This is a genomic window from Domibacillus robiginosus, assembly GCF_000966195.1.
In the GTDB taxonomy this organism is placed as follows: Bacteria; Bacillota; Bacilli; order Bacillales; family Domibacillaceae; genus Domibacillus; species Domibacillus robiginosus.
Map to the genome: position 1 here is coordinate 1 of NZ_LAHL01000011.1, position 57,671 is coordinate 57,671.

A 57,671-nucleotide genomic window follows, 5' to 3' on the forward strand; every position below is an offset into this window, starting at 1 on the left:
AAAAAAGCACCTGGAAGTTATTTTAACTTCCAGGTGCTTTTTTATTTGTAGAATTTTGGTGTAAGGATCTGTGTTATTTTTTAAAAAATAAGGGAAGATAATAAATAAATATTGAAATTAAAGAAGGGAAATTTGTTTTTTTAAAGAATACTAAACAATAATTCAATTATAAATACGGAATTATCCGCATTTTCCTCATTTTTACTTCACCAAGAATACATAAATAAAGGGTGTGGACCATGTCATTAGAAACTTTTTATCCAAGCGAGTTTGATCTCCATTTATTCCATGAGGGAAATTTTTTCAAAGCTTACAAACTATTTGGAGCACATGTCCAAGGTGAAAAAACGTTTTTTGCTTTATGGGCTCCAAATGCAAGAAAAGTTCGAGTGATTGGCGACTTCAACCACTGGAATGGGCTGAACCATGAAATGAAACAGGTTTCGGCAGAAGGTGTATGGTTTTTGGAAGTGCCACGCAACTTGGAAGGGGCATTGTATAAGTATGAAATTGTCGCCCAGAGTGGCAGAGTCATGCACAAAACTGACCCTTTCGCTTTTATGACAGAGCTTCGTCCAAATACAGCGGGGGTAATAAAAACGCTTGACCATTATACATGGCGTGATGAAGAATGGCTGCGTAGACTTGAAACGTCTCATGTTTATGAGGAACCTTTAGCTATTTATGAAATGCATTTAGGTACTTGGAAGAAAAAGGGGAAAGGAGAGAATGACCTTTACACTTATAGAGAATTGGCTGATATGCTAATTCCACATGTGAAGGAGCAGGGATTTACCCATATTGAGGTAATGCCGGTAACGGAACACCCCTTTGATCGGTCATGGGGATATCAAAGTACGGGATATTTTGCTGCTACACGGCGATATGGAGAACCAAAGGACTTTATGTATTTTGTCGATGAGTGCCATCGAGCAGGACTGGGCGTTATTATGGACTGGGTCCCTGGTCACTTTTGTAAAGATGCACATGGGTTGCACAATTTTGACGGAAACTTTAGCTATGAATACGAAAACAGCTGGGATCGTGAAAATTACGTATGGGGAACGGCCAACTTTGATTTAAGTAAAACAGAAGTACATAGTTTTTTAATTTCGAACGCTCTTTTTTGGATGGATTATTATCATATTGATGGATTCCGGGTAGATGCGGTATCAAATATTTTTTATTGGCCTAATCGAGATGGTTTAGAAGCAAATCCAAATGGTGTGTCATTTTTGCAAAAATTAAATAAAGCTGTTTTTTCTTTTAAACCGCAAGCTCTTATGATTGCAGAGGACTCCAGTGATTGGCCGCAGGTGACAGCTCCGGTACATCAAGGAGGCATAGGTTTTAATTACAAATGGAATATGGGCTGGATGAACGATGTGCTTGAATATATGGAGACGCATTGGAATGAGCGGTCACAAAAACATCACTTAATGACCTTTTCTCTTATGTATGCTTATTCAGAAAACTATATTTTGCCTTTTTCCCATGATGAAGTAGTGCACGGCAAAAAATCTCTTCTTGATAAAATGCCGGGTGACTATTGGCAAAAGTTTGCACAGCTGCGATTACTTCTTATGTTTATGATGGCTCACCCGGGTAAAAAGCTGTTGTTTATGGGAACAGAGCTTGCTCCTTTTTCCGAGTGGAAGGATTTGGAGGAAGTGGATTGGCATTTAACTGATTATGACATGCATCGCAGTTTCAACCGATATTTCAAAGAACTTCTCCAGTGCTATCAAGAAGAGTCAGCTCTATATGAACGTGATCACAGTCCAGAAGGTTTTGAATGGATTGACGTACACAACCATGAACAAAGTATTTTATCTTTTATACGCAAAGATAAAAGTGGAAATCCGGTTGTAATTGTGTGTAATTTTGGTGATTACGGGTACAGTGATTATAAAGTTGGGGTTCCGGAATCAGGTAAGTATGAGGAGATTTTAAACAGTGACCGCGCTTTGTATGGAGGTTCTAATCAAGTGAATAACGATGTACTTGAAACTGTATCGGATACGTTTCATGGACAGCCTGCTTTTGTAGAAATAAATGTACCGCCATTTGGCGCAGTTTATCTGCGCCACGTAGACGAAAAAGGGAGGAACTAACATGGCAAAACAAAAATGTGTAGCAATGCTTCTAGCTGGAGGAAAAGGAAGCCGTTTAAAAGAATTGACGGAGAACCTTGCAAAACCAGCGGTGCCATTTGGCGGCAAATATCGGATTATTGATTTTCCACTATCTAATTGTGCAAATTCAGGTATTCATACAGTCGGTGTCCTTACGCAGTATCAGCCGCTTGTGCTCAATTCATACATTGGAATTGGCAGTGCCTGGGACCTTGACCGTAAAAACGGTGGAGTGACCGTTCTTCCTCCATACAGCGAATCTTCTGAAGTAAAGTGGTACTCCGGAACGGCAAGTGCGATTTATCAAAATTTAAACTATATCAAGCAATATGACCCAGAATATGTCCTTATTTTATCGGGTGATCACATTTATAAAATGAATTATGATGCTATGCTCGATTATCACGTAGAAAAGCAGGCGGATGTAACCATTTCGGTTATTGAAGTCCCATGGGATGAAGCAAGCCGCTTTGGCATTATGAATACGGATACTGATTACAATGTGACGCGCTTTGATGAAAAACCTGAAAAGCCTGAGAGTAACTTGGCTTCTATGGGGATTTATATCTTTAAGTGGTCGATCCTTCAAAAGTATTTAGAGATGGATGAAAGCAATCCTGATTCATCCAACGATTTTGGAAAAGACGTTATTCCAGCAATGCTTGCGGATAATTTAAAGCTTATTGCTTATCCGTTTAAAGGCTATTGGAAAGATGTTGGAACAGTGAAAAGCTTGTGGGAAGCAAACATGGATCTGCTCGACGATGAACAGGATCTAAACTTGTTTGAATACTCATGGCGTATTTATTCGGTTAATCCAAATCAGCCGCCTCAAATCATCGGTTCTCAGGCAGAAGTCAAGCATTCACTTGTAAATGAAGGGTGTATTATTGATGGGGCGATTGAGCAGTCAGTCATGTTCCAGGGAGTAGAAGTAGAAGAAAAAGCGGTGCTGAAAGAGTGTGTTGTAATGCCAAATGCCCGGATCGGACGCGGTTCCTTTATTGAAAGGGCAATTGTCATGAGTGATTTGGAAATACCTGAAAATACAATTATCCGAAACAGTTCTAACGATATATTGCTTGTAACCGAACAATTCTTAGCGGAACATGTCGAACAACAAACGAAAGTGGAGGAAGCCTGATGAAAAAGTCGATGCTTGGTGTTATTGATGCAACAATGCTTCCAGGAGAAATGGGTGATCTTGCTCTGTACCGTTCTCCTGCAGCTATCCCTTTCGCAGGCCGATACCGGCTTATTGACTTTGTGCTATCCAATATGGTCAATTCAGGTGTTCAAAGTGTAGCAATCTTTCCTCGGTCGCCCTATCGATCGTTAATGGATCATTTAGGTTCAGGAAAAGATTGGGATTTGAACCGTAAGCGTGATGGCTTGTTTTTCTTTCCTTCTCCGACAAAAGAAGGGCAGCTGGATCGCATGTCGGAACATCTTGACTATTTTCACCGCAGCGACCAAAAATATGTCATCGTATCAAATTGCACTACGGTAGCAAATATGGACTTTGCTCCTGTGTTAGACCGATTTATAAAGCAAAACTGCGATATTTTAGAAATTACGCATAAAGGCGAACCAACTTATATTTACCTTCTTTCATTAGATCTTTTACTCCGTTTAATTGAGAACCGTCATGAAACAGGCTATGAATCCGTACAGGCAGCAATTGAAGACGAAGCCTCATCATTAACAAAATGTCATTACGAATTTGAAGGATTTTTAAAACGTATTAGAACAGTAGATGATTACTATCAGACGAGTATGCAGCTGCTTGAAAAAGACAAATGGAGTGAACTTTTTAATGAGTTCCAGCCGATTTACACAAAAGTAAAGGATGAACCACCAACCAATTATTTAGCAGGCTCCTATGTGACAAATGCGATGATTGCAAATGGCTGTATAATTAGTGGAGAAGTTAATCATAGTATTGTTTTCCGTGCTGTAACTATTGGAAAAAACACAACTATTAAAAACAGTATTATCATGCAGAAAAGCAAAATTGGTGAAAATTGTGTGCTTGAGCATGTGATTATTGATAAAGATGTATCAGTGGAAGATGGGGCTGTCTTGCGTGGAACGCCTGAAAAGCCGCTTCTTATTAAAAAAGGATCTGTTGAAAGTGCGGTGACAAGTTCGTGAAGGTTTTATTTGCTGTCTCGGAATGTGTACCATTTATTAAATCAGGGGGCCTCGCCGATGTGGCAGGGGCCCTTCCAAAAGAGTTAACCGAATTAGGTGCAGATGTACGAATAATTATGCCGAAATACGGAGCCATCCCTCAAAAGTATGAGCAAGAAATGAAACAAGTAGCTGTTTTTACAGTACCGGTTGGCTGGCGTAACCAATATTGTGGCATTTATGAATTAAAGCAGAATGGAGTTACTTATTATTTTATAGATAATTTGTATTATTTTAACAGAGATAGCTTGTATGGTCATTATGACGACGGGGAGCGTTTTTCTTATTTTACCCGGGCAGTTCTGGACGCATTAAGCCATCTAGACTTTTTCCCTGATGTTCTTCACTGCCATGACTGGCACACAGCTATGATCCCATTTATGCTCAAGGTTGAACATCAGCATCGCCCAGGATATGAGAGAATCCGCACAGTATTCACAATCCATAACTTAATGTTTCAGGGGATCTTTCCACCTCAAGCGGTGACGGATTTATTAAATCTACATAGCCAGCACTATCAAACAGGACAGCTTGAATTCAATGGCAGCACGAACTTCATGAAAGGCGCGCTTATTGCAGCAGATGCCATTACAACGGTTAGTCCGACCTACCGAAATGAAATTTTAAATTCCTATTTCGGAGAGCGGCTTGAAGGTGTTCTTCAAGAGCGTCAAGGTGATTTGATTGGGATTTTAAATGGAGTAGATTACTCTATATATAACCCGGAAACAAATAAAATGATCGAACCATATAATGTTGAAAATATGGACGGCAAAGCAGAAAATAAACGAAAGCTTCAAGAATTTTTCCATTTGCCGGTTCGGGAAGATGTTCCGGTTATCGGTCTCATTTCCCGTTTAACGGAGCAAAAAGGACTTTCACTTATCCGCCATGTGTTCCATGAGATCATTCAGGAAGATGTCCAGTTTATTTTACTTGGAAGCGGCGAAGCCCAATTTGAAAACTTTTTCCGTGAAATGGAATGGGCCTATCCGGAAAAAGTCCGCTCGTTTATTGGATTTAATGAAGAGCTGGCCCATCAAATTTACGCTGGATCAGATGTGTTTTTAATGCCTTCCCAGTTCGAACCATGCGGCTTGGGTCAATTAATTGCCATGAAATACGGCTCGCTTCCGCTTGTTCGTGAAACAGGCGGGTTAAACGATACGGTTCATTCCTACAATGAAGAAACAGGGGAAGGAAACGGATTTTCATTTAGCAATTTCAATGCACATGATATGCTGCATACAGTGAAAAGAGCCTTGCACATTTACCAGGAAGAGCCGGAAATTTGGGCGAAAATTGTTAAGCAGGCTATGCTGGCAGACTATAGCTGGTCACAATCTGCAAAAGAATATATGAAGCTCTATAAGGATGTATCCCACAGGAGGGAAAGCCATGTTTTCTGATAAACAAGCGTTTCAAGAATCATTTAAAAAACGCCTGGAGCAGTCCTATAGTATCAGCTTTCAAGATTCAACACGCGCGCAGCAGTTTGTGACGCTTAGCAGTATGATTCGTGAGTATATCAGCAGTGAGTGGATTGACACAAACGAGCGTTATCGAAAAAGCAATAAGCAGGTTTATTATTTATCCATTGAATTTTTACTTGGGCGCTTGCTCGGACAAAATTTAATTAATCTTGGTTTATATGAAAAGTTGGATGGGTGGCTGTCAGATTTAAATATTCCACTTCATGAGCTGGAAGAAATCGAGCCGGATGCCGCACTTGGAAACGGTGGACTGGGCCGGCTTGCCGCCTGCTTTTTGGACTCGCTTGCGTCTTTAAATTTACCAGGACACGGATGTGGGATTCGATATAAGCATGGTTTATTCGAACAAAAAATGGTTAATGGCTTTCAAATGGAACTGCCAGAAAACTGGCTAAGTTATGGTTATGTATGGGAAGTGCGAAAATCGGACTTGTCTGTTGATGTGCCGTTTTGGGGTACGGTCGACATGATTGAGCGCGATGGTGGAATGAAGTTTCGTCATGTAGATGCGGAATACGTTCGCGCTGTACCGCATGACATGCCGGTTGTTGGCTATAGCGGGGAAACAGTCAATACACTGCGACTATGGAGCGCAGAAATGTCTACAATGACACCTATGCACGACGTACTTAAATATAAACGGGAAACAGAAGCCATTTCTGAATTTTTATATCCGGACGATTCTAATGACGAAGGTAAGATTTTACGGTTGAAGCAGCAGTATTTTCTTGTATCTGCGAGTATCCGTTCTATTTTGCGCCGTTTTCTCAGCAATAGCGGTGAATTAAAAGAGCTTCATGAGCACGTAGCTATCCATATTAATGACACTCATCCCGTACTGGCTATACCAGAATTGATGCGTCTTTTACTTGATGAGTATCAGCTTTCATGGGAAGAGGCATGGCATATTACAGAAAAAACGTTTGCTTATACGAACCATACAACTTTGTCGGAAGCGCTGGAACGCTGGCCTATTCGTCTTTTTAAACCACTCCTGCCGCGAATTTTCATGATTGTGGAAGAAATTAATGAACGCTTCTGCAGAAGTTTGTGGGAAAAATATCCTGGTGATTGGGCAAGAATTGAAAAAATGGCGATTGTCGCGAATGGTGAAGTTCGCATGGCACATTTAGCGATTGCTGGCAGCCATAGTGTTAACGGTGTAGCCCGTCTCCATACAGAAATTTTAAAAAATCGTGAAATGAACGACTTTTACCAGTTTTATCCAAAGAAATTTAATAACAAAACAAATGGTATTACGCACCGTCGCTGGCTGTTAAAAGCCAATCCAGAACTCACATCGCTTTTAACAGAAACCATTGGTGATGGGTTCCATAAAAATGCGGCCGAACTGTCTAAGCTTGCGCCTTACGCTGATGACGCCGCATTCCAGGAAAAACTATGGGATGTTAAAATGAAGCGGAAAGAAATACTGGCTAAGCGTATTTTTGACCAAAACGGCATTCAAGTTGACCCTTCATCTATTTTTGATGTTCAGGTCAAGCGTCTTCATGCTTATAAGCGTCAGCTGTTAAATGTTCTTCATATTTTATCATTGTATAACCGGATAAAAGCAGATTCCTCTTATCAGCTTCCGCCGCGCACTTTTGTTTTTGGTGCAAAGGCATCGCCGGGCTACTTTTATGCGAAAAGAATTATTAAATTGATTCATTCTGTAGCTGATTTAGTCAACAATGATCCGGCAACGAAAGGGCTGCTTACGGTCGTCTTTATGGAAAACTACCGTGTATCCCTGGCGGAAGATATTATTCCAGCTGCCGATCTTAGTGAGCAAATATCCACAGCAAGCAAGGAAGCATCCGGTACTGGAAATATGAAATTCATGATGAATGGAGCCATTACGATCGGAACACTTGATGGAGCCAACGTTGAAATATTAGAACAAACTGGTCCTGAGAATATTCTTATTTTTGGCTTAAAAGCCGAAGAAGTAATGGCATATGACAGAGAAGGCGGCTACCGCTCGATGGATTATTATCATCACAATCCACTCATACGCCGGACGCTCGATCAACTCGTGGATGGAACACTTGATGATAAAGGTTTATTTAATATCATCTATGATTCGCTTTTGGGAGAAAATGATCAATATTTTGTGCTGAAGGATTTTGATTCATACTGCAAAACGCAAGAAGAAGCAGGTCGAATTTATACAAATGATCCTTCGCGATGGAGAAAAATGATGGTCCATAACATCAGTGGATCGGGCATTTTTTCTAGCGACCGAACGATTCAAGAATATGCTAAAGGTATTTGGCATATTTAAAAAAATCCAGCGGCATTATGTCGCTGGATTTTCGTTGTCTTCATCCCTGTCTGCTTTATATAGTTCACTATAATTATCTTTATCCTCCGCAAAGTCGGCAGGTGTTTCAGAAGTTCCATAGTTCGCTGCATCACTGAAGCTGTCGATGCCGTCATCAGGGTGCGGAATACGGTTTTCAGGCACACGATCCGTTTCTGGTGTTTGTTCCGGTGTATGGTCTACAGAATAAAGGGTAGTAGGAACCGCCTGTAAGCGTTCAAACGGAATTTCTTCACCGCTTTCTTTACAAATGCCGTAGGTTCCCTCTTCCATTGCCGCAAGGGCGGCATCCACTTTTTCCAGCTGGTCGCGGCCGTGGTCATCAATCGCCATATCACGCTCCTGTACATATAGCTCTGTGGCTATGTCAGCTGGATGATTATCATAAGAAGAAAGCTCGCCAACGTCCTGGCTGTCTTCGTCTCCATCAAGCCTTTTTGTCAGCTGCTCCTTTTGACGGAGGAGTTCTTGCTTCAATTCACTTAGTTGTTCTTTTGTCAGCATAGGTTGTCTCATCCTTTCATCTATATTCTATTCTATAGCCGTTTTACCATAGAAAAAAACCCGATTGTTTCATCGGGTTAAAAGAGGTAACTGATGCATAAACCAATAGCTAAAAGAAAACCGTAAAACGTGTTAGTCTGAGCAGTTGCTTTCATGGCTGGCATCATCTCAAATGGAGGCGCTTCTCCTTTCCCTTTAAAGCCACGTATTGCTTTTAACGCTTTTGGTATACTTAAATAGGAAAGAAATAGCCAAAAAGAACCTGTGTCTGTAAATAGTAAAATAACGACCCACAAAAAGGCGATGAAAAAAGATGCAGCAAGAACAAAGACGGAGCGGTCATGGCCGATTAAAATGGCCATTGTTTTACGGCCGGCTTCCCTGTCACCTACACGATCACGAATATTGTTAGATAAGTTAATGCTGCCGACAAGCAATATAATAGGAATGGAAAATAATATAGCTGTTTTAGACAAGAAGCCTGTTTGAATAAAAAAGGAAATATAAATAATGATGCCGCCCATGAAAAATCCTGATGCTGCTTCACCGAATGGTGTGTAAGCAATCGGAAGGGGACCGCCTGTATAAAGGTAACCGACTGCCATGCAAACGACGCCAATTAAGCCAACCCACCATGAAGAGGCGATACAAATGTAAAGGCCGAGCAGCAGCGCAATGCCAAAAAAAGCAAAAGCCATGTAAAGAACTGTTTTTGGTTTAACACCATTGCGGACAATAGCGCCTCCGATGCCGATAGATTTTTCTGTATCAAGGCCACGCTTAAAGTCAAAGTATTCGTTGAACATATTTGTTGCCGCCTGAATAAGCAGAGAGGCAATCAACATAGCTAAAAACAACGGAATATGCAGATCTGTATGGGCAATGGCCAGTGCTGTTCCAAGAAAAACAGGAACAAACGCAGCTGTTAACGTATGTGGCCGCATAAGCTGCCACCATATTTGAAAGCCAGTGTCAGCTGAAGGGGTTTGATTCATTTTTCTTCTCTCCCATTTATCATTGTGAACAATTAAACAAAACGTCCTTCATCAAGTGTAGAAAACGGAATCAAAAGTGTCAATCCTTTTTCACAAGTATACGAGCACAGAATGTTTTCGGAAAAATCGAACATCGTTTTTAAGAAATGAAAATGTCGCACAAGTGGTATATAATAAGAAAGAAGCGTAAACAGCGCGGCTGTGCCGCAATGTCTTAGTGCCCCCAGGGGCCATAAGAAGTTTGACCCCATGTGGTCGGCACAATGGAGGGATTTCATTGGCTATGATAAAGGGGCATCCGCTCAAAGGAGCCTTTGTTGATTTTATAAAAGAAATAAACGGTTCAACCTTATTCAGTTATGTAGAAAAAGTAGAAAAAGGGGACCCAATCTGCTTTTACGAAAACGGAAAAGAGTGGTATAAGGGCGAACGGTTTTATTTTAAAGACCGGGATGGTGAAAGAACCATTGCAGGGCTTGGCAGCGTACAGACGATCCAAAGCAGCAAAGCCGAGCGGTTTGAGGATGTGGAGAAGCAGTGGGATCGGCTAATGGAGCGTGCCTCTATACACAATCCATACGATATTTACGGGACAGGTCCCGTTGCTTTTGGCGGTTTTTCATTTGATCCGCTTCATCCACAAGGAGAAGAATGGTCCCGCTTTGCACCGTCTTTTTTTTATGTACCGGAGTTGATGATGACAGTTTATGGCGGTGAAACGTATATAACAGTCAATATGATGTGTGAGGACGCGGAATCAGGCCGGCTATTTGATCAGATCGAGGAGCGTAAACAAGCTATTTTATCGGATTTGAAGCGTCCATCCCAAAAAGAAGCGGTACTAATGGAATTGCGTGCTGGTAATACGGAAGCCTGGAAGAAGTCTGTTCAGGCAGCTGTTCATCAAATCGAAGAAGATGATGAACTGAAAAAAGTAGTACTAGCCCGCAAGGCAACAGCTGCTTTTGACGGTACCATTTCATCTGACCGTATTCTTTGTCGTTTAAATGAAGGTCAGCCGGACAGCTTTATTTTTTCTATTGAAGCGATGGACAGCTGCTTTTTAGGCGCTTCGCCAGAGCGGCTTGTTAAAAAACGGGGACAAACTGTTTTAACGACATGTCTCGCTGGTTCAACGGCACGGGGTGCAACCATGGAAGAGGACAAAGAATTAGCTGAAGCACTGCTTCATGACAGTAAAAATCGTATGGAGCATGACTATGTAGTACAGATGATCCAGGAAGAAATGCAATCTATGTGCCAATACGTAACGGTGCCTGATGCACCTGTTGTGATGAAAGTAAGAGATATTCAGCATTTGTATACACCAGTTGTGGGGGAAGCAGACAAAAATGAATCAATATTGCGGTTTGTTCAAACGCTTCATCCTACTCCTGCACTTGGCGGACTTCCGAGTGACAAAGCGCTTAAAGTAATCCGTGACCTGGAAGAAATGGATCGCGGTTTTTATGCAGCACCGGTTGGCTGGATGGACTATCGGAAAAATGGAGAGTTTGCAGTCGCCATTCGCTCTGGCTTAATCGTACAAAACGAAGCATTTTTATATGCAGGCTGCGGAGTAGTACCGGAGTCCATTGCGGAGACGGAGCTTGAGGAAACAAATATGAAGCTGCGGCCGATGCTGCGGGCGATCGGAGGCGGCAATGAGTAATCATCAAGATAATCTGACAAAATATAATGCACATTTTATTGATAGCTTAGTTCGTTCAGGAATAAGGGAAGCAGTCATCAGCCCCGGTTCCCGTTCGACACCAATGGCTTTACTAATGGAAGAGCATCCCCGGCTGCGCACCTTTATTCAAGTAGATGAGCGGTCGGCGGGCTTTTTTGCGCTCGGATTGGCAAAAGCTACACAAAATCCGGTAGCACTTCTCTGCACGTCAGGAACTGCGGCAGCGAATTACATGCCGGCAGTAGCGGAAGCAAAAATATCACGCGTTCCGCTCATTGTGCTGACGTCAGACCGTCCCCCGGAGCTCCGTGACGTTGGTGCGCCGCAGACGATTGACCAGCTTCACCTGTACGGGCACACAGCTAAATGGTTTGCCGAAATGGCGCTTCCAGAAGCGGAAGCCTCTGCTTTACAATATGTTCGTACTCAAGGGGCCCGGGCTGTTTTTGAATCGCTGGCTGTACCGGCTGGACCTGTTCATTTAAATTTTCCTTATCGCGAACCACTTGTGCCGGATTACGATGGTGTTTTTGAAAGAATGGAGATCCCTGCTCCCGTTCGGCTTATTTCCGGCAGAAAAGTTCCGGATCCTATTATGATGGATGACTTATCAAAAGCACTTGCGGTGGAAAAAGGGCTGATTGTAGCGGGAGAGATTGTTAAGCCGCACATGGCAGAAGCCATTCTCTCATTATCCGAAAAAACGGGCTGGCCGATTGTGGCTGATCCACTTTCGCAGCTTCGTAAGGACGAACGGTCGATCGACAGCTATGACGCTTTTTTGAGAGATGACGAGATCAAGGACGTATTAAAGCCAGAAGCGATTGTTCGGTTTGGTGCGCTGCCAGTATCAAAATCACTTATGCAATTTATGAAACGTCATCAGGGTGCTGTGCATGTGATTGTCGATGCGGACGGCGGCTGGCGTGATCCTTCCCATATTGCCACACATATGGTGAACGTAGATGAAACCGCTTTTTGCCGTGAAATGGTACAGCGGCTCGAAGGAAGCAGTTCTTCATGGTATACGCTATGGCAGAATGTCAATAAAGCTGCCCGCTCTGAAATGAAAAAAGCAGAAGGTATGGATGAAGGCGCACTATTTCGGGAGTTTTTACAAGCTGTGCCGGACGGGTCTTCTGTTTTTGCAGGTAACAGTATGCCTATTCGAGATTTGGATTCATTTTTGTTTTCAGGTGAACAAGCTCATCGCTTACATGGAAATCGAGGCGCAAATGGCATTGATGGTCTCGTTTCCACCGCATTGGGCATTGCGGCCAGCGGGGAGGACGTATATGCCGTTATGGGGGATTTATCGTTTTTTCACGATGTAAATGGTTTGCTGGCTGCAAAAGTAAATGGCTTGTCCATGACGATTCTTATTATGAACAACAATGGTGGAGGCATTTTTTCTTATTTACCGCAGGCAGAAGAGAAAAAGCATTTTGAGCGATTATTCGGTACGCCGTCTGGCTTGAAATTCAACCATGCTGCCGAGCTTTATGGCTGCCATTATGTGCGAATTGAGAGCAGCGGTCAGTTGAAAAGGGAGCTGGCCGCCAACCGGGACGGGATTACGATTTTAGAAGCTTTTACAGATCGGGCCGAAAACACGGCGGTTCACCGGAAATTATGGAAAAAGGCTATTGAAGCAGCAAAACAGGTGATTCAATGACGTTTTTTTATCAAATAAAAGGTGAAGGAGAACCTGTTTTGCTGCTGCATGGTTTTACAGGAAGTTCCTTTACGTGGAAAGGGCTGGATGAGCACCTTCCCTTTCAGCTTGTGACGCCTGATCTTGCCGGACACGGACAAACGAGCCGTTTAGCAGCGGATTTGGAAACGGAGGCTGGATTCCTTAAAAAGATGATGAGTGACGCCGGTTTTTCTTCTTTTCACCTTGTCGGATATTCAATGGGCGGCCGCCTCGCTTTGGCTCTGGCGCTTCTTTACCCGGAAGCGGTCCGGTCTTTGGTGCTGGAAAGCACTTCACCGGGACTCGAGAATGAAGAAGAGCGTGCAGCAAGGCGGCAATCAGATGAAAAACTGGCTCAGCAAATTGAACAGGAAGGCGTCGCCTCATTCGTTAATTTTTGGGAAAGCATTCCGATGTTTGCTTCGCAAAAGGAACTTCCGATGGCTGTTCAGCAAGAGGTGCGCAAAGAACGTCTGGCCCAGTCAGCAAGAGGGCTGGCATCCTCGCTTCGATCAATGGGAACCGGCAGCCAGCTTTCGTATTGGCAGCAGCTCCAAAACTTAACCATGCCGGTTTTACTACTGACAGGAACACGTGATGAAAAGTTCACACATATCGCCCGTCGGATGAGTGAGTGTGTTCCATTTTGTGAGTGGATTCAATTTGATGGAGCAGGTCATGCAATTCATGTGGAGCAGCGCGAAAAATTTGGTACAATAGTAAAGACGTTTTTGTTGAATCAAAAAGGAGGACAACAAAGTGGCAATTAATTGGGTAAAAGAACGCGAGTACGAAGACATTAAGTATGAAACGTATAATGGCATCGCCAAAGTGACGATCAACCGTCCTGAAGTACATAATGCATTTCGTCCGAAAACGGTCATGGAAATGATCGATGCATTTGCCTATGCGCGTGACGATTCTAAAATTGGCGTTATCATTTTAGCTGGTGAAGGCGGGAAAGCATTTTGCTCCGGCGGCGACCAGAAAGTACGCGGTCATGGCGGCTACGTAGGAGATGACCAGATTCCACGCTTAAACGTGCTTGACTTACAGCGTTTGATCCGTGTGATTCCGAAGCCGGTAATCGCAATGGTAGCAGGTTATGCCATTGGCGGCGGCCACGTGCTTCACGTTGTATGTGATTTAACCATTGCAGCAGACAATGCTGTATTCGGACAAACAGGACCGAAAGTCGGCTCATTTGACGCTGGTTACGGTTCAGGCTACCTGGCACGCATCGTCGGCCACAAAAAAGCGCGTGAGATTTGGTTCCTTTGCCGTCAGTATAATGCACAGGAAGCATTGGACATGGGTCTTGTAAACACGGTCGTGCCACTTGAAAAATTAGAAGAAGAAACGGTGCAGTGGGCAGAGGAAATGCTTGAGAAAAGCCCGACAGCGCTTCGCTTTATCAAAGCGGCTATGAACGCGGATACAGATGGTCTTGCAGGCTTGCAGCAATTTGCAGGTGATGCAACGCTTCTTTACTACACAACGGATGAAGCAAAAGAAGGACGCGATTCATTCAAAGAAAAACGTGATCCGGACTTTGGCCAGTTCCCAAGATTCCCGTAACAAAATCGAAAGAGTGTCCTATCCCGGACACTCTTTTTTTGAATGGAAAGGATGATGATAATGAACATGCCAAACTGGCTTCAGCAGCGCGCTTTTTTAACGCCTGAGCGAACGGCTCTCGTTTTTTATGATGAAATGTGGACCTTTTCACAGTTGTTTGATAAAGCATCCGTGCTGGCAGATGGATTGGAGGCAGCGGGAATAAAAAAAGGCGACTATTGCGGTGTGCTGGCAGGAAATCGCCCGGAAACGGTTTTTCTCATCCATGCTCTTCAGCAGATCGGTGCTGCAGCCGTAATGCTAAACAGCCGGCTGGCCGCAGAGGAACTGGCCTGGCAGCTTCAAGATGCCGATGCTGTGTGTCTGCTGTATGACGGGGAGCATACGAATAAAGCTCATTCTGTGACAGATATACGTTCCTTTTGTTTTACCTCATTCGAGAAAGCAGCGAAAGAAAACAAGCGTGAAAGGTTTGCTTTAGAAGAGATTTGCTCGCTTATGTATACATCCGGTACAACGGGACGGCCAAAGGGTGTTAAACAGACGTATGGCAATCATTATGCCAGTGCGACGGCTTCAGCCCTAAATCTTGGTCTTCACTCGGACGATGCCTGGCTTTGCGCGGTGCCTCTGTTTCACATTTCGGGTTATTCTATTTTAATGAAAAGCGTATTGTATGGGATGGAAGTGTGCCTCGTCGAAAAATTTGATCCAAATTATATAAACGGATTGTTACAGGAAGGGCGGGTGACCATGATTTCCGTTGTCACGGCGATGCTTTCTTCCATGCTGCATAAGTTCGAGGGAACGTATCACGACCGGCTCCGCTGTGTTCTTCTTGGCGGCGGCCCTGCTCCTCTTTCCATATTGGAGACGTGCCGGGCAAAAGGGATTCCTGTTTACCAAACGTATGGCATGACCGAGACTTCCTCTCAAATTGTGACGCTCGCACCAGAAGATGCTTTCCGGAAAATCGGTTCCGCCGGCAAACCATTGTTTCCATGCGCGATCCGTATTGATGGAAAAGACGAGGGAGAAATTTGGGTGAGCGGCCCCAACGTGACGCCAGGTTACTTAAACCGTCCGGACATGAACAAGGAGGCTTTTCAAAACGGATGGTTTCGGACAGGAGATATCGGCCGGCTCGATGAAGAGGGGTTTTTATATGTGCTGGACCGTCGCTCAGATTTAATTATTTCCGGTGGTGAAAATGTTTACCCGGCTGAAATTGAATCTGTGCTCACCGGGCATCCAGCCATTTTAGAATCAGGTGTAACCGGTGTACCGGATGAGAGGTGGGGAAGTGTACCTGCTGCTTTTTATGTGAGTCAATCTCCGGTCTCTAAAGAGGAGCTGATTCGTTTCTGTCAAGAAAAGCTCGCTCGCTTTAAAGTGCCGGCTTACTTTATCGAAACAGAAGCCTTACCGAGAAACGCTTCGAACAAACTGCTCCGGCGGGAACTTTCCCGGCAATGGAGTGAACATTATGGAAATTAAGCGCCTTACGATGCATGTAGTTGAAATGCCCTTAAAAGCACCGTTTTACACACATTTAGAAACCGTTACGAGGCGAGAAGCGATTTTGATTGAAGTAGAAGATACCTCAGGCCGAGTTGGCTGGGGAGAAGCCTCCGCTTTTTCAACGCCCTGGTACACAGAAGAAACGGTGGCAACAGAGTGGCACACCATTAAAGATATACTTTTTCCACTAGTAAAGAAATATCCGATTCATCATCCAAGTGACGTCTCGACTCTTTTTAAAGCTGTAAGAGGCAATCAGATGGCAAAAGCGGGGGTAGAATCAGCTCTGTGGGACCTGTATGCCAAAAGAATGGAGCAGCCGCTTTTTGAAGTGCTCGGCGGAACACGCGCATCGATCTCTGTCGGAGCCGTTGCCTCCGGCCAAACAACTGATGAAATGCTGGAACGTATACAATCTCACGTTGAAAATGGCTATGGACGGATAAAAATAAAAATCAGCCGTGGTCACGATTTCAAAGTATTAGAAGCGATTCGGCAGGCATATCCGCACATTTCTCTCATGGCTGATGCCAATTCAGCTTACACGATCGAGGATATTACCCATTTAAAAGCGCTCGACGCATATAAACTCATGATGATTGAACAGCCATTTGAAGCAGAGGATATGTGGGATCATAGGAAGCTGCAAGGGGAGATCGAGACAGCTGTTTGTTTGGACGAAAGCATCCGATCTCTTCATGATACAAGATGTGCAGTAGAGATGAAGGCATGTCAGGTGATCAATTTAAAATACAGCCGGGTGGGAGGTATAACGGAAGCAAAGCGAATTCATGATTACTGCCGCATGAAAAGGATAGATCTTTGGGCGGGGGGAATGATTGAATTTGGCATTTCTCGCGCGCATAATGCAGCGCTTGCTTCGCTTCCGGGCTTTACAATGCCAGGAGACATTGTTTCCACTGACTATTACTGGGAGGAAGACTTTATTGAGCCCGGCATTTTTGTTCAAAACGGCCGGATTCACCTGTCGAAGAAACCAGGCATTGGCTTCGAAGTCAACCGAGAGAGGATAGAAAGGAAGCGCAAAGCGGTTCATTCTGCTTAATTCCTTTCTTTTTTCCTCGGCGGCCACTTTTCGGGCACATAATCTACACCGCCGGGATGAAATGGATGACATTTTAAAACACGAATAATTGCAAGTAGTCCGCCTTTTAAGGCACCATGCTTTTGAACCGCTTCATAGCCATAATGGGAACAAGTTGGGTAAAAACGGCAGGAAGGCGGCTTAAGTGGCGAAAGCACCTTTTGATAGAAACGAATGAAAAGCAGAAACAGTTCTTTCATTTATCATCACGCATTTTATGAATAGGGCTTTCCTGCGGCGGATCGATCGTATGCTTGTAGCTGTATCCTTTAGAAATCGTGAATATTGAAAGAGCAAGCACAGCGAGTACAACGATAATAGAAACAATAATGACAATCATCATAATAGACAAAAAAACCCCTCCTTTTTACCATAGTGTACCACGTTTTTGTTTAGTTCTGAATCAGAGTGGTATACTAAAAGGGCCGAGATTATATTATCAAACATGTTGGAGGAGATTTTTTATGTCAGAACAGCTTATCAGCAGTGTAAACAAGCAGGTTGCAAATTGGACGGTTCTTTACACGAAGCTTCACAACTACCATTGGTACGTAAAAGGGCCTCAGTTCTTTACACTTCATACAAAATTTGAAGAGTTATATACCGAAGCAAGTGAGCATATTGATGAGCTGGCTGAGCGTCTTTTGGCGCTGGATGGAAAGCCGGTAGCAACGCTTCGTGAATCTCTCGAGCTGGCAACAGTAAACGAAGCAGAGGGGCAAGAGGCTGCGGAAGAAATGGTGCAGTCCGTTGTCAATGACTTTACAACGCTGACTGGCGAATTAAAAGAAGCGATGGATTTAGCTGCTGAAGTAGGAGATGAAACAACAGGCGATATGCTTTTGGCGATCCACCAAAGCCTAGAGAAGCATGTTTGGATGCTTAAATCATTCCTGGGAAAATAATGCACAGAACGAACGATAAAAAACAGTTTTTTTATAAAAGGAAGTAAAAAAAACGGAGAATGAGTCCTCTCCGTTTTTTCTTTATGTATTAATGGAGCAGGCGATTTCGGCCGGCAGGTATTTGATCCTGATTAAACTTTTCTTTTAATCCTTCGTACAGATAAACACGGAACAGCCAGGCGAGTTCTTCATTTGGCATTTCTCCAATGACGGACAGGATGTCTGTTTCGGACATTTCCCCAAGAACGGTCAGCGTGATCATATCCAGGTCGTCTTCTGTTCCCTGGAGCCGGCCGCGATACAGCTCAAATAATTCATTCACGAATTTCATCGCTGTGCCTCCTTTTTAAGAATATATATATAGTTATACATGAAAACGCTACCATATTCCAACTTTTTTTATTGAATGAAGAAAAGAAAAAGCGCACATGCTGTTAAAAGGAGGAGATTGATATGGAAAAACAGCCTTATTACATTGCCATTGCTAATGGAGAAATTCAGTCACAGCCAGATGTAGCACCCTGGAATTTTCGCGTTTTTGCCAATGAAAAAGAAATCCAATCATTACGTGAACTTTTAAACAGTATGAATCGTGAAGATTTTGGCTCTTTCTGGCGCGCACATATTCCTATCGTTCCTTATCATGAAGATAAGAATAATGACCAGTATGACCGTTATATAATGGCTTTATATGATAAAATATATGAACTCGGAGACGAGGATGCCCGGGGACATATAAAAAAAATGAGAAATAACGTATAATAGAGAGAAAGCAAGCAGGGTGAGGGATGCCAGTTGTACAGATTTACCGACCAAAACAATTATCCTGTTACAATGGCGTTCGAAAGGGGTGCATTTGGACAAACACCATCTCACGTTCTGGTTTTGTGCCGGGGAGAACATTTTTGGCTTTTAACGAAACATAAAGTTCGTGGTTTGGAATGTCCAGGTGGAAAAAAGGAGCCGAATGAAACGCTTGAAGAAGCAGCACACAGGGAAGTAGAAGAAGAAACGGGTGCTGTTATATCCGGGCTGCACTTTATTGGGGAATATTATGTTCAAGCGCCGGAGCAGCCGTTTTTAAAAGCGGTTTTTTTTGCGCACGTAACGGATATAAAAAAGAAGTGTGATTATTTAGAAACAGAGGGTCCATACTTTGAAGAACTTGATTTACTTCAAGCGCGTTTTAGTGATCATTACTCTTTTTTGATGAAGGATGAGATGATTGCTCTTGCCTTATCAGAAGCGGGAAGAAAGGGGCTGGTTTGATGGAATGTTCACCGTATCCATCACCGAATCCGCATGTGCGTCTTTATCTGGTCCGATATGATTCGGCGGGTCTTTCAGTAAAAGGGTTTTTAGCCGAACCAGCTGATAATAAAAAATATGAAGGTTTTTTATACCTACGCGGCGGTATAAAAGGTATTGGTATGGTACGACCAGCGAGAATTGCTGAATTTGCTGCTGAAGGATTTATTGTATTTGCACCGTTTTACCGGGGGAATCGTGGTGGAGAAGGAAATGAGGATTTTGCCGGAGAAGACCGGGAAGATGCTTTTAGCGCGTTTGATTTGCTTAGGAAGCACCCTCGTGTAAAAGAAGAGCGTGTTCACGTGTTCGGTTTTTCCCGTGGCGGGATTATGGCACTCTGGACCGCTATTCACCGGCCCGTTTCTTCTTTGATTACGTGGGGCGGCGTATCCGATATGAAGCTCACGTACGAGGAAAGAAAGGATATGCGCCGCATGATGAAGCGGGTAATTGGGGGCACACCTCAGAAAGTACCTGAGGCGTACGATTGGCGTACCCCATTGGAGGAAGCTGGTCATATTAAAGCACCGGTGCTCATCATCCATGGCCGTCTTGATACAAATGTGTCTGTGGAGCATGCTTATCGGTTAAAGGAGGCTGTAGCGCATGCAGACACGATGTATTTGGATAAATATGATCATTACATACCACCCGCAGTAAACCGACAGATTGTCGGCTGCATTGCGAAATGGATAAAGGGGGATTAAAATCATGGGAATGCCTATGGAATTAAACACAATAATTGTTACAAAAGGAAATGAAACAAGGGAAGAAGAAAACCGCTTTGTTCTCCAAAAAGAAGGCTACCGGCTGTACCCAATTGATATTCCAATCGGGGTATACAAAACAAAGGAAAGTGAGCAAAGCGGCACAGCGCTCATTAAAAAAGTAGAATGGCAGCAGAATACAACGACGATTACGTATACACTCGTTTCGTTAAAATCAACCAATTGAAGAATGATAAAAAGCCCGAAGGATTATCCTTCGGGCTTTTGTACGTTTTAAAGAAGTGGACCACCTTTTTCGGCAATATCATCTGCTATACCACTGAATTTTTTGAAGTTTTCACGGAATTTTGCTGATAGTTCTTTTGCTTTTTTCATAAAGGCTTCTTCATCCGCCCATGACTTGCGCGGAATCAAAACATCATCCGGCACACCTGGTACATGAAGTGGAATTTCCAGACCAAACACTTTTGTTTTATACGTTTGCGTGTGTGTAAGTTCTCCTTCCAGGGCTGCTTGAATCATTGCGCGTGTGTAGGAAAGCTTCATACGTTCACCTGTCCCGTACTCACCGCCGGTCCAGCCTGTGTTTACAAGGAAAACCTGTACATTTTGTTCATCGATTTTTTTGCCGAGCATTTCTGCATAAACAGTTGCATGCAGCGGCAGGAACGGTGACCCAAAGCAAGTGGAAAACGTTGCCTGAGGGCTTGTAATGCCGCGTTCTGTACCAGCAAGCTTGGATGTGTATCCGCTTAAAAAGTGGTACATTGCTTGTTCTTTTGACAGCTTGCTGATCGGAGGCAGCACACCAAAGGCGTCTGCAGTCAAGAAAACAATCGTATTTGGATGGCCGGCAATACTTGGATCTACAATATTATCAATCGCTTGAAGCGGGTAAGCGGCACGTGTGTTTTCTGTTAATGTATTATCATCGTAATCAGGCAGGCGTGTTGCAGGATCAAGAACGACATTTTCAAGAACCGAACCAAAACGGATCGCATCGAAAATCTGCGGTTCTTTCTCGCGTGTCAGGCCGATTGTTTTTGCATAGCATCCGCCCTCAATATTAAATACGCCGTTTGTAGACCAGCCATGCTCATCATCGCCGATCAAGCGGCGGTTGGGATCAGCAGAAAGTGTTGTTTTTCCTGTGCCGGAAAGACCGAAGAACAGGGCGACATCCCCTTCGTAACCGACGTTTGCCGAACAGTGCATCGGCAGGACATCGTTTTGCGGCAGCAGGTAGTTCATTACAGAGAAAATGGATTTTTTCATCTCTCCTGCATATTCTGTTCCGCCAATAAGGATAACTCGGCGCTCAAAGGAAACAATAATAAACGTTTCGGAATTTGTTCCATCTATAAGCGGGTCTGCCTGGAATGAAGGTGCTGACAAAATCGTGAAGCCTGCTTCATGTGTTTTAAGTTCTGCTTCGGTCGGACGAATAAATAATTGATGGGCAAACAAATTATGCCAAGCGTATTCATTTACCACTTGAATAGGAAGGCGGTGTTTTTCGTCTGCACCGGCAAAACCTTTGAACAGGAACAATTCCTCTTTTTCCTGTAAATGAGAAATCATTTTGTCGTATAAACGGTTGAATGTATCCTGGGAAATCGGCTGGTTGACTGAACCCCAATCAATGCTGTTTTCAACAGAGGCTTCCCGCACAATAAACTTATCCTTCGGAGAGCGGCCTGTATATTTGCCTGTTTCGGCGCGAACAGCGCCGGACGCGGTTAAAGAACCCTCGCCACGCTGGAGTACCTTTTCTACCAGAACTGGTACAGAAGGCTGAATGAGAATATTGGAGCCATTAAGCAGCTCAGTTAATTCGCTCGAAACAGTTAAAGAGTTCATCATGTACAACCATCCTTTATTTAAATTTTAATGTGTTTGATTAACATGAAATTAGTATAACACATTAAAACAAATAGTCTACACTATTTAAAGAATTTTCTCGTATATTTTTTCGTTTCAAGGGGCATAGTACAAAATATGCAAATTTATTTAAATAGGAAGAAAAGCAGAAAAAAAACCGAAAAGATTGTTTGAAAAATGTTTTTTTATTTGAAAGAGAAACTGGTTGACATAAAGCGCGATATTTCGTAACATTGACACTTGAACGGATACTCTTATCCTGAGTTGGTGGAGGGACAGGCCCTGTGAAACCCAGCAACCTGCCGTATCATGCGGACAAGGTGCTAAACCTGAGCAAGGATCAGCCTTGGACGATAAGAGTGAAAGGCCCGAGTGAAAACAACCTTTCCTCTCTCAATGCCGGGAGAGTTTTTTTATTTTCTGGATCACCTGAGGGAAATGAGTACCGTACACACTGATTTTAAGGAGGAATTTTTCATGACAAAACAGCGTCGCCTGTTTACATCAGAGTCCGTAACGGAAGGACATCCGGATAAAATCTGTGACCAGATTTCTGATGCGATTCTTGATGCCATTCTTGACAAAGATCCGAATGCCCGTGTGGCAGCGGAAACATCTGTAACAACTGGACTTGTTCTCGTTGCAGGGGAAATTACCACTTCTTCTTATGTGGATATTCCAAAAATCGTTCGTGAAACGGTAAAAGAAATCGGATACGTTCGTGCAAAATACGGATTTGACTCTGAAACAGCAGGGGTTTTAACATCTATTGATGAACAATCACCTGATATTGCAGCAGGGGTTAACGTAGCTCTTGAAGCACGTGAAGGACAAATGACGGATAAGGAACTTGATGAAATCGGTGCCGGAGACCAGGGATTAATGTTTGGTTTTGCGTGCAACGAAACAGAAGAGCTTATGCCGCTTCCGATCTCACTTGCGCATAAATTGGCACGCCGCTTAACAGAAGTGCGCAAAAACGAGACACTTGACTATCTTCGTCCAGATGGTAAAACACAGGTGACAGTTGAATATGATGAAAACGGGAAGCCTGTACGGGTGGATACAATCGTTATTTCTACACAGCACCATCCAGAAGTAACGCTTGAGCAAATCCAAAAGGAAATTCGCGAGCAAGTCATTAACGAGGTGGTTCCGGCGGAATTAATTGATGCCGACACAAAATTCTTTATTAACCCAACAGGTCGTTTCGTTATTGGTGGCCCTCAAGGGGATGCCGGTTTAACAGGCCGTAAAATTATTGTAGATACGTATGGTGGTTATGCACGCCATGGCGGTGGTGCATTCTCAGGTAAGGATCCAACAAAAGTGGACCGTTCCGCGGCTTACGCTGCACGCTACGTAGCGAAAAACATTGTAGCAGCAGGTCTTGCAGATAAATGTGAAGTACAGCTTGCTTATGCGATTGGTGTAGCACAGCCGGTGTCTATTTCAGTTGATACGTTTGGAACAGGAACGGTATCTGAAGAAACACTTGTTGACGTAATTCGCCAAAACTTTGATCTTCGTCCAGCAGGTATTATCAACATGCTGAACCTGCGTCGTCCGATTTACCGCCAGACAGCGGCTTATGGCCACTTTGGCCGTACGGATGTAGATCTTCCGTGGGAACGCACAGACAAAGCAGAAGCGCTGAAAGCAGCAGCGAAGTAATAAATAAAAACCATGCCCGAATCCTGGGCATGGTTTTTTTATGCTTGAATAGATTTATAATACTGGCCTTTCTCAGCGTACTCACGTACAATACGTTCCATATTTTTACGATCGTCTTCGTTTACATTGCGAATTACCTTGGCAGGTCGTCCAAACGCTACTGTGTTCGGGGGAATGACTTTTCCGGGTGGTACAAGGCTGCCTGCGCCAATAAACGCTCCTTCTCCAATTTCTGCATTGTCCAAAATAATTGATCCCATGCCAATCAGGGCGCCTTTCCGAATTTTACAGCTATGTAAGATCACTTGATGGCCAATTGTCACTTCATCTTCAATGACGAGCGGATTGTTTGGGCTTTGATGAAGAACAGAATTGTCCTGAATATTCACTTTTTTGCCAATAATCGTTGGCGCAACATCTCCACGTATGACAGTGTTATACCAAACAGTGGATTCTTCGCCGATTACCACATCTCCCGTAACCGTTGCATAGTCAGCGATAAAGGCGGACTCCGCGATTTCCGGCTGTTTATCTTTGTATGGATAAATCATCTTTGACACCTCTTTCTTTTTTCTACTATACCGTTTTATTTTATCGAACGGCAAAAGATTTGTATAATAGAAAAAACGGCTGTCGTTTTTTGAAGGAGAGAGCAGTATGTGGAAATGGGAATGTGAAGAAAAGCCAAAAGGCGTTGTGGTGATCGTGCACGGTGCACTTGAACATCATGGGCGTTACGGCTGGCTGATTGAAATGTGGCGGCAAAATGGGTTTCACGTTGTGATGGGAGATCTGCCAGGCCAGGGAATGACCTCACGTGCACGGCGCGGCCATATTTCATCTTTTAAAGAATATACAAATGAAGTATCTGATTGGGTTGAAGCGGCCTATCAATTTGATGTACCTGTTTTTCTGCTGGGCCATAGCATGGGCGGTCTTATCATTACCCGTTACTTGCAGGAGAAGAAACCGGAAGTAGCGGGCGTGATTATGTCATCCCCATTGTTTAAAATGAAACATGTGCCACCCAAGCATTTGAATGTAATCACACACGGCTTAAATTCAATGACGCCGTCTTTAAAATTCGATTCCGGAATTACATCTGAGATGGCGACACGGAACGAGGAAATTTGGGCATTTGATGCAGAAGATTCGTTGTATGTCCGGAAAGTATCGGTTCGCTGGTATAGAGAAATTGTTCAAGCAATTAAAATTGCGACTGCTGGCCCTCAGGAAGTGCCTGATATTCCTCATTTGATTATGCAGGCAGGCGACGACCGGATCACAGATGGGAGTGCAGCCCGTTCATTTGCCAGAAAGCTGGAACTGTCTGAGCTTCAGTACAAAGAATGGCCAGGTCTTTATCATGAAATTTTTAACGAACCGGAGCGGGAAGATGTATTTCAATATGCGCTTGATTTTGTGCATAACCGTTTGAGATCGCTCGGTTTTATTTTGGAAAAGTGAGGTAAAAAAATGACGGTCCCTACAAATTCGCTCCTGTTAATGCGAAAAATATACAAAACCATTTTCCCAGCTGTAAAAGCGGAATGGAGCAAGTGGAAGGTTTTAGCCCAACAAATACCAGACCCAGAGCTGCGCAAGCAGGCACTGGATGTGTATGAAAAAAAATATTTTCATTGCGAAGCGGGCGGCGTCATTTCCATGCTGGCGGGAGATCGCTTAAAAGAAGCGATTTCCTTTATTGTGCCCTATCAATTAATTTGTGATTATCTGGATAATTTATGCGATCAAACTACATCATTTGATCCGAACGATTTTGCAGCGCTCCACGAAGCGCTGCGTGACTGCTTTTTTCCCGGTGAGCCAAAAAGCGATTATTATCGATTTCGGGAAACAAAACAAGATGGTGGCTATTTACAGGCATTGGTCGATGGCTGCCGCCGTGTAGTCGAGCAAACACCTTCGTTTGCTGCTGCAAAACCGCACGTATTGGATTTAAGCCGCTACTACAGTGAGCTTCAAATTCATAAGCATGTTCGCGAAGAAGAACGGGAGGAACGATTGATTCGCTGGTTTGAAAGCTATAAAGAGGACCTGCCCGCAATGAAATGGTATGAATTTGCAGCCTGCACCGGCTCGACAGTCGGCGTTTACTGTTTAATGTCCTGCGCGATGCAGCCTGCTTTTACACCTACCTATGCGCAGATGGTGCGTGACTGTTACTTCCCATATGGACAGGGTATCCATATTTTGCTGGATTATTTTATTGATCAAGAAGAAGATTTAGAAGATGGCGAGCTAAACTTCTGTACATACTACGAAAGTGAAAGTGAAATGATGGAGAGATTCCTTCATTTTCTGCGTAAAGCAAAGCAGGGAACCCAGCGTCTGCCGTATGCCAGATTTCATTCTTTCTTAATCGAAGGCATTGTAGCTGTTTATTTGTCCGAAGAAAAAGCAGCTGGAAAAAGAAGTGTACGTAGTCATTGCCGCAAGCTCGTACATACAGCTGGTTCTGCGAGCATTTTCTTTTACTGGAATGGCAGAACTTATAAAACGTATCGGAAAATGCGCCAGGCATATCGGTAAAAGGGGAAATGTACATGAAGCTCAGTATATTGGACCAGTCACCTATCTCAGAAGGACAAGCGCCACAAAAAGCACTTCAGGAAACAGTAGAGCTTGCCCGGCTTGCAGAAGAGCTCGGCTACGAGCGATTTTGGGTGTCTGAACATCATGATGCAGATACACTTGCTGGATCTTCACCGGAAGTGCTGCTCGGTCATTTGACGGCAAAAACGAATACGATTCGACTGGGCTCAGGCGGTGTAATGCTTCCCCACTATAGTGCTTATAAGGTCGCCGAAAATTTCAAAGTCCTTTCTGCGCTTGCACCGGGGCGAATCGATTTAGGCTTAGGCCGGGCACCAGGCGGCATGCCGAGAGCCTCATTTGCTCTTTCGAACGGACGAAAACGGGAAAAAGACCGGTTTCCGGAACAAATGGACGATGTGCTGGCTTATTTGAATGACCAGCCGGTTCCTCATCCATATTCAGGCGTCAAAGCAACGCCCGCTGTGGATGTGCCGCCAGATGTCTGGCTTCTCGGTTCAAGTCCATCGAGCGCAGCGCTTGCAGCGGAAAAGGGGCTGCCTTACATGTTTGCAAAGTTTATTAACGGCGATGGCGGGCCACGGGAGCTTGCGGAGTACCGGCGCTCCTTTCAGCCGTCTGAGCATTTAAAAACGCCGAAAGCAGCAATTGCTGTTTTTCTCATTTGTGCAGAAACAGATGAGGAAGCAGCGTATCTTGCTGGAAGCCTGGAGCTTTCCCTCATGATGACCGGACAGGGTATTCAGTCAAAAGGAACACCTTCACCAGAAAAAGCAGCCGCTTATTCATATGGGAAATTTGAACTGCTGCATGTAGAGGAAAACCGGAAGCGCATGATTGTGGGCGGACCGGATACTGTCCGCATGAAACTTGAAAAGTTAGCGGAAGAATGTGGAACAGACGAAATTATGGCTGTAACGATTTTATTTGATTTTGAAAAAAAGAAACGCTCTTTTCAGCTGCTTGCTCAAGCAGCTGGCCCAAAAAAGCTTCCTTAAAGGAGCTTTTTTTCAAAAATAACGTTGACAATGAGAATCATTTTCGATAAGATTTACCTAGTTAATGATAACTATTTTCATTTGGAAAGGAAGAACAATATGAAACGTAAGTTATTTTCAGTTTTACCGTTTATTGTAATATTAAGTGCTCTTTTTCTAGCTGCTTGCTCGCAAGGGAATGAGGAAGAAAGCGGGCAGGAAAAAGAATCAAATACAGAAGCAGAAACACGTACATATGCCTCGGAAGAAGGGGATGTAGAAGTTCCGGCTAATCCGGAACGTGTAGCAGTTATGGCCGGATATACAGGTAATTTTCTTGAACTGGGTGTTACACCTGTTGCGATTACAGACTGGGCGGCTAACAGCAAGTTTTTAGCTGACCAGCTGAAGGATTCCAAAGTAGTAGCACCGGATGACTATGAGACAATGCTTGGTTTAGAGCCGGATCTAATTATTACGTATACAGGGGATGAAAACCTGGCGAAATATAAAGAAATTGCACCAACCGTGTCGCTATCGTATGAAAAGTATAACTATATTGATCAGCATCTTGAAATTGGAAAAATTTTAGGCAAGGAAGAAGAAGCTCAAAAATGGGTAGACGACTGGAATGCTAAAGCGGAAGAAGAGAAGAAAAAGGTTCAAGCTGTTATTGGAACTGATGCAACGGCAACAGTTGTCGAAACGTTTGGCAAAGATACGTATATTTATGGGAAAAACTGGGGTCGTGGCACTGAGGTAATTTATCAGGCCCTTGGCATTAAAGCACCTGAAAAAGTAGAAACGGAAGCGTTTGGCCCAGGCTATAAAGCCGTTTCGGCTGAAGCGATCCCTGAGTATGCCGGAGACTACATTTTTGTAGGAGAAGGCGCCAATGTATCTTCTTCATCTTTTACGGAAACAGATCTTTGGAAAAACATCCCGGCTGTTAAAGCAGGGAATGTTATTACATTTGATTCAGATTCCTTCTATTTCAATGACCCGATCTCGCTTGAAAAGGAACTTGAATTTATTGTTGATGCTTTAACAAAAAAAGCGGCACAATAAAGGAATTTCAATATGAATAATACAACAGAATTACAAGTAAACTCCCGTCCAAAGACGGGAGTGTTCGTTCTTTTAGCAGGTTTTGCCGGCTTGTTAATAAGTCTTGCTTTATCTGTATCGGTTGGTGCAGCAGAGCTGACACTGAAAACCGTTTGGGAAGCTATTTTCTCATTTGATCCAAGTCGCGAAGCAGACCAGATTATTGTAGGTATCCGTTTGCCAAGGGAGATTGGAGCGGCATTGACCGGAGCGGCTTTTGGGACAGCTGGTGCAATAATGCAAGGGGTTACACGTAATCCGCTAGCGGAACCGGGCCTGCTTGGCTTAAATACGGGCGCAAGTCTCGGGCTTGCCTGTATGCTTGCTTTTTTCTCAGTAAATTCTTACACAATGGCCATTCTTTTCTCTTTTGCAGGTGCGGTCGTAGGGGCTGTTTTATTGTTTGGTCTGGCTTCGGTTAAAAAAGGCGGCTTTTCACCGATGCGCATTGTGTTGGCAGGTGCAGCCATCTCCGCCCTATTAACAGCACTTGGAGAAGGCGTGGCTATTATGTTTCATCTGTCACAGGATCTTGCTTTCTGGCGGGCCGGAGGTGTTTCTGGAACAAGCTGGGCTCAGCTTAAAGTGCTATCGCCAGTCGTTGGCATCGGTTTGTTAACGGCGATTCTGCTTTCAAGATCACTCACTATTTTAAGCTTTGGGGATGAAATGGCAAAAGGACTCGGACAGCGGACAACACTTGTAAAAGTCATCTTAATCCTTGCTGTTCTTGTTCTGTCTGGATCAGGTGTATCGGTAGCAGGACCGATTATGTTTGTTGGTTTAATGATACCGCATCTTGTCCGGATGCTTGTCGGAACAGATTACCGGTGGATTATCCCGGGCTCCGCTATCTTTGGCAGCATGATGCTTGTGCTGGCTGATACGGTAGCCCGTATGATCAACCCGCCTTTTGAAACTCCGGTTGGTGCTGTTATATCTGTTGTCGGCGTACCGTTTTTCCTTTATCTGATTCGAAAAAGGGGGCGGCTTGCACAATGACAGATCACTTAAAGCAAAGAGCCAGACGTATTTTTATCATATCGGTAGTGTTGCTTGTCGTTTTGTTTGTGGCAAGTGCCGCGTCAGGAAAATCTGCTGTGCCGCCGATGCGCCTTATAGAAACACTGCTTGGCAATGGAACGCCTAGAGAAGAGCTTATTTTGTATAGCTTCCGTCTCCCTCGTATGGTTATCACCATGCTTGCGGGAGCGGCATTAGCTGTCTCAGGTGCCATTTTGCAGAGCATCTCACGCAACCCATTGGCTGATCCGGGAATTCTTGGAATTAACTCTGGGGCCGGCTTAATGGTAACCATTTATGCCATTGTGTTTACACCGCAATCCTCAACATTTTTATATATGGTGCCACTGTTTGCGTTTCTTGGCGGTATGGCAACAGCACTTATTATTTCAGCTGTTTCTTATCATAAAACAGAAGGCCTTGATCCAATCCGCCTCGTTCTCGCAGGGGTTGGGATGGCTATGGCCATGGCTGGTATTATGCTAATCCTTGCTTCGCAGTTTGATTCTCGAGAGTATGAATTTATTGCTGGCTGGTTAGCCGGGAGTATATGGGGCAATGATTGGAACTTTGTAATAGCCCTGCTGCCGTGGCTGGTTGTTTTAATACCGTTTGTATTGTGGAAAGCAAATATACTAAACCTGTTAAATTTAAATGAAGGCACTTCTGCAGGCCTGGGTGTAAAAGTTGGCAGGGAGCGTATCATTTTGCTGCTCGTTTCAGTTGCTCTTGCGTCAGCAGCCGTGTCGGTCAGTGGAGGTATCGTGTTTATCGGGCTGATGGCTCCTCACATTGCCAGAGGCTTAACTGGACCCCGCCATCAACACTTTTTACCGGTAGCAGCAGTGATCGGCGCCCTGCTTTTGCTCGGAGCCGATACAATTGGAAGACTAATGCCGTTTACCACTTCTGTACCGGCTGGTATTATCGTCACGCTAATTGGTGCTCCGTACTTTATGTATTTGATGGTTAAAAAATAATTTATTTAAACCAAAACCCTGAAAGCTTTAGCTTTCAGGGTTTTGGTTTTTTATTGTTTATACAGAGGAAGATCTTAACACGTTATTTATATATTTGGATTGCATGAAGCCGTTATAGTGCTGAGCCGTTCTTTCATAAACAGAGGGGGTGACACAGCGGTGAAGCGAAAAGCACCAACTTCAAAGCAAACAAGTGCACTTTCGGGTAAATAAAAAAGAAGATGCTCATTAAGAAAAACAGTTTTTTTTTCTGACTTTGTCTATACTTTCCGCTTTATGCTTCCGGACGTTTTTCAATCGCAATAATAAAAGGAGGTGTATTAACCTGGTTAATAAAGCCATACTGCATTACATGCGCCTGCTGCTGGTCAAGACCGGCAGCAAACTCGACGACCGCATTGCGTTCATCAGCACCGCCTGCATGACCATGATAGATTACCAGCACAATCAAGCCACCGGGCTTAAGTATATGGAACAGCTGGCGAATGGCTTCAATAGTCGTATCTGGTTTGGTAATAATCGATTTGTCACCTTTTGGCAAATAACCGAGATTAAAAATCGCCGCATTAATCTGTCCGTGGTAATGGTTCGGGACTTTGTTTTGTACCTGTTCATGGCCAGCGTGAAATAAGGAAACGCGATTTAGCAAACCGGCTTTCTCCACACGGTCTCTTGTATTGTAAATCGCCTGCTCCTGAACATCAAATGCGAAAACATGACCGTTTTCACCAGCCACGCCGGCTAAAAACACCGTATCGTGCCCGTTGCCGGCGGTCGCATCTACAAAGTAAGACGTATCTGACATTGTTTTTTGAACGAGCAGACGTGCAAACGGCAAAATTCCATCTAGTGTCATGGATGTATGATTGCTCCTTTATAAAATTTCCCCTGCCAAGTATCGCGCTTTAGCATTTCACCATGAATCGCGTTCAACACATCCCATTTGTTGACGCTCCACATCGGGCCGATCATCAGCTCAATCGGGCCGTCGCCGGTAATCCGGTGAACAATCATTTCAGGCGGCAAAATTTCAAGCTGATCTACAACTAATTTTGCGTACTCTTCCATAGATAAGAAGTCGAGCATTCCTTTTTCATACTGCTTCACAAGTGGTGTACCTTTTAAAAGGTGCAGCAGGTGGATTTTAATTCCCTGTACATCCAAATCAGCAATGGCCTCGGCCGTTTCCATCATCATCTCGGGTGTTTCAAGCGGCAGGCCATTAATTAAATGGGAGCAAATACGGATATTGTGCTTGCGCAGCTTTTCAACGCCTTCCACATACGTTTGAAAATCGTGGGCACGATTAATAATGCGGGCTGTTTTTTCATGAACAGTCTGTAGCCCGAGCTCAACCCATAAATACGTCCGCTCATTTAGTTCAGCCAGATAGTCAACCACATCATCTGGAAGGCAGTCCGGTCGCGTGGCGATAGAAAGGCCGACAACGTCATCCTGTTTAAGAACTGTTTCATACTTTTCACGAAGTACGTCCACGGGCGCATGTGTATTCGTATACGCCTGGAAATACGCCATATATTTTCCATGCTTCCATTTTTCGTGCATTTTTGTTTTTACATCATGAAACTGTTTTTCCAGCGAGTCGACCCGGTCGCCGGCAAAATCCCCCGAGCCTGCTGCGCTGCAAAATGTACATCCGCCGAAAGCAACGGTGCCATCACGATTAGGGCAGTCAAAACCCCCATCGAGTGCCACTTTAAATACTTTATGACCGAAGTGCTTCCGTAAATGGTAATTCCATGTATGATACCGTCTATCGTCGCTTGCGTACGGAAACGGATTAGTCATTATTCATTCCTCCTTTAAAGCTCGTGTTAAATTGTAGCATGAAGAGAGACACGGGTAAAATGCGCTTGCATATTGTCTGGAATTTTTCTAAAATGAAAGGTAAAGATTAATGAAGAAAGCCGTCGGACTTACGCTCCATTTTGGGTAGAGAAAAGCCTCTCCTGTCCCACTCGCTGGGCAGGAGTTTTCTATTAGTGCCTATTATGCGGACCGCAAAGCGCGGCGTATTGGGTTTTCGATCGGCAGTACATAAACGGAAGGCAGGTTTCAACATGAATTTTGATCACAAACAGATCGAACAAAAATGGCAGCACTACTGGGAACAAAATAAAACGTTTAAAATGAACAACGATTCTGATAAGCCGAAGTTTTATGCCCTAGATATGTTTCCATATCCATCAGGCGCGGGGCTTCACGTTGGGCACCCGGAAGGTTATACGGCAACAGACATTTTAAGCCGCTTTAAACGTATGCAGGGCTACAATGTTCTTCATCCGATGGGATGGGATGCATTCGGGCTGCCAGCAGAACAATATGCGCTTGATACAGGAAATGACCCGGCTGAGTTTACAGAACAAAATATTAATAACTTCCGCCGTCAAATTAAATCACTTGGATTTTCTTATGACTGGGATCGTGAAATCAATACAACAGACCCGGATTATTATAAATGGACACAATGGATTTTCCTTCAGTTGTATAAAAAAGGACTCGCATATGTAGATGAAGTGCCGGTTAACTGGTGCCCGGCATTGGGAACTGTTTTAGCAAACGAAGAAGTCATTGATGGGAAATCAGAACGCGGCGGCCATCCGGTTGAACGCCGTCCAATGCGTCAATGGATGCTTAAAATCACCGCTTATGCGGACCGTTTAATTGAAGATTTGGATGAACTGGACTGGCCGGAGAGCATTAAAGATATGCAGCGTAACTGGATTGGCCGCTCTGAAGGAGCAGAAGTGACATTCAATATTGATAGCCATGATGAAACGTTTACAGTGTTCACAACGCGTCCAGACACGCTGTTCGGAGCGACGTACGCTGTTTTGGCTCCCGAGCATCCATTTGTTGAAAAAATTACAACGGCTGAGCAAAAAGAAGCCGTCGAGCAATACATTGATGGTGTCAAATCAAAAAGCGACCTTGAACGGACCGATCTTGCCAAAGACAAGACCGGCGTTTTCACAGGCGCTTATGCCGTGAACCCGGTAAACGGAGAAAAAATGCCGATCTGGATTGCGGACTACGTACTCATCACGTATGGTACGGGTGCGATCATGGCGGTTCCAGCCCATGATGAGCGTGACTATGAGTTTGCGCAGAAATTTGATTTGCCAATCAAGGAAGTGGTAGCCGGCGGAAATGTAGAAGAAGAAGCCTGCACAGGAGACGGCGAGCATATTAATTCAGACTTCCTCAACGGCTTAAACAAAGAAGATGCGATTGTGCAAATGATCGCCTGGCTCGAAAAAGAAGGCATTGGCACGAAAAAAGTAACCTACCGTCTTCGCGACTGGCTGTTTAGCCGTCAGCGTTATTGGGGTGAACCAATTCCGGTTATTCACTGGGAGGATGGGACAACAACAGCTGTACCGGAATCAGAGCTGCCGCTTGTATTACCGAAAACAACAGAAATTCGTCCATCTGGTACGGGAGAATCACCGCTTGCGATTATCGAAGACTGGGTCAATGTAGTAGATCCGGAAACAGGTAAAAAAGGCCGCCGAGAAACAAACACGATGCCACAGTGGGCGGGGAGCTGCTGGTACTACCTTCGTTTTATCGACCCGACGAACAAAGAAGCACTTGCCGACGCAGAACTTTTAAAACGCTGGTTGCCGGTTGATATTTATATCGGCGGAGCAGAGCATGCTGTGCTGCATCTGTTATATGCACGTTTCTGGCACAAGGTGTTGTATGATATTGGTGTGGTTCATACGAAAGAGCCGTTCCAAAAATTGTTTAACCAGGGTATGATCCTCGGTGAAAACAATGAAAAAATGAGTAAATCAAAAGGCAACGTCGTCAATCCGGACGAAATTGTGGAAAGCCATGGTGCTGACACGCTTCGCCTTTACGAGATGTTCATGGGGCCGCTTGAAGCGTCGATTGCCTGGAGCACGAACGGTGTAGAAGGAGCACGCCGCTTCCTTGACCGCATCTGGCGTTTGCTTGTGACTGATGATGGTTCATTAACGCCGAAAGTAGGCGAAGGCAGCGTAGCGCTTGAGAAGGTGTATCACCAGACTGTCAAAAAAGTAACGGAAGACTACGAAGGTCTTCGCTTTAACACGGCCATTTCGCAAATGATGGTATTTGTGAATGAAGCTAATAAAGCTGAAACAATTCCAACAGAATACGCAGAAGGCTTTGTAAAGCTTCTGTCACCGCTTGCGCCGCATCTGGCGGAAGAACTCTGGGAAAAGCTTGGCCATAATGGTACCGTAACGTACGAAGCATGGCCGCAATTTGATGAGTCAAAACTCATTGACGACGAAGTAGAGATTGTGTTGCAGCTGAACGGAAAAGTAAGAGCGAAACGCATGGTAGCAAAAGATGCGACGCGTGAACAAATGGAAGAGCTTGCTATGCAGGATGAGCAGTTTGCAGCGGAGCTGGCTGGTAAAACCATTCGCAAAGTCATCGCCGTACCGGGCAAGCTTGTAAACGTAGTAGCGAATTAATATTGAAGGGATGATCAAAATGATTCCAACAATTACAGCAGAAGAAGTACGTCAAAAACTCCAGAACGGCGAAAAATTAGCGCTAATCGACGTTCGTGAAGAGGATGAAGTTGCAGAAGGCATGATCCCGGAGGCGGAACATATTGTCATGGGAACTATTCCTGGTGAACTGGATCGTCTTGATCAAGAAACGAATTACGTTATTGTATGTCGCTCAGGTGTACGTTCTGAGAACGTGGCCCGCTTCCTGATTGAAAACGGCTATAAAGCCACAAACATGACAGGCGGCATGCTAAATTATACAGGCGAAACAGCGCCAAAAAAATAAAAACTGTGCGGACTTGCTCCGCACAGTTTTTTTTGTGGAAAATCGTTTATCGAACTGCAGCTGCGTTCGTGCCGGCAATATGTCCAGTAATAAGTGCTGCTGTAATATTATAGCCGCCGGTGTATCCATGAATGTCGAGTATTTCTCCGCAGAAAAATAACCCGTCTTTCTTTTTAGAAGCCATCGTTTTGGGCTCGATTTCTTTGATGGAGACGCCGCCTCCGGTTACGAATGCTTTTTCGATCGGCAATGTTCCATGCACTGATAGTTTAAATGATTTTAAAAGAGAAGCCAGTTCACGAATAGACGCCTCCGACAGACCGTTTCCAGGTGTTTCAAGGTCGATGCCGGCCTGCTGGAGCAAAAAGTGCAAATATCGCTCTGGTACCATTTTTTTCAAGCTGTTTTTCACCGCTTTTTTCGGCTCTTCTTTCATCATTTTGCGGATGACAACACCAGCATCATGCTCGTTGCCATCGGGAAACGCATCAATGGCCATTTGAACCGGAAAGCCATTTTTCTTGCCTTCTTTCACGACGTACTGGCTGCAGCGCAGGGCAGCAGGACCAGACAGACCGAAATGCGTAAAAAGCATATCCATTCGGTGCGTGACAAGTACTTTTCCTTTTTTATTGAGCACAGACAAACCGATATCACGAAGAGCGAGCCCCTGCATAGAACGGTTTGAAATAAACGGTTCTTTTGATGTGATAGGTACTTCTGTTGGAAACAATTCTGTAATAGTATGCCCTGCCTGCTGAGCCCATGGATAGCCATCGCCAGTCGAACCCGTTTGCGGGACCGCTTTTCCGCCTGTTGCGAGAACAACGGCATTTGAGCGTATTTCTTCGCCGGAGGTTAAACGGACCCCGCGCATATATTCTTCGTCCATCAACAGCGTTTCAACAGGAGAGCTGAGGCGCATGTCAACTCGAAGCCGCTTTAATTCACCGAGCAGCGCTTCCACAACATCCTGCGCCCGGTTTGAGACTGGAAACATGCGTCCGTGATCTTCTTCCTTCAGCTTAACACCGAGCTGTTCGAAAAAACGAATGATGTCTTCATTACTGAAAACAGAAAAAGCACTGTATAAAAAGCGCCCGTTACCGGGAATATGCCGGATAATTTCCTCTACAGGCAGGCGGTTGGTTACATTACAGCGGCCGCCGCCGGAAATTTGAAGCTTGTTTCCCGGCTTGCGCCCTTTGTCAATAAGCAGTGTGCGTGCGCCTGCCCGGCCGGAGGCAATCGCTGCCATCAAGCCGGCTGGCCCGCCGCCCACGACGATTACATCATACATATAGTCACCTCATTGTTCAAACTTCGTTCATTATAGCAGATAGCGAAAAAAATTGTCAGACACGAAAGAAAGAGGTAAACTAGCAAGTGATGTTTAATTGAGAAAAAGAGGGATTCCTGTATGTCATCCAATTTAATAAGAGGAACGTTTATCCTCACACTTGGCACGTTTATATCTAAATTTCTTGGCTTGTTTTATGTTATCCCGTTTTACAGTATTATCGGGGGGGAAGATGCGGCAGCACTGTATAGTTATGGCTACGTGCCGTACACGATTTTTATCAGCATCGCAACTGCCGGTATCCCGCTTGCTGTTTCCAAATACATCGCAAAATATAATGCAATTGAAGAGTATGCGGTTGGCAGGAAGCTGTTTAAATCTGGAATAGTGATTATGCTTCTGACTGGTTTTGCGGCTTTTCTTGTGATGTATTCATTTGCGCCTTTCTTTGCAAAATTATCATTAAATGGGGAGCAGACGACTTATACGATTGAGGACGTCACTACCGTTATACGTGCAGTCAGCTTCGCCCTTATCATTGTTCCATTTATGAGTATTACACGGGGCTTTTTCCAAGGTCATCAATCGATGGGGCCGTCAGCTGTTTCGACAGTTGTGGAACAAATTGCCCGGATTGTTTTTCTTTTAGCAGGGGCATATGTGGTCATATACATCATGAATGGATCGGTTGTTACGGCAATCAGCGTAGCAACTTTTGCAGCATTTATTGGTGCAGTATTTGGCCTGCTTGTTTTATACGTATACTTTTTTAAACGAAAAAAGCATTTGGACAAGCTGCTTGAGCAAGATAAGGGACAGGCGAATGTTTCCTTGTTTAGCATGTATTCAGAAATTGTTGTTTATGCGATTCCCTTTATTTTTGTTGGAATTGCCATTCCTCTTTACCAGCTTATCGATCAGGTGACGTTTTCTAAAGCAATGTCTCAAATCGGTTTAGCAGACCAGGCAGTATCAGCATTTGGTATTTTAAATTTCAGCACGCAAAAGCTTGTGATTATTCCGGTATCGCTTGCTACTGCTTTTGCCATGACACTTGTGCCGATGGTGACAAGCTCATTTGTTAAAAGAGATATGGATGTTGTGACCCAGCAGTTAAACAAAACCTTTGAAGTTCTGCTTTTCTTAACTGTTCCTGCTGCGGTCGGCATGGCTCTTTTAGCCAAGCCGCTTTATACAATTTTTTATGATCCTAGTGTTCTTGGGACGGATGTACTCCGGGTTTATGCACCGGTTGCGATTTTATTTGCATTATTTTCAGTAACCGCAGCGATTTTGCAGGGAATAAATGAGCAGCGTTTTACGGTTTTAAGCTTGTTGACGGGCATACTAGTGAAACTATCCTTAAATATTCCGCTGATCAAACTGTTTGAAACAGAAGGGGCTGTTTATGCGACGGCACTTGGTTATTTAACCTCTATTATTATTAATTTGATTGTTATCCGTTTTTACGCCAATTATTCCTTTCGGCCGCTTGCTAAAAAAATGGGGTTGATTGCAGGTTTCAACGCAGCGATGGCAGTTGTTGTCATAGCTCTTTATGGGGCGCTGTCTTTCGTCTTGTCAGCAGAGTCAGATGGTCCAGCTCTGTTAATGACGTTGATCTGTGCGGGCGGTGGAGCAGCTGTTTATTTTGCGTTCAGTCAAAGATTTGGTCTGCTGGATGAAGTGTTTGGTTCAAGACTGGACGGAATCAAAAGAAAATTACGCTTGAAAAAAGCATAAAAGGAGTTACGCTAATGCGCTTAGATAAATGGCTGTCCAATTCCGGAATCGGCTCCCGTAAAGAGGTAAAAAAGCTTTTGAAAACGGGAGCTGTAACGGTAAACGGAAAAGTAGCAAAAGATGCAAAGCAGCATGTTCAGCCTGATACAGATGAAGTGATGCTGTTTGATGAGCCGGTTGAGTACCGTGAATTTATTTATTTGATGATGAACAAGCCGGCGGGCGTTATTTCCGCCACCGAGGACAAGCGGGATGAAACCGTCATTGATTTGCTTGATGATGAGCATAAGCATTTTGATCCGCATCCAGTTGGGCGCCTTGATAAAGATACAGAAGGGCTGCTCCTGTTAACAAACGATGGACAGCTGTCTCATTCTTTACTTTCACCGAAGCACCATGTTCCCAAAACATATTTTGCTCGTATTGATGGCCATGTAACGGAAGAAGATACGGCAGCGTTCCGGGAAGGTGTAACGCTCGATGACGGCTATCATACAAAGCCGGGAGACCTTGTTATTTTATTAGCAGGTAATGAGTCGGAAATTGAGCTGACAATCACGGAAGGAAAGTTTCATCAAGTAAAACGAATGTTTCAAGCTGTCGGCAAAGAAGTGCTTTATTTAAAAAGACTATCGATGGGCGGTCTTTTGCTTGACGAAGAATTGGAGCTTGGCGAGTACCGGGAAATAACAGAAGAAGAACTTGCTTTATTAAAAGAAAACTGAAAAAAAACGGCTGTCCATAGAGGGCAGCCGTTTTTTGATAAAAACATTATGATGTCATCCGAACTTTTTTTTCCGTGGTTGTCCATTTTCCGCGTGTTGGACTAAAAACAAGCTCGTTATAAGCGAGCACATTCAAGTCGCGCTGAATGGTTCGCGGGGTGATGCCAAATTCATCTACAATATCCTGCGTTGTCACAGTTCCATTTTCTTTAATGAACATATAGATGGATTTTATGCGAGTCAGCATTCGATTTGTAGTAGGCTTCAAAAAACCACTCCCTCATCTTTTTTCCCATGAGACATAACGACAGCAGGAGACATAAAATGATGATATGATAGGTTGATTCAGACATCTCCTTTACAGCCTGTTTGGCAGGCGCTAAACTGTCTGACAATTACAGTGTACTGTATTTATATAGATTATGCTAGGGAAAAGAGCTTAATTTACAAGAGATTTACCCTTTTTTAATAATATTATGCCTGATGTATGAAAAAATGTACGTATTTTGATAAAAAAATTGAAAAATAAATCTTTTGTAAAGAAATTGGTTAAAATGCCGCTTCCCATGTAAAATGAGAAAAGGAGGAATGTGTATGGGCACTATTAATTGGCGAAATGAAATAAAAAAGCGCGAAGTCGAATTGATCCAGGATTTGCAGGCTTTAATTCAAATTCCGAGTGTGAAAAGTGAGAATGTAACAGAAGAAGCTCCTTTTGGCAGAGAAGTGCGGCAGGCACTTGACTTTATGCTTGAGCTTGGAGAAAAAAACGGCTTTCAGGTGAAAAATACAGGAAACGTAGCCGGACACCTGGAAATAGGAGAGGGCGAAGAGTTAGTCGGTATTTTGTGTCACGTGGACGTTGTGCCTCCCGGCGATGACTGGTCATACAAACCATTTGAGGGAGAAGTAGAAAACGGCAAAATTTTTGGCCGTGGAGCCATTGATGATAAAGGCCCGACTATCGCAGCTTATTATGCGATGAAAACCATCCAGGAATTGGCGATTCCTTTAAAAAAGCGTGTCCGAATGATTGTCGGGACTGATGAAGAAAGCACATGGCAGTGTGTAGAGCATTATTTTAAAACAGAGGAAATGCCCGGGGTCGGCTTTGCACCTGATGCAGACTTCCCGATTATTTTTGCAGAAAAAGGAATTGCCGATGTTGAATTGAATATAGACGTTCCAGATGCTGAAGGAATAGCTCCTATACAAGTCGAGTCGTTTCATGCAGGCAGCAGGTATAACATGGTTCCTGATTACGCAAAAGCGGCTCTTTTAATCGAACACCACCATACATTATTTTTGCAAAATTATACAGAGTATATCAAAGACCGAAACCTGGAAGGCTCTTATTATATTGACGGCGGGATTGTTTTTCTGGAGATGAACGGTGTATCCGCTCATGCAGCCGAGCCAGACGATGGACAAAATGCCGCTTTGCTTCTGGCCGCTTTTTTAGCAGAGGCAGCCGTTGACCCTGCTGCAAATGCTTATTTGCGGTTTATCCTGGAATACTTTAAAGAAGATACGCGTGGGAACCGGCTGGGTATTGCATCTGCCGATCCGGAAATGGGTGATGTAACCGTAAATGCGGCGTTGTTCCGTTACGAAAATCAGCAAACAGCACAGGTAGGTGTAAATATCCGCTATCCTGTTTCCTTTGCATTTGAGGAGGAAATAAAAAAACTTGAGAGGACACTTTCAAACGTTTCTTTACGAGTAGTAGACAATAATCCTCCGCACTATATAGAACCGGACGATCCGTTTGTTCAAACACTACAGCGAGTGTATGAAGAGGAAACAGGTGAGAAGGCTGAGCTGCTTTCAACTGGCGGCGGTACATATGCACGAGCATTAAAAACGGGTGTGGCCTTTGGGGCTCTGTTCCCCGGGCGTGCTGATGTAGCCCATCAAAAAAATGAATATGCCGTTTTGGATGACCTGTTCCGGGCAGCTGCTATTTATGCGCGTGCTATTGTAGAGCTTGCCGGGGAAAAGAAGTAAAGAAGAACCCTGCTTTTGAAGGCAGGGTTCTTCAGACTGTAAACAAATGATTGATAACCGTGCACTGCCCGGACGACGCCAAGTGGCTTGCGACAAGATTGTATAGAACTAATAAGGCCGTATTTTTTCTTTTTAAAAAAAGAGGAAATGTATACCCAGTCATCGGCTTATTGAGCTTCAACACTACTTATCGGCTCTTTTTTTGAAAGAGAAAAGCTTTGTCTACACACTGAAGCACCCTGCTATTAAAGGCAGGGTGCTTTTTTAAAGCTGGAGCCTTTTGTTAATCATACTGAAAGACATCTGTAGACAAGTAGCGTTCGCCCGTATCTGGAGCGAGACAAATCACCATATCATCCTTTGTAAAACCTTTAGCCGCCTCAATAGCAGCAAAGCATGCAGCGCCAGCAGACGGGCCGACCAAAATTCCTTCCTCAGCAGCAAGACGGCGGGTAATGGTATAAGCATCTTCATCCGTAACTTTAAAAATCGAGTCGTAAATATGTGTATTTAAAATGGAAGGAATAAATCCCGGGCTTGTACCAACTAGCTTGTGCCGGCCAGGCTGACCGCCTGATAAAACCGGAGATCCGGCCGGTTCTACAACATGAATAGCTAAATCAGGGAATTGTTTTTTCAGCTCTTCTCCCGTGCCAGTAATGGTTCCACCTGTACCGGCGCTTGCCACAAAAGCAGCAAACCGCTTGCCAATCATCCCAACCGCTTCAGAAATTTCGAAGGATGTTGTGCCGCGATGGGCATCAGAATTGGCAGGATTATCGAACTGCATCGGAATAAAACTGTTTGGAACAGTGTCAGCCAGCTCGAGCGCCTTGCGAATAGAACCGGGCATTTTTTCATCTCCAGGCGTCAAAACGACTTCTGCGCCATATGCTTTTAAAAGGTTGATGCGTTCTTTAGTCATCGTATCCGGCATAACCAAAACCGCTTTGTATCCCCGTGCAGCTGCATTCATTGCAATGCCGATCCCTGTGTTCCCGCTTGTTGGTTCAATAATCGTGGCACCTGGCTTTAACTTTCCTGACTTTTCCGCTTCTATAATCATGTTATAAGCTGCACGGTCCTTCACACTTTTGCTTGGATTGTAAAATTCTAATTTCATGTAAACGTCTGCTCCGTTTTCAGGTGACAAACGCTGCAGCTTTATGAGCGGCGTGTCGCCAATCAGCTTGGCAATATTATCAACCACTTTCATTAAACGTCACCCTTTCTTTTTTTAATTAAATCACATTATCCGACCAATTCCAATCGAAATACCATGAATGAGAAAATGCGACTTTTCTATTCGGTTTTTGGTAAACTAAAAACAATCATTGTCCGAAAAAAAGGAGTGTAAGGGATGCAGCCACATTATTTTTTTGCACTTGTTCTTCCTGACAACATAAAGAAAAGAATTGCTGAGGAAATGAAAGGAAGAGAGGAACTTTTTAAACGGCTGGTGCATGTGGAGGATTACCATTTAACATTGGCATTTGTTGGCGCCGCTGCCCTTTCTGATCTTGAAAAAGCTTGCGTCCTTATAAAAGAAAACATAGAACGCCTTCCTGCTTTTGAATTGAAGCTGACGTCGTTTGGTACGTTTGGTCAAAAAACGTCTCCTCGTATTTTCTGGATCAGGACGAACGAGCCTGCTGTTCTTTTCAATGTGCAAAGGGAAGTGGCAGCTGCATGTCGGGAAACAGGAATTTCTATCGACGAAAAGCCGTTTCGGCCCCATATTACTACTGCGCGGAAATGGGCGGGTTCTGACTCGTACACGCCTGCTGTTTTGCCGGAAGGGCTGTTTTTTACAGCAGCTGAAATTGCTTTATATGAAACGAAAAGGTCACAGGGTCCGAAGTACGTGAAAAAATGGTCCTGCCTATTAAGCGGGTCAGGAGAGGAAAGCGAGCCATGGCGCAGTTAATTAAACTTCAAAACTATATATCAAGATATGAACAAGATCCATTTCACTATCCAGCCAGGTATGTCCGGTTAAAAAAAGGAGAGTGGGAAAAGTTTCGTACCCGTTGGGAGCATCACCAAAGTACGGGACTTATACATACAGAACCCGCCGAAGAAGAAAACTGGCTGCTTGAAGAACCAAAACAAAAGCATTCTCTGCTGCGAGGATTGTTTTCAAAAAAGGAAAAACGGGTAGAGACAGAGCCCGGGCCTTCGCAGGAAGATGAGACATTATTATGGCTAAATGAATCGGAGTTCATGTATTTACAAACAGAAGAGGATGCAAAAAAAGCCTTTATCGATAAAATGTTTGCTTTTCAAGTAAAATGGGCAAGCTCAACTCTTTTGCATCAATCACCGCTTGATCATAAATACTACGTAGATGAGCAGCTGAAATGTTTAGTGACGCGCCTGCCAGATACATTTCTTCTCCTGTATCAGCCGGTTTTTCGTTTTCAAAAAGCTGTCGTGGAGCTTGAAATTATCTTGATCACGCCGTTGAATGTCTGGTGTCTGACGTTTTTGGAAGAACAGGATGAAGCCGTTTTTACCGGCTCATCTGATCGGTTTTGGATGAAGCGTTTCCGAGAAAAAGAATCTAAAATTTTAAGCCCTGCTGTTTCACTGGCAAGGACAGAAACAATTGTAAAAAAACTGCTTGGGCACCACGGGGTGGATATTCCAATTCGAAAAGCGATTTTATCCCGAAACGGCTATATTGATGACCCGGCCGCTCCAGCAGACATATATTACATTGATAAGCGTGAATTTCCTCATTGGTTTCATGAGATGAGGCAGCTGTCCTCGCCATTGAAAACCATTCAGCTAAAAGCAGCAAAAACATTACTCGCTCATGCGGATTCGATCAGCCTGCGCCGCCCAGAATGGGAGGAGGAAGATACAAATGATTTCAACCCGTCCGTTTAATGCTTATTTAGATACGCTCACAGAAGTTGCTGTTTTGCTTCCAAAGCATTACTACTCAGGGAAATCATCCGCTTTTTATATAGAAAGCGGCAGTAGCGTGACAAAACTTGAAGTGGTAAGTGTACAGGAATTAGGTGCTGAAATAAAATACACATGCCGGCTAAAGGAAATGCCCGAGTTTGGGCGGGAGCATGTTATTTTAGATGAGCGCCTGATGCGGACAGATTTACAAATAGGCGGCGTAGTCCGTACAAAAGAATTTGACCGGCTTTTTTACTATGAAGGTGAATTGGGAAGCATGTATAAACCAGAACAAACTGCTTTTCGAGTGTGGGCGCCGACTGCGACGGAAGCGTTTGTAAAGTTTAAGGAAACGGAAGAAGGCACACTTCGCTATATGCCGATGAGAAGGGGTCCTTCTGGCACCTTCGAAGCAGAATTAAATGAAAATGCAGAGGGATATTTTTATCACTATCAGGTACGGGTAAATAACGTATGGCATGAATCAGTGGATCCGTATGCCAAGATGGTCTCAGTTCACAGCGAATGGGCTCGCGTTGTAAACGATGAAAAAATGAAGGTTGAAACCTATCCGCTGCCATCGTTTTCGTCCCCGCTTGATGCCATTATTTATGAGGCATCTATCCGCGATGTATCGAGCCAGCGGGAAAGCGGCATTAAGCACCGCGGCTTATACCTTGGACTGACAGAGGAAGGCACGCAAAGTCCTGATGGACAGCCGACCGGCCTTGATTACATTGCCTCGCTTGGCGTCACACATGTACAGCTGATGCCGTTTTTTGATTTTTTTGGCGTATCCGACACAGATTTTTATGCCAATTATAACTGGGGATATAACCCGTTATATTTTAATGTGCCGGAAGGAAGTTTCAGCTCGAATCCGGCCGACTTGTATGCACGTTCGACAGAATTAAAGCAAATGATCGAGGCATTCCACAAAAAAGGGCTTCGCGTCATTATGGACGTAGTGTACAATCACGTATTTGTTCGGGAGACTTCTTCCTTTGAGCGGCTTGTTCCAGGCTACTTTTTTCGTCAGGGAATAGATGGGATGCCATCAAATGGCTCAGGGTGCGGGAATGATTTTGCTTCCGAACGGAATATGGGCCGTAAATTTATTTTGGATTCCCTTCAGTATTGGATGGAGGCTTATAACATTGACGGTTTTCGGTTTGATTTGATGGGGCTGGTTGATGTGGAAACAATAAAGCAGGCAGCTGTGCGTCTTCGCAGACATAATCCAGGGCTTATTCTTCTGGGAGAAGGATGGGACTTAAACACTGCCTTGCCGGATGAAGAAAAAGCGGCGCTTCGGAATGAACATGAGCTGCCAGATGTTGCTTTTTTTAATGATCGGTTTCGTGATTCTGTAAAGGGAAGCACTTTTCAGCTGTTTGAAACCGGCTTTGCATTCGGAAACAGTAAAAGACTCGATAACGCCTTTGCTGCGTTGACTGCAAATGTTGGATGCAGCGGCGTTGATCGGTTGTTTCACTCACCTGCCCAGTCTGTTAACTATGTAGAATGCCATGATAACTATACACTGTGGGATAAGCTTGAAGCATGTTTTCCTGGAGATACGGAAACGAACAAGAAAAAGCATCTGCTGGCTACTGCTATTGTGCTTTTTTCACAAGGCATTCCATTCCTGCATGCTGGCCAGGAATTTTGTCGAACGAAGCATGGGGTTGAAAATAGTTACACAAGCTCCGATCTTATTAATCAAATGGATTGGCGCCGCCGCAGTGAATTTATAGACCATGTTCAGTATGTAAAAGGATTGCTAAATGTTCGAAAGTCAACAGGTGCTTTCCGCTTAAGAACAGAAGAAGCCATTTGTTATCATATTGTGAAATGGCCTGCCAACGCTGATACATTAACGGTTTGGCTAAAGGATGTCGGAGCTTATGGAGAGTGGAATGATTTAGTTTTAAGTTTTAATGCTGGTAAAGCTCCTTCCAGCTTTGCTCTGCCGGAAGGAAGCAAATGGCATCAGATCGTTTCGGGCACAAAAGCAGGGACAAAGCCTTTTGGCGTAGTTCAAACTGATGCTTTAGTTGAGCCATTCAGTTGTGCCGTTTACGTCAGATAGAATGTTTCATAAAGGAACTGGTCGAATGCGCTGATTCATGATACAATATGTCAGACGATAGACGAACGATACAAGTAATAAAAAAGACAGCGATTGTTTTTCGAAGCGGCTGCTGTCTTTTTTTTATGAAAAAGGTGAGTTTTTTGGAACACTTTTTGGGGAGAGACTGGGAAATAATGCCTGCCGGGGGCGTGACAGGAAAAGCTTTTTTTGCACGTCATGCTGGGCAGGAACTATTTTTAAAGCGAAATTCTTCTCCTTTTCTTGCCATGCTCTCAGCCGAAGGAATTGTCCCGAAACTCGTTTGGACAAAGCGGCTTGAGAACGGTGATGTAATTTCTGCGCAGCATTGGATGAATGGACGGGAACTTGGACCGGAAGAAATGGAATCGGAACGTGTTGCCCGGCTGATGGGGAAAATTCATTCATCCAAGCCGCTTTTAAATATGCTTAAACGTCTTGGAAAACAGCCTGTGCTGCCGGCAGCTACATTATCTGAGGTCCGCGCTCAAATCCATTTGATTTCCGCGCATCCTGTTGTATCCCGTGCGCTGCATTTTTTAGAGGAGCGCCTGCCGAATGTGCCGGATTATCAATTTGTGGTGTGTCATACCGATGTAAATCATCACAACTGGCTTTTGTCTGATCAAGATGAATTATTTTTAATCGACTGGGACGGTGCAATGATTGCCGACCCGGCAGTAGATATTGGTACGTTGCTGTTTGGCTATGTGAAACAAGAAAACTGGGCTCAGTGGCTCACCCAGTACGGTTTAACATTAACACCAGATTTTTTTCACCGCATGAAATGGTATGCAGCTGTCCAGCTGCTTTCGTCTATTGAATGGAACCGTGAAAAAACCCGCTTCTATGAGATGAACCGCGGACTAGCTTCTTTGCACCAGCTGCTGGAAGCAGAGCACACTTTATTTGGAAATGGAGAGAACAGGCAAGATGCGTTTACGAAATAAACCATGGGCACGTGAGAAAATCAGCGCTCATCCTCAATATATTATTCCAAACCCTGAAGAAGCAAAAGGGCATTGGAACCAGATCTTCGGAAATAACAATCCAATCCATATCGAAGTAGGAACAGGAAAAGGCCAGTTTGTGACTGGAATGGCCAAACAAAATCCACATATTAATTATATCGGTATTGAAATGTACGAAAGCGTCATTATTACGGCACTTGAACGGCTCATTGAAGCAGATCTTCCTAACTTGAAACTGCTTAATGTAGATGGGGCAGAGCTGCTCAATTATTTTGAAAAAGGGGAAGTAGGCCGCGTCTACTTAAACTTTTCTGACCCATGGCCTAAAAGCCGCCATGCCAAACGTCGTTTAACTTATAAGACATTTTTAAACCTGTATGAATCTCTTATGCCTGAGGGCGGGGAAGTGCATTTTAAAACTGACAATCAGGGGCTGTTTGAATTCTCGTTAAAAAGCTTTTCAGAATATGGGATGCTGTTAACGTTTGTTAGCCTGGATCTTCACAACAGCTCCTTTGAAGGAAATGTGATGACGGAATATGAAGAAAAGTTCTCGGAGAAAGGTCAGCGAATTTACCGTTCAGAAGCTCAATTCCAGCCGCGTGCATAAAAAATCCCAAACGGGCCAGACCCGTTTGGGATTTTTATTTACACTGGCTGTACATTTAAAAGTGTACCTGTTTTTGCATCAGCTGAAAATTCAAATTGTGTATTTCCGGATTCGCCTGGACGGGAAATGCCGCCTTTATAAACAAGCACGGGAAATCCATTGCTTTCGATTTGTTCCGGCTTCATTTGAATCCAGGACCCATCAACCGGGCCGTTTTGCTTAAAGGTATCTTTTACTTTTTTTAATACTTTTTCAGGTGGAACATTCATCGATTCGGATGTTTGTTTTTGAATCAAAAGGGCTGCGGCTGCTCCAGCAGCTGCGCCGATCAAAAAAGCGGTTCGATCACATTTTATCATGTTGAAACCCCCTGTTTATCTGGTTGACTGCTTCTTTAGTATACAAGAGAACAAAAGGACTGAAAACTAAAATGCGCTTCATTCCACCTTAGGCTGCATTTTCGGTATAATGAACAAAAGAAAACAGGAGGAATGGAGCCGATGAATCAAGAAACGAAAGAGATGTTTAAAACGCTGACGGAACTGCCGGGTGCACCGGGGAATGAACATGCCGTGCGTGCTTTTTTAAAGAAAGAAATGGAGCCTTATACAGATTCCATTATTCAAGATCATCTGGGCAGCTTGTTTGGTGTGAAAAGCGGCGATGAAAACGGCCCACGGGTCATGGTGGCCGGGCATATGGATGAAGTAGCTTTTATGGTAACAGCCATCACAGATAATGGAATGATTCGTTTTCAAACGCTCGGCGGCTGGTGGAATCAAACAATGCTTGCCCAGCGAGTAAGCATTTATACAAAAAACGGTCCGGTTGAAGGAGTTATTTCCTCGACACCGCCACATTTGTTAACAGAGGACCAGCGAAGTAAACCGATGCAGATTAAAAACATGCAAATCGACATCGGAGCAGACAACAGGGCAGATGCAGAGGCCATGGGCATTAAGCCCGGTCAATCCATTTTGCCAGTATCTCCATTTACACCGATGGCGAATCCGAAGAAAATAATGGCAAAAGCTTGGGACAACCGGTATGGCTGCGGGCTGGCGCTTGAGCTGCTCAAAGAGCTCCATGGAAAAACGCTGCCAAATACGCTCTACTCGGGAGCGACGGTTCAAGAAGAAGTCGGTCTGCGCGGAGCACAAACTGCGGCGCATTTAATCAACCCGGATATCTTTTTTGCACTGGATGCAAGTCCTGCTAATGATGCCACGGGCGATAAAAACGAATTTGGACAGCTTGGTAAGGGAGTCCTGCTTCGTATTTTCGACCGTTCTATGGTTACACACGGCGGTATGCGTGACTTTGTGCTTGATACGGCAGAATCAAATAACGTTCCTTATCAATATTTTGTTTCTCCTGGAGGCACAGATGCCGGCCGTGTTCATACAACTGGAAACGGAGTGCCCAGCGCAGTAATCGGCATTTGCTCCCGGTATATTCATACGCACTCATCTATTATTCATACGGATGATTATGATGCAGCGAAAGAACTGCTTCTCCGGTTAGTAACTAGTATGGACCGGACAACCGTTGATACGATCAAGCAATACTAAATAAGGAGGGGCCGATATGTCGACCATAAAGTTAAAACGAGAACTGGAACAAACACTTAAACAGCCGAATCGGACCATTGTTTTCGACCGTGAGAAGGAAGAAATGCGCATCGAAAACAGTGAAACAAAAAAAGGCGTTACGGTGGCACTTGGCGGTATTTTAGCCAAGTTTGAGGGGAATGTTCAAAAAGCGGCCGAAGAAACGATTTATTACGTAAATGAAGCTCTAAATGCAATTGATGGAGCCGGGCAAAAAGAAGAAAAAGAAAAACGAATCTTTCCGGTGATCCGTGCAGCATCATTTCCAACCGAGGCAGAGGAAGGTGTGCCGCTTTTTTGGGATGAACACACAGCGGAAACCCGTATTTACTACGCGGTTGATCTTGGAACAACCTATCGGCTGATTGATGAAAAGCTGATGGCAAAAGAACAATGGACAGCGGAACAGATTCGGGAAATTGCCCGTTTTAATCTGCGTTCTCTGCCTGTTGAAATGAAACAAGATACAGTAGCCGGAAATGTATTTTATTTTTTAAATTCAAATGATGGCTATGATGCAACTCGTATTTTAAATGACCGGTTTTTAAAAGAAATGAGCGAGAAAGTAGAAGGAGATATGACTGTTTCTGTTCCACATGGAGATGTACTTATTATCGGAGACATTCGAAATGAAACAGGGTATGATGTACTCGCCCAAATGGCAATGAGCTTTTTTGCGGCTGGCCGTGTGCCAATTACCGCTCTTTCTTTTGTCTACGAAGAAGGACACCTTGAACCAATCTTTATTTTAGCTAAAAACCGTCCGCGTAAAGAGTAACGTCTTTGGCGGGCGGTTCTTTTTCATCCCCATCTATTTTCCCAAAATTTCGTTTTTCTGTTAACAAATCGTGTATAGTTGGTACAATGAAAAAGACTTTAAGGAGAAAGAGTGATTACGAATGAGCATGTTTAAAAAAATTCTCTCCTATTTCAGAGAAGAAATTGAAATTATCGAAGAAGACGAAATAGAACCAGTTGATAAAGAAGTTCAAGAGCCAGAGCTAAAGGGAAAAGTGGAAGAGCCGCCGCGTCCGGCACCTGCTTTGTTTGAGCAAAATCGTTCTATTCCTTCTATTCCGTCTGTACAGCAGCTTTCTACGCGTGTTGCCTACCGGTATCCGACCGTAAAGCGAACCGCTCATGAAGAAAATCCACACCGCCGTCCACGCTTGGGCAGAAGCGAGACAGCTTCTGCTGCGCCGATTGAGTCGTCCAAGAGTGATCAGGTTCACAAGCCGGTGTACAATACATCAGAAGCATCTCGCGTTGCACCGCGCCCATTTAAACCAACAGAGATCCCTTCACCGATTTATGGGTTCCGGTCCAGACCGGCAAAAGAAGATGCGCGCAGTGTTCGGAGTGAAGAACGTGAAAAAGTGAATGAACCCCTTTTGCTGTTTTCCAAAGAGCAGGCGAAGCGTCCGCTTGAACGGCAGAAGGAAGCACCCATACAGGAGGTGCGAAAGCGGGAAGTGCCAAAGCCGAAGCAGGAAGAGGAGGCGCCGCTACAAAAACCATCCGTTCTTTATCCAGAGAAAAGCGTTCCTTCTGAGCAAAAAGAAAAGCCGAGAGAACGGCGTCATTCTCCTTTTAACGTTGTTATGCTGAAGAAAGACCGTGAGAAGATTGCAAAGCCTAAGCCGGCATTGAAGCAGCAGCCCCAGTCCGCTCCAGCTCCAGCTAACGTGCCGGCTGCGAAAAAGGACAAGCCCGCTGTGCAGGAACGGCCGGTGATTCCTGAGAAAACAAATCGTCCGCCGCTCTCGTTTTTAACACCGCCAGCGCAGAAATCGGCTGATGATACGTGGGTAGAGGAAAAATCAGCGCTTTTGAATGAAACGTTAAAAAGCTTTAATATTAACGCTCACGTAACAGGAGTTACCACTGGACCTTCTATCACCCGCTTTGAAGTCACACCGGCGATCGGGGTGAAAGTGAGCAAAATTGTTAGTTTAACAGATGATATTAAACGCAGTCTTGCCGCGCGGACGATTCGAATTGAGGCACCAATTCCAGGCACCCAGGTGGTCGGCATTGAGCTTCCTAATGAAAAAAGCCGCCCGGTTTATATCAGTGAGATTATCGGTCACAGCCGTTTTCAATCACATTCTTCGCCGCTGGCTTCTGCGCTGGGCCTTGATATTGCCGGCAATCCGGTTGTGCTGGATTTGCAAAAAATGCCGCACGGGCTCATTGCCGGCGCGACGGGCTCAGGGAAAAGCGTTTGTATTAATTCCATTTTAGTGAGTCTTTTGTACAAAGCAGCGCCTCACGAACTCAAATTGCTTCTCATTGACCCGAAAATGGTTGAGCTAACGCCGTATAATGGCATTCCGCATTTAGCGAGCCCAGTGATCACGGATGTAAAAGCAGCGACTGCGGCATTGAAATGGGCTGTAGAAGAGATGGAGCGGCGGTATCAGCTTTTTGTCCATGCAGGTGTAAGGGACATGGCTTCGTACAATGCAAAAGTGAAAGCATCGGAATTTAATGAGCCGCATTTACCATATCTAGTAATTATCATTGATGAGTTGGCGGATTTAATGATGATGGCCCCGGGAGATGTGGAAGAATCGATTTGCCGGATTGCCCAAAAAGCACGCGCCTGCGGAATTCATTTAATCGTAGCGACCCAGCGTCCATCTGTGGATGTAATTACAGGTTTGATCAAAGCAAATATTCCGACGCGGATTGCTTTTTCAGTTTCTTCACAAATTGACTCTCGCACAATCTTGGACAAGGTGGGAGCGGAAAAACTGCTTGGGCGAGGTGATATGCTGTTTTTAAACAACGGTGCGAGTGAATCTGTTCGTTTGCAGGGTACATTTGTTACGAATGAGGAAATTGATGAAGTTGTTCAGTTTGCTAAAGCGCAGCAGGAGCCGGACTATTTATTTAAACAAGAAGAGCTTCTGCAAAAAGCGGCGGTTCATGATGAAGAAGATGAACTGTTTCAGGAAGCCTGTGAGCTTGTTGTCCGCCAGAGAGGTGCTTCTACTTCTATGCTGCAGCGAAATTTAAAAGTAGGCTATAACCGTGCAGCCCGCTTAATTGAAATGATGGAGGAAAAAGGTCTTGTTTCCGGTCAACGGGCCGGACGGCCGCGTGAAGTGCTCATTTCTGAAGAAGAGCTTATGGCTTATTTTGAACAATAGAATGAACTAGCCGGTGCTTAAGCACCGGTTTTTTCGAAGAATAGTCACATTCTGAAAAAAATGCTATAATGGACAAATGCAATGATTGACTGCCATCCGTTTCAAATGGAGCGGGAATACATATACTACATGTAAAAGGCTAGAGAATGCTGGAGGTTTAATGATGACAACCTATCATTTTGTTGGAATAAAAGGCTCTGGAATGAGCGCCCTCGCCCATATTCTTCACGATAAAGGATATACTGTGCAGGGATCTGACGTAGAAAAAACATTTTTTACACAAAAAGCGCTTGAAGAAGCAGGCATTTTAATTTTGCCGTTTAACGCAGATAATATTCAAGAAAACATGACCGTTATTGCCGGCAATGCTTTCGGAGATGATCATGAAGAAATTAAACGAGCGCATGAAATGAATGTGCCAGTTATCCGCTACCATAAGTTTTTAGGCGATTTTATTCAAAATTTTACGAGCGTAGCGATCACAGGCTCACATGGGAAAACGTCAACGACCGGCTTGATGGCACACGTTGTAAGTGGCGCGGCACCGACCTCTTATTTAATTGGAGATGGAACGGGGCGTGGAGCAAAAGAGGCAGCATATTTTGTGTTTGAGGCTTGTGAATATCGCCGTCATTTCCTATCTTATTCACCTGATTACGCTGTTATGACGAATATTGATTTTGATCATCCAGACTATTTTGCTGATGTTCAAGATGTAGTTTCTGCTTTTCAACAAATGGCCATGCAAGTGAAAAAAGGGATTTTTGCTTGTGGAGATGATGAGTATCTGCAGGGCATTCAAGCAAACGTGCCGGTTGTTTTTTATGGCTTCGGAGATGAAAATGACTTTCAGGCACGCAATACGTCTTTTGATGAAAAAGGCACCACTTTTGATGTGTTTGTCCGCAATGAATTTTATGCGACATTCCGAATTCCTGGGTACGGTGATCATAACGTTTTAAACGCTCTGTCAGTCATCGGCTTATGCCACTACGAGGATATTGACACAGACATCGTAAAAGAGCGACTTCTGACATTTTCTGGCGTAAAACGCCGCTTCTCCGAGAAGCAGGTAGGAGGCCAGGTGCTAATTGACGATTATGCACACCATCCAACTGAAATTCGTGCAACGATTAATGCAGCACGCCAAAAATATCCAAACCGTGAAATTGTAGCTGTATTCCAGCCGCATACCTTTTCACGTACACAAACGTTTCTCGATGCATTTGCAGACAGCTTAAATGGAGCAGATGCTGTTTACTTGTGTGATATTTTCGGTTCAGCGCGTGAAAACCACGGCAAGCTGACCATTGAAGATCTGCAGGAAAAAATTCCAGGTGCGCAGCTTATTAAAGAAGACGGTACGCCTGTTTTAACCAAGCATGAAAACAGCGTATTGATTTTTATGGGTGCTGGTGATATTCAAAAGTTTCAAGCTGCTTACGAAGAACAGCTTGCTTAATGAAAAAACCTATTGCCGATTTCGGCAATAGGTTTTTTTGTAAACAAGTCCATATTTATTTTAAGTTTTCCGGATTGAGGTCTTCGAGCTCTGGAAGAACAAACCGACCATCTTTACGAATCAACATACCATCAAACCAAATTTCACCGCCGCCATATTCTGGGCGCTGAATGACAACCAGATCCCAATGGATATTTGAATGGTTGCCATTGTAAGCATTCTCATAGCACTCACCAGGTGTAAAATGAAAGCTTCCATCAATTTTTTCATCAAATAAAATATCCTGCATGGGATGAAGAATATACGGATTCACACCGATGGCAAATTCCCCAATAAAACGAGCTCCTTCGTCTGTATCAAAAATATCATTGATCCGTTTCACATCATTTGCATGTGCATCAATAATTTTACCGTTTTCAAATCGCAGCTTTACGTTTTCAAAGGTAAAACCATTATAAGGAGAAGGCGTGTTATAAGAAATAACCCCGTTCACAGAATCGCGGACAGGCGCTGTGTAAACCTCACCATCTGGAATGTTCAGATGACCCGCACATTTAACTGCTGGAATGTCTTTAATAGAGAATGTCAAATCTGTTCCGGGACCTTTCAGATGTACTTGATCCGTACGATTCATCAGTTCCACAAGCGGCTCCATCGCTGCATCCATTTTGCTGTAATCCAGATTGCATACATCAAAATAAAAATCTTCAAACGCATCTGTACTCATTTTAGCCAGCTGTGCCATAGAAGAGGTTGGATAGCGAAGAACAACCCATTTTGTTTTGGGAACACGAATGTCACGATGAACTTTTTTACCGATTGTATTGCCGTGAATTTTCATTTTTTCTGCCGGCACATCCGCCTGCTCATTTATATTGTCACCGGCCCGGAGACCGATATAGGCGTCCATTTCTTTCATTACGTTTGCTTCAAAATCAGCCATTAAATCAAACTGGCCCTCCTGTGCGCCCAGTAAAAGAGAACGGTCTACCCTGTGGTCTTTTAACAGCACGTATGGCCAGCCTCCAGCCTTGTAGGCTTCTTCTACCAGCGCGGTGACTAGTTCACGCTGCAGTCCAAAGTTCTCAATTAAAACTTTTTCCCCAGGCTTAATTTGACAAGAATATTGGATCAAATTAGCAGCCAGTGTTTGAATACGTGAATCTTTCATAAAATCATCCTCCTAATCCTTTTTATTGTACGATTTCCCGAAAATTTGTGCAAAAAGCAGGAAATTTAATTGTAAAAAAAGAAATAATAAAATTAGTGTTTATAATTATAGGCACTGGGTAATTTTATTACATAAACAAACGTTGGAGGTGTCCTGGAGTGGAAATTATTCTTTACTTAAGTGCGGCAGTCGCGGCCATCGCATTTTTAATTTTGGTCATCAATTTGTCCAAAACATTAAAATCGGTTGATAACACGCTTGATACGCTATCCCGTACAGTTGACCGCCTGGAAGGGCAATTAAAAGATGTGACGGCAGAAACGGCTGAACTGTTACATAAAACAAATGCATTGGCTGAAGATGTTCAGCATAAAACCGAGCAGCTAAATACAGTGGTTTATGCTGTTAAGGATGTTGGCTCGTCCGTCCATAACTTAAACCATTCATTGAAAAAAGTAACAACAACAGTTGCCTCACAAGTGGAAAAAAATCAATACAAAATTTCCCAAGCGGTGCAGTGGGGAAATGTTGTAAAGCAGTTGGTAGATAAATTTAAAAACGACGACAAACACAAACAAGCAGCGGATACCCCGTCATCAGGGGTTCGTACAAAAGCGCTGCCTGCACCAGCTTATAAAAATAACGAAGCATAACGATCAAAAATTTGAAGAGGAGTGTTTACCCATGAGAACGAAAAACACATATGATCAGTTTAATATTAAAAAGAACGGAATCAATTCCCCTCAATATCCAACTCAATCTCAGCCTCAATACGACAGCTTTGATTTGAGTACAGACCGTTATGACTATGAAGAATCAATGAATACAAAAGACTTTGTTACAGGAGCAATTTTCGGCGCAGTGGTAGGCGCTGCTGCAGCTTTGATGCTGGCACCTAAATCAGGTACAGAGCTGCGTAGTAATTTAAATTCTCAGGCCGGTTCCTTAAAAGAACGGGCTACGGGGTTAACAGATACAGCAAAAGATAAAACGTCTACTTTAACAAGTGCTGTGCAGGAAAAATCTTCTGCTTTAATGGATAAGGTAAAATCCATGAAATCATCTGATGGCTCTGGATCTGCAGATTCAGTAAATCTTGATGAGAAAAAAGAAGAGGCAAAATCGGTTGTAGATACGGTAGCGGATGCCGTAAAGGATAAAGTAGGTACAACAGCTGATACAGCAAAAACAAAGCTTGATGAAACAAAAAAGGCTTTTGATGAAGCAGAAAAAGCAAAAAACAATTCAAATCAAATAAGCAGTAATACACCAGCGTCGACGCCTTCTAGCACATCTTCGACAAATGCTACATCCGCTGGATGGGTTGATCCAGCTGACAAAGGAATTAATGAAAAAAAGAAAAACGGCGGTTTTAATAATAACAGTAATAACAATAGCAATAACAACAATAAAAATAATAACAACAATAACAACAAAAAGTTTACCAACAAGTAAGAAAAAGCCGGACTGGTTCCGGCTTTTCATTTTGAGGAGGATTTATCCATATGCAAAAGATTATGTACATCGCTGAGTTTGAAGAGCTGTTAGAAAGAAACGAACCTTTCTTTTTATTAAAGCACAGCACAACCTGCCCAGTAAGTGCAGCGGCTTATGATGCTTATGAAGCGTTTGTAAAAGATCCAGCTTTTGGTCAACAGGGCGTTTATTTGGCCGTTCAAGAAGCAAGAGAATTGTCTAATCATATCGCTCAAGTAACAGACATCCGGCATGAATCTCCCCAGGTGATTTATTTTAAAAACGGTAAGCCTGAATGGAACGAATCACATTGGAAGATTACCAAAGATCAGCTTGCTTCTGTAGCACAATAAAAAAACCAGACATAAACCAGACATTTTGTCTGGTTTTTTTCCATTCTATTGAAATATGATATTGTCCAGTTACATTATCCTCGAAATCTACATGTTTAGTGACCGTTCTTAGCCAAAGCATAGAATAGGCGCATTCGCGGGGCTCCGTCTTTGTGGGGAGGAAAAGGAGCGAGTGAAATTCAGTGTGCTTTCCTTTCTTTGCTGGAAAGAACAGAAAACCCTTTCAACATCTCTGTTTTTCAAAGGGGGGAGGCTTTCTTCAGGTAAGCTAAAAAAGAAACATGCTATATACACTATTAAAAAACAAATTTCTTCTTAACCTCTTTTTTATGAACAAGGTGCTTTAACACTTAAAAGCGTTTTGGTATTAAAGCGAAATTGTCGTGACTTTTCTAAACATTTGATTTATAATGATGGAATAGTTCCTTAAACATGCAGCGGTTTATGTTAAATTGAAGAAATATTTTGATTATCTATTTTTGGAAGGATGAGACATGTGAGCAACCAAGAACTGGAGCAATTAAGAAGCAAGGTAGACGATATGAATGTCCAATTGCTGAAGTTAATTAACGAGCGGGCAGAGCTAGTCCAAGAAATTGGACGCGTCAAAGAAAAGCAAGGCGTTAACCGTTATGATCCGGTTCGTGAACGCTCTATGCTTAATAATTTACTAGATAAAAACGATGGTCCTTTTGAACGCTCCACCATTGAACATATTTTTAAAGAAATTTTTAAAGCAGGCCTTGAACTCCAGGAGGATGATCACCGCAAAGCGCTGCTCGTTTCCCGGAAGAAAAAGCAGGAGGATACAGTAGTAACGGTTCGTGGCCATAAAGTAG

At 43.8% G+C, this 57,671-nt stretch carries 54 protein-coding genes, 1 pseudogene and 1 riboswitch (1 of these 56 running past the window's edge); of the genes and pseudogenes, 41 read left to right on the plus strand and 14 right to left on the minus strand.

The window, feature by feature from the left end:
- Window positions 1–239: 239 nt before the first annotated feature.
- From glgB to VP97_RS07170, 5 genes and pseudogenes are all read left to right on the plus strand, one after another.
- Window positions 240–2,111 (plus strand): annotated as a pseudogene (gene glgB / locus VP97_RS07150) (1,4-alpha-glucan branching protein GlgB); the annotation flags it as partial.
- A 4-nt stretch (window positions 2,112–2,115) separates the two neighbouring features.
- Window positions 2,116–3,279, plus strand: coding sequence for a glucose-1-phosphate adenylyltransferase (locus VP97_RS07155; protein ID WP_050181059.1), 1,164 nt, complete (start codon window positions 2,116–2,118; stop codon window positions 3,277–3,279).
- Entirely contained in the window at window positions 3,279–4,289 is a 1,011-nt protein-coding gene (locus VP97_RS07160) for a GlgC family sugar phosphate nucleotidyltransferase (RefSeq protein WP_050181060.1), read from the plus strand. The genes VP97_RS07155 and VP97_RS07160 overlap by 1 nt, the downstream gene beginning before the upstream one ends.
- Complete coding sequence (gene glgA / locus VP97_RS07165) at window positions 4,286–5,737, plus strand: glycogen synthase GlgA (RefSeq protein WP_050181061.1); 1,452 nt, start codon at window positions 4,286–4,288, stop codon at window positions 5,735–5,737. Before VP97_RS07160 ends, glgA begins: the two co-directional genes overlap by 4 nt.
- Window positions 5,727–8,108: a glycogen/starch/alpha-glucan phosphorylase gene (locus tag VP97_RS07170; protein ID WP_050181062.1), complete on the plus strand. Its 2,382-nt coding sequence runs from the start codon at window positions 5,727–5,729 to the stop codon at window positions 8,106–8,108. The genes glgA and VP97_RS07170 overlap by 11 nt, the downstream gene beginning before the upstream one ends.
- 15 nt (window positions 8,109–8,123) lie before the next feature.
- Here VP97_RS07170 and VP97_RS07175 read toward each other — a convergent pair whose 3' ends face one another.
- Both VP97_RS07175 and VP97_RS07180 read right to left on the minus strand, forming a co-directional pair.
- The gene (locus tag VP97_RS07175; RefSeq protein WP_050181063.1) at window positions 8,124–8,651 is read right to left on the minus strand and encodes a TraR/DksA C4-type zinc finger protein; all 528 of its coding nucleotides are present in this window, start codon (window positions 8,649–8,651) and stop codon (window positions 8,124–8,126) included.
- Between the two features lie 77 nt (window positions 8,652–8,728).
- Entirely contained in the window at window positions 8,729–9,646 is a 918-nt protein-coding gene (locus tag VP97_RS07180) for a 1,4-dihydroxy-2-naphthoate polyprenyltransferase (protein WP_050181064.1), read from the minus strand.
- 283 nt (window positions 9,647–9,929) lie between these two features.
- Here VP97_RS07180 and VP97_RS07185 point away from each other — a divergent pair, with 283 nt between their 5' ends.
- Genes VP97_RS07185 through menC form a run of 6 tightly spaced genes read left to right on the plus strand, consistent with a single transcriptional unit; the run spans window position 9,930 to window position 17,200 of the window.
- Window positions 9,930–11,318, plus strand: a complete 1,389-nt coding sequence (locus VP97_RS07185) for an isochorismate synthase (protein ID WP_082220295.1) — start codon at window positions 9,930–9,932, stop codon at window positions 11,316–11,318.
- A complete protein-coding gene (menD, locus tag VP97_RS07190) occupies window positions 11,311–13,014 on the plus strand; it encodes a 2-succinyl-5-enolpyruvyl-6-hydroxy-3-cyclohexene-1-carboxylic-acid synthase (protein WP_050181065.1) in 1,704 nt (567 codons plus the stop codon). Before VP97_RS07185 ends, menD begins: the two co-directional genes overlap by 8 nt.
- On the plus strand, window positions 13,011–13,805 hold the full coding sequence (gene menH / locus VP97_RS07195; RefSeq protein WP_050181066.1) for a 2-succinyl-6-hydroxy-2,4-cyclohexadiene-1-carboxylate synthase: 795 nt from the start codon (window positions 13,011–13,013) through the stop codon (window positions 13,803–13,805). The genes menD and menH overlap by 4 nt, the downstream gene beginning before the upstream one ends.
- Window positions 13,801–14,613 (plus strand): 1,4-dihydroxy-2-naphthoyl-CoA synthase, encoded by an 813-nt coding sequence (gene menB, locus VP97_RS07200; protein WP_172656748.1) that lies wholly within the window; start codon window positions 13,801–13,803, stop codon window positions 14,611–14,613. The genes menH and menB overlap by 5 nt, the downstream gene beginning before the upstream one ends.
- 57 nt (window positions 14,614–14,670) lie before the next feature.
- Complete coding sequence (locus tag VP97_RS07205; protein WP_156153447.1) at window positions 14,671–16,110, plus strand: o-succinylbenzoate--CoA ligase; 1,440 nt, start codon at window positions 14,671–14,673, stop codon at window positions 16,108–16,110.
- Window positions 16,100–17,200, plus strand: a complete 1,101-nt coding sequence (menC, locus tag VP97_RS07210; protein ID WP_050181069.1) for an o-succinylbenzoate synthase — start codon at window positions 16,100–16,102, stop codon at window positions 17,198–17,200. Before VP97_RS07205 ends, menC begins: the two co-directional genes overlap by 11 nt.
- On the opposite strand, the gene yidD is transcribed toward menC, so the two are convergent.
- Together yidD and ytzI are read right to left on the minus strand one after the other, a co-directional pair.
- A complete protein-coding gene (yidD, locus tag VP97_RS07215; protein WP_050181070.1) occupies window positions 17,197–17,439 on the minus strand; it encodes a membrane protein insertion efficiency factor YidD in 243 nt (80 codons plus the stop codon). The two genes, menC and yidD, sit on opposite strands and share 4 nt — an antisense overlap.
- Entirely contained in the window at window positions 17,436–17,582 is a 147-nt protein-coding gene (ytzI, locus tag VP97_RS07220; protein WP_082220296.1) for a YtzI protein, read from the minus strand. The genes yidD and ytzI overlap by 4 nt, the downstream gene beginning before the upstream one ends.
- A 121-nt stretch (window positions 17,583–17,703) precedes the next feature.
- On the opposite strand from ytzI, the gene VP97_RS07225 reads away from it, so the two are divergent.
- Window positions 17,704–18,144: a Dps family protein gene (locus VP97_RS07225; protein ID WP_050181072.1), complete on the plus strand. Its 441-nt coding sequence runs from the start codon at window positions 17,704–17,706 to the stop codon at window positions 18,142–18,144.
- A gap of 88 nt (window positions 18,145–18,232) precedes the next feature.
- Here VP97_RS07225 and VP97_RS07230 read toward each other — a convergent pair whose 3' ends face one another.
- A complete protein-coding gene (locus tag VP97_RS07230) occupies window positions 18,233–18,475 on the minus strand; it encodes a DUF6154 family protein (protein ID WP_050181073.1) in 243 nt (80 codons plus the stop codon).
- 122 nt (window positions 18,476–18,597) lie between these two features.
- On the opposite strand from VP97_RS07230, the gene VP97_RS07235 reads away from it, so the two are divergent.
- Genes VP97_RS07235 through VP97_RS07250 form a run of 4 tightly spaced genes read left to right on the plus strand, consistent with a single transcriptional unit; the run spans window position 18,598 to window position 20,409 of the window.
- A complete protein-coding gene (locus VP97_RS07235) occupies window positions 18,598–18,906 on the plus strand; it encodes a hypothetical protein (RefSeq protein ID WP_050181074.1) in 309 nt (102 codons plus the stop codon).
- A gap of 33 nt (window positions 18,907–18,939) precedes the next feature.
- The gene (ytkD, locus tag VP97_RS07240; protein ID WP_082220281.1) at window positions 18,940–19,413 is read left to right on the plus strand and encodes an RNA deprotection pyrophosphohydrolase; all 474 of its coding nucleotides are present in this window, start codon (window positions 18,940–18,942) and stop codon (window positions 19,411–19,413) included.
- Complete coding sequence (locus tag VP97_RS07245; RefSeq protein WP_050181075.1) at window positions 19,413–20,162, plus strand: alpha/beta hydrolase family protein; 750 nt, start codon at window positions 19,413–19,415, stop codon at window positions 20,160–20,162. The genes ytkD and VP97_RS07245 overlap by 1 nt, the downstream gene beginning before the upstream one ends.
- 4 nt (window positions 20,163–20,166) lie before the next feature.
- Window positions 20,167–20,409 carry a DUF2584 domain-containing protein gene (locus VP97_RS07250; RefSeq protein ID WP_050181076.1) on the plus strand — a complete coding sequence of 81 codons (243 nt, stop codon included), beginning with the start codon at window positions 20,167–20,169 and terminating at the stop codon, window positions 20,407–20,409.
- Between the two features lie 47 nt (window positions 20,410–20,456).
- Here VP97_RS07250 and pckA read toward each other — a convergent pair whose 3' ends face one another.
- Window positions 20,457–22,043, minus strand: a complete 1,587-nt coding sequence (gene pckA / locus VP97_RS07255; protein WP_050181305.1) for a phosphoenolpyruvate carboxykinase (ATP) — start codon at window positions 22,041–22,043, stop codon at window positions 20,457–20,459.
- Window positions 22,044–22,315: 272 nt separating this feature from the next.
- A riboswitch (SAM riboswitch) is annotated at window positions 22,316–22,424 on the plus strand.
- A 117-nt stretch (window positions 22,425–22,541) separates the two neighbouring features.
- Here pckA and metK point away from each other — a divergent pair.
- Window positions 22,542–23,738, plus strand: a complete 1,197-nt coding sequence (gene metK, locus VP97_RS07260; protein ID WP_050181077.1) for a methionine adenosyltransferase — start codon at window positions 22,542–22,544, stop codon at window positions 23,736–23,738.
- A 38-nt stretch (window positions 23,739–23,776) separates the two neighbouring features.
- On the opposite strand, the gene VP97_RS07265 is transcribed toward metK, so the two are convergent.
- On the minus strand, window positions 23,777–24,289 hold the full coding sequence (locus VP97_RS07265) for a gamma carbonic anhydrase (RefSeq protein WP_050181078.1): 513 nt from the start codon (window positions 24,287–24,289) through the stop codon (window positions 23,777–23,779).
- A 106-nt stretch (window positions 24,290–24,395) separates the two neighbouring features.
- Between VP97_RS07265 and VP97_RS07270 the strand changes: the two genes are divergently transcribed.
- The 6 genes from VP97_RS07270 (at window position 24,396) to VP97_RS07295 (ending at window position 30,402) form a co-directional block, all read left to right on the plus strand.
- Window positions 24,396–25,205, plus strand: a complete 810-nt coding sequence (locus tag VP97_RS07270) for an alpha/beta hydrolase (RefSeq protein ID WP_050181079.1) — start codon at window positions 24,396–24,398, stop codon at window positions 25,203–25,205.
- A gap of 9 nt (window positions 25,206–25,214) precedes the next feature.
- The gene (locus tag VP97_RS07275) at window positions 25,215–26,291 is read left to right on the plus strand and encodes a tetraprenyl-beta-curcumene synthase family protein (RefSeq protein ID WP_050181080.1); all 1,077 of its coding nucleotides are present in this window, start codon (window positions 25,215–25,217) and stop codon (window positions 26,289–26,291) included.
- An 8-nt stretch (window positions 26,292–26,299) separates the two neighbouring features.
- Window positions 26,300–27,313: an LLM class flavin-dependent oxidoreductase gene (locus VP97_RS07280; RefSeq protein WP_050181081.1), complete on the plus strand. Its 1,014-nt coding sequence runs from the start codon at window positions 26,300–26,302 to the stop codon at window positions 27,311–27,313.
- Window positions 27,314–27,412: 99 nt separating this feature from the next.
- A complete protein-coding gene (locus VP97_RS07285) occupies window positions 27,413–28,360 on the plus strand; it encodes an iron-hydroxamate ABC transporter substrate-binding protein (RefSeq protein WP_050181082.1) in 948 nt (315 codons plus the stop codon).
- Between the two features lie 12 nt (window positions 28,361–28,372).
- Window positions 28,373–29,401 carry a FecCD family ABC transporter permease gene (locus tag VP97_RS07290; RefSeq protein ID WP_050181083.1) on the plus strand — a complete coding sequence of 343 codons (1,029 nt, stop codon included), beginning with the start codon at window positions 28,373–28,375 and terminating at the stop codon, window positions 29,399–29,401.
- Window positions 29,398–30,402: a FecCD family ABC transporter permease gene (locus tag VP97_RS07295; RefSeq protein WP_050181084.1), complete on the plus strand. Its 1,005-nt coding sequence runs from the start codon at window positions 29,398–29,400 to the stop codon at window positions 30,400–30,402. Before VP97_RS07290 ends, VP97_RS07295 begins: the two co-directional genes overlap by 4 nt.
- 274 nt (window positions 30,403–30,676) lie before the next feature.
- On the opposite strand, the gene mnmM is transcribed toward VP97_RS07295, so the two are convergent.
- Together mnmM and mnmL are read right to left on the minus strand one after the other, a co-directional pair.
- Window positions 30,677–31,258, minus strand: coding sequence for a tRNA 5-(aminomethyl)-2-thiouridylate-methyltransferase MnmM (gene mnmM / locus VP97_RS07300; protein ID WP_050181085.1), 582 nt, complete (start codon window positions 31,256–31,258; stop codon window positions 30,677–30,679).
- The gene (gene mnmL / locus VP97_RS07305) at window positions 31,255–32,211 is read right to left on the minus strand and encodes a tRNA modification radical SAM protein MnmL/YtqA (RefSeq protein WP_050181086.1); all 957 of its coding nucleotides are present in this window, start codon (window positions 32,209–32,211) and stop codon (window positions 31,255–31,257) included. The genes mnmM and mnmL overlap by 4 nt, the downstream gene beginning before the upstream one ends.
- Window positions 32,212–32,483: 272 nt before the next feature.
- On the opposite strand from mnmL, the gene leuS reads away from it, so the two are divergent.
- Window positions 32,484–34,895 (plus strand): leucine--tRNA ligase, encoded by a 2,412-nt coding sequence (leuS, locus tag VP97_RS07310; protein ID WP_050181306.1) that lies wholly within the window; start codon window positions 32,484–32,486, stop codon window positions 34,893–34,895.
- A gap of 19 nt (window positions 34,896–34,914) precedes the next feature.
- Window positions 34,915–35,223, plus strand: a complete 309-nt coding sequence (locus tag VP97_RS07315) for a rhodanese-like domain-containing protein (protein WP_172656744.1) — start codon at window positions 34,915–34,917, stop codon at window positions 35,221–35,223.
- A 46-nt stretch (window positions 35,224–35,269) separates the two neighbouring features.
- Here VP97_RS07315 and VP97_RS07320 read toward each other — a convergent pair whose 3' ends face one another.
- Window positions 35,270–36,523 carry a BaiN/RdsA family NAD(P)/FAD-dependent oxidoreductase gene (locus VP97_RS07320; protein WP_050181087.1) on the minus strand — a complete coding sequence of 418 codons (1,254 nt, stop codon included), beginning with the start codon at window positions 36,521–36,523 and terminating at the stop codon, window positions 35,270–35,272.
- 120 nt (window positions 36,524–36,643) lie between these two features.
- Between VP97_RS07320 and VP97_RS07325 the strand changes: the two genes are divergently transcribed.
- Together VP97_RS07325 and VP97_RS07330 are read left to right on the plus strand one after the other, a co-directional pair.
- Window positions 36,644–38,266, plus strand: coding sequence for a putative polysaccharide biosynthesis protein (locus VP97_RS07325; RefSeq protein WP_050181088.1), 1,623 nt, complete (start codon window positions 36,644–36,646; stop codon window positions 38,264–38,266).
- 14 nt (window positions 38,267–38,280) lie between these two features.
- On the plus strand, window positions 38,281–38,991 hold the full coding sequence (locus VP97_RS07330; protein WP_050181089.1) for a pseudouridine synthase: 711 nt from the start codon (window positions 38,281–38,283) through the stop codon (window positions 38,989–38,991).
- Window positions 38,992–39,037: 46 nt separating this feature from the next.
- On the opposite strand, the gene VP97_RS07335 is transcribed toward VP97_RS07330, so the two are convergent.
- Window positions 39,038–39,259: a DeoR family transcriptional regulator gene (locus VP97_RS07335; protein ID WP_045851690.1), complete on the minus strand. Its 222-nt coding sequence runs from the start codon at window positions 39,257–39,259 to the stop codon at window positions 39,038–39,040.
- A 326-nt stretch (window positions 39,260–39,585) separates the two neighbouring features.
- Here VP97_RS07335 and pepV point away from each other — a divergent pair, with 326 nt between their 5' ends.
- Window positions 39,586–40,998, plus strand: a complete 1,413-nt coding sequence (gene pepV, locus VP97_RS07340) for a dipeptidase PepV (RefSeq protein WP_050181090.1) — start codon at window positions 39,586–39,588, stop codon at window positions 40,996–40,998.
- A gap of 283 nt (window positions 40,999–41,281) precedes the next feature.
- On the opposite strand, the gene cysK is transcribed toward pepV, so the two are convergent.
- Window positions 41,282–42,214 carry a cysteine synthase A gene (cysK, locus tag VP97_RS07345; protein WP_050181091.1) on the minus strand — a complete coding sequence of 311 codons (933 nt, stop codon included), beginning with the start codon at window positions 42,212–42,214 and terminating at the stop codon, window positions 41,282–41,284.
- Window positions 42,215–42,358: 144 nt separating this feature from the next.
- On the opposite strand from cysK, the gene thpR reads away from it, so the two are divergent.
- The 5 genes from thpR to trmB all read left to right on the plus strand — a co-directional run bounded on the left by thpR (window position 42,359) and on the right by trmB (window position 47,605).
- Entirely contained in the window at window positions 42,359–42,925 is a 567-nt protein-coding gene (gene thpR / locus VP97_RS07350; RefSeq protein WP_050181092.1) for an RNA 2',3'-cyclic phosphodiesterase, read from the plus strand.
- Window positions 42,913–43,890 carry a hypothetical protein gene (locus VP97_RS07355; RefSeq protein ID WP_050181093.1) on the plus strand — a complete coding sequence of 326 codons (978 nt, stop codon included), beginning with the start codon at window positions 42,913–42,915 and terminating at the stop codon, window positions 43,888–43,890. Before thpR ends, VP97_RS07355 begins: the two co-directional genes overlap by 13 nt.
- Entirely contained in the window at window positions 43,868–46,003 is a 2,136-nt protein-coding gene (gene pulA, locus VP97_RS07360) for a type I pullulanase (protein WP_050181094.1), read from the plus strand. The genes VP97_RS07355 and pulA overlap by 23 nt, the downstream gene beginning before the upstream one ends.
- Before the next feature lie 143 nt (window positions 46,004–46,146).
- Window positions 46,147–46,974 carry a phosphotransferase family protein gene (locus VP97_RS07365; RefSeq protein ID WP_050181095.1) on the plus strand — a complete coding sequence of 276 codons (828 nt, stop codon included), beginning with the start codon at window positions 46,147–46,149 and terminating at the stop codon, window positions 46,972–46,974.
- A complete protein-coding gene (gene trmB, locus VP97_RS07370) occupies window positions 46,958–47,605 on the plus strand; it encodes a tRNA (guanosine(46)-N7)-methyltransferase TrmB (protein WP_050181096.1) in 648 nt (215 codons plus the stop codon). The genes VP97_RS07365 and trmB overlap by 17 nt, the downstream gene beginning before the upstream one ends.
- A 38-nt stretch (window positions 47,606–47,643) precedes the next feature.
- On the opposite strand, the gene VP97_RS07375 is transcribed toward trmB, so the two are convergent.
- Window positions 47,644–47,964, minus strand: coding sequence for a PepSY domain-containing protein (locus VP97_RS07375; protein ID WP_050181097.1), 321 nt, complete (start codon window positions 47,962–47,964; stop codon window positions 47,644–47,646).
- 141 nt (window positions 47,965–48,105) lie between these two features.
- Between VP97_RS07375 and VP97_RS07380 the strand changes: the two genes are divergently transcribed.
- From VP97_RS07380 to murC, 4 genes are all read left to right on the plus strand, one after another.
- Window positions 48,106–49,176 (plus strand): M42 family metallopeptidase, encoded by a 1,071-nt coding sequence (locus VP97_RS07380; RefSeq protein ID WP_050181098.1) that lies wholly within the window; start codon window positions 48,106–48,108, stop codon window positions 49,174–49,176.
- 16 nt (window positions 49,177–49,192) lie between these two features.
- On the plus strand, window positions 49,193–49,993 hold the full coding sequence (locus tag VP97_RS07385) for a DUF1444 domain-containing protein (RefSeq protein WP_050181099.1): 801 nt from the start codon (window positions 49,193–49,195) through the stop codon (window positions 49,991–49,993).
- Between the two features lie 121 nt (window positions 49,994–50,114).
- On the plus strand, window positions 50,115–52,370 hold the full coding sequence (locus VP97_RS07390; protein WP_050181100.1) for a DNA translocase FtsK: 2,256 nt from the start codon (window positions 50,115–50,117) through the stop codon (window positions 52,368–52,370).
- A 163-nt stretch (window positions 52,371–52,533) separates the two neighbouring features.
- Window positions 52,534–53,832, plus strand: coding sequence for a UDP-N-acetylmuramate--L-alanine ligase (gene murC, locus VP97_RS07395; RefSeq protein WP_050181101.1), 1,299 nt, complete (start codon window positions 52,534–52,536; stop codon window positions 53,830–53,832).
- A gap of 55 nt (window positions 53,833–53,887) precedes the next feature.
- On the opposite strand, the gene VP97_RS07400 is transcribed toward murC, so the two are convergent.
- The gene (locus tag VP97_RS07400; protein WP_050181102.1) at window positions 53,888–55,003 is read right to left on the minus strand and encodes an aminopeptidase; all 1,116 of its coding nucleotides are present in this window, start codon (window positions 55,001–55,003) and stop codon (window positions 53,888–53,890) included.
- A gap of 158 nt (window positions 55,004–55,161) precedes the next feature.
- On the opposite strand from VP97_RS07400, the gene VP97_RS07405 reads away from it, so the two are divergent.
- From VP97_RS07405 to VP97_RS07420, 4 genes are all read left to right on the plus strand, one after another.
- On the plus strand, window positions 55,162–55,656 hold the full coding sequence (locus tag VP97_RS07405; RefSeq protein WP_050181103.1) for a DUF948 domain-containing protein: 495 nt from the start codon (window positions 55,162–55,164) through the stop codon (window positions 55,654–55,656).
- 166 nt (window positions 55,657–55,822) lie between these two features.
- A complete protein-coding gene (locus tag VP97_RS07410) occupies window positions 55,823–56,458 on the plus strand; it encodes a YtxH domain-containing protein (RefSeq protein ID WP_172656745.1) in 636 nt (211 codons plus the stop codon).
- A 50-nt stretch (window positions 56,459–56,508) separates the two neighbouring features.
- Window positions 56,509–56,832 carry a bacillithiol system redox-active protein YtxJ gene (ytxJ, locus tag VP97_RS07415; protein ID WP_050181105.1) on the plus strand — a complete coding sequence of 108 codons (324 nt, stop codon included), beginning with the start codon at window positions 56,509–56,511 and terminating at the stop codon, window positions 56,830–56,832.
- 496 nt (window positions 56,833–57,328) lie between these two features.
- Window positions 57,329–57,671 carry the 5' end (the start) of a bifunctional 3-deoxy-7-phosphoheptulonate synthase/chorismate mutase gene (locus tag VP97_RS07420; protein WP_050181106.1) on the plus strand. The gene runs 734 nt beyond the window's last position, so 343 of the gene's 1,077 nt are visible here — the first part of the coding sequence; its start codon is at window positions 57,329–57,331; its stop codon lies beyond the right edge, outside the window.

Coding starts and splice junctions, on each gene's coding strand:
- VP97_RS07180 (WP_050181064.1), bottom strand. CDS start 9,646: ATGAATCAAACCCCTTCAGCTGACACTGGCTTTCAAATATGGTGGCAG.
- VP97_RS07185 (WP_082220295.1), top strand. CDS start 9,930: ATGATAAAGGGGCATCCGCTCAAAGGAGCCTTTGTTGATTTTATAAAA.
- VP97_RS07275 (WP_050181080.1), top strand. CDS start 25,215: ATGACGGTCCCTACAAATTCGCTCCTGTTAATGCGAAAAATATACAAA.
- VP97_RS07320 (WP_050181087.1), bottom strand. CDS start 36,523: ATGTATGATGTAATCGTCGTGGGCGGCGGGCCAGCCGGCTTGATGGCA.
- VP97_RS07155 (WP_050181059.1), top strand. CDS start 2,116: ATGGCAAAACAAAAATGTGTAGCAATGCTTCTAGCTGGAGGAAAAGGA.
- VP97_RS07170 (WP_050181062.1), top strand. CDS start 5,727: ATGTTTTCTGATAAACAAGCGTTTCAAGAATCATTTAAAAAACGCCTG.
- trmB (WP_050181096.1), top strand. CDS start 46,958: ATGCGTTTACGAAATAAACCATGGGCACGTGAGAAAATCAGCGCTCAT.
- VP97_RS07230 (WP_050181073.1), bottom strand. CDS start 18,475: ATGAAATTCGTGAATGAATTATTTGAGCTGTATCGCGGCCGGCTCCAG.
- VP97_RS07410 (WP_172656745.1), top strand. CDS start 55,823: ATGAATACAAAAGACTTTGTTACAGGAGCAATTTTCGGCGCAGTGGTA.
- VP97_RS07245 (WP_050181075.1), top strand. CDS start 19,413: ATGGAATGTTCACCGTATCCATCACCGAATCCGCATGTGCGTCTTTAT.
- VP97_RS07285 (WP_050181082.1), top strand. CDS start 27,413: ATGAAACGTAAGTTATTTTCAGTTTTACCGTTTATTGTAATATTAAGT.
- ytzI (WP_082220296.1), bottom strand. CDS start 17,582: ATGATGATTGTCATTATTGTTTCTATTATCGTTGTACTCGCTGTGCTT.
- menD (WP_050181065.1), top strand. CDS start 11,311: ATGAGTAATCATCAAGATAATCTGACAAAATATAATGCACATTTTATT.
- VP97_RS07330 (WP_050181089.1), top strand. CDS start 38,281: ATGCGCTTAGATAAATGGCTGTCCAATTCCGGAATCGGCTCCCGTAAA.
- VP97_RS07295 (WP_050181084.1), top strand. CDS start 29,398: ATGACAGATCACTTAAAGCAAAGAGCCAGACGTATTTTTATCATATCG.
- yidD (WP_050181070.1), bottom strand. CDS start 17,439: ATGAAAGAACTGTTTCTGCTTTTCATTCGTTTCTATCAAAAGGTGCTT.
- murC (WP_050181101.1), top strand. CDS start 52,534: ATGACAACCTATCATTTTGTTGGAATAAAAGGCTCTGGAATGAGCGCC.
- leuS (WP_050181306.1), top strand. CDS start 32,484: ATGAATTTTGATCACAAACAGATCGAACAAAAATGGCAGCACTACTGG.
- menC (WP_050181069.1), top strand. CDS start 16,100: ATGGAAATTAAGCGCCTTACGATGCATGTAGTTGAAATGCCCTTAAAA.
- menH (WP_050181066.1), top strand. CDS start 13,011: ATGACGTTTTTTTATCAAATAAAAGGTGAAGGAGAACCTGTTTTGCTG.
- VP97_RS07385 (WP_050181099.1), top strand. CDS start 49,193: ATGTCGACCATAAAGTTAAAACGAGAACTGGAACAAACACTTAAACAG.
- VP97_RS07380 (WP_050181098.1), top strand. CDS start 48,106: ATGAATCAAGAAACGAAAGAGATGTTTAAAACGCTGACGGAACTGCCG.
- metK (WP_050181077.1), top strand. CDS start 22,542: ATGACAAAACAGCGTCGCCTGTTTACATCAGAGTCCGTAACGGAAGGA.
- cysK (WP_050181091.1), bottom strand. CDS start 42,214: ATGAAAGTGGTTGATAATATTGCCAAGCTGATTGGCGACACGCCGCTC.
- VP97_RS07400 (WP_050181102.1), bottom strand. CDS start 55,003: ATGAAAGATTCACGTATTCAAACACTGGCTGCTAATTTGATCCAATAT.
- VP97_RS07315 (WP_172656744.1), top strand. CDS start 34,915: ATGATTCCAACAATTACAGCAGAAGAAGTACGTCAAAAACTCCAGAAC.
- mnmM (WP_050181085.1), bottom strand. CDS start 31,258: ATGACACTAGATGGAATTTTGCCGTTTGCACGTCTGCTCGTTCAAAAA.
- VP97_RS07270 (WP_050181079.1), top strand. CDS start 24,396: ATGTGGAAATGGGAATGTGAAGAAAAGCCAAAAGGCGTTGTGGTGATC.
- ytxJ (WP_050181105.1), top strand. CDS start 56,509: ATGCAAAAGATTATGTACATCGCTGAGTTTGAAGAGCTGTTAGAAAGA.
- VP97_RS07250 (WP_050181076.1), top strand. CDS start 20,167: ATGGGAATGCCTATGGAATTAAACACAATAATTGTTACAAAAGGAAAT.
- mnmL (WP_050181086.1), bottom strand. CDS start 32,211: ATGACTAATCCGTTTCCGTACGCAAGCGACGATAGACGGTATCATACA.
- VP97_RS07355 (WP_050181093.1), top strand. CDS start 42,913: ATGGCGCAGTTAATTAAACTTCAAAACTATATATCAAGATATGAACAA.
- VP97_RS07175 (WP_050181063.1), bottom strand. CDS start 8,651: ATGCTGACAAAAGAACAACTAAGTGAATTGAAGCAAGAACTCCTCCGT.
- pepV (WP_050181090.1), top strand. CDS start 39,586: ATGGGCACTATTAATTGGCGAAATGAAATAAAAAAGCGCGAAGTCGAA.
- pckA (WP_050181305.1), bottom strand. CDS start 22,043: ATGAACTCTTTAACTGTTTCGAGCGAATTAACTGAGCTGCTTAATGGC.
- VP97_RS07290 (WP_050181083.1), top strand. CDS start 28,373: ATGAATAATACAACAGAATTACAAGTAAACTCCCGTCCAAAGACGGGA.
- VP97_RS07375 (WP_050181097.1), bottom strand. CDS start 47,964: ATGATAAAATGTGATCGAACCGCTTTTTTGATCGGCGCAGCTGCTGGA.
- VP97_RS07225 (WP_050181072.1), top strand. CDS start 17,704: ATGTCAGAACAGCTTATCAGCAGTGTAAACAAGCAGGTTGCAAATTGG.
- VP97_RS07160 (WP_050181060.1), top strand. CDS start 3,279: ATGAAAAAGTCGATGCTTGGTGTTATTGATGCAACAATGCTTCCAGGA.
- VP97_RS07235 (WP_050181074.1), top strand. CDS start 18,598: ATGGAAAAACAGCCTTATTACATTGCCATTGCTAATGGAGAAATTCAG.
- VP97_RS07265 (WP_050181078.1), bottom strand. CDS start 24,289: ATGATTTATCCATACAAAGATAAACAGCCGGAAATCGCGGAGTCCGCC.
- thpR (WP_050181092.1), top strand. CDS start 42,359: ATGCAGCCACATTATTTTTTTGCACTTGTTCTTCCTGACAACATAAAG.
- VP97_RS07280 (WP_050181081.1), top strand. CDS start 26,300: ATGTACATGAAGCTCAGTATATTGGACCAGTCACCTATCTCAGAAGGA.
- pulA (WP_050181094.1), top strand. CDS start 43,868: ATGATTTCAACCCGTCCGTTTAATGCTTATTTAGATACGCTCACAGAA.
- VP97_RS07390 (WP_050181100.1), top strand. CDS start 50,115: ATGAGCATGTTTAAAAAAATTCTCTCCTATTTCAGAGAAGAAATTGAA.
- VP97_RS07325 (WP_050181088.1), top strand. CDS start 36,644: ATGTCATCCAATTTAATAAGAGGAACGTTTATCCTCACACTTGGCACG.